The sequence below is a fragment of the Streptomyces sp. NPDC020362 genome (assembly GCF_040642095.1).
GTDB lineage: Bacteria > Actinomycetota > Actinomycetes > Streptomycetales > Streptomycetaceae > Streptomyces.
In genome coordinates this window covers 1-57,671 of record NZ_JBFAET010000043.1, presented here as the reverse complement: position 1 = coordinate 57,671, position 57,671 = coordinate 1, and the positions used below count along the sequence as shown (strand labels likewise).

The following is a 57,671-nucleotide window of genomic DNA, read 5'->3' as shown; positions in this document are numbered from 1 at the left end:
TCGCAGATGGCCGCGAGCGGGATGTGCGCCGCCACGTCCGCGCCGAAGTCGCACACCGGGTGCCCGGTCGCGTCGGCGACGAGCCGGCGGGTGCCGCGCCGCACGCTGTCCAGGACCGGGCCGAGCGCGCGGGGCGTGAACGGTTTGGTGATCATCGTGCGCAGTGCCGTGTGGTCCGGGCCGTCGGTGACCGTGAGCATCCGGCCGACCGCCGAGTCGCTGCCGCTCAGCAGCGTGTCCAGCATGTTGCCGTGCGCGGAGGTGAACGAGGCGTTGTCCCGGTAGAGGGTGGCGATGTCGTCCCGGCGGGTGATCACCCAGAATCCCTCGCCGCGCTCCGTGGCGCGGTGCCGGTACACCGGCTCCTCGGTACGCAGATACCGCCAGACCTCGGTGAGGTCCCGGGTGGCGTGCAGCACCGGGTCGGCCAGGTCGAGGGCGTCCAGGTCGTTCGGGTCGTACACAGGACGGTTGTCCATGGGGGCCTTTCAGATGTCTCGGCGCCGGGGCGCGGTCGGGCCGGGGAAGAACGCGGTCGTGGCGCCGGCCGTCTCGCCGCCGTCGACCACGAACTCCTGGCCGGTGACGAAGGACGCCTGGTCAGAGGCGAGAAAGTGGAAGAGCGCGGCGATCTCCCCGGGGTCGGCGTGGCGGCGCGCCGGGATGCGCTCCTCGACCTCGGCGAGCATCTCGTCGGTGTACTCGCGCCGCTGCATCGGCGTCAGCACCGCGCCCGGGGTGACGCACGCGGTCCGCACCAGCGGGCTGAGCTCCATGGCGAAGGTCTGGCACAGCGAGGCGACCGCGGCCTTGGTCGCGTTGTAGGGGGCGTAGAGCGGGTAGCCGCGGGAGCCGTTGACGGAAGCGGTGGCCAGCAGCACCCCGTGCCCCTGCTCCAGCATGTACGGGGCCGCGTGCCGCCACAGGGCGAGGACGCCGAGCAGGTTGACGTCGACGGTGCGCCGCACGTCGGCCTCGGTCAGCTCCAGCACGCCGCAGCGGGTGCTGATGCCGGCGTTGGCGATGACCACGTCGAGACGTCCGCGGTCGGCGTGCACGGCGCGGACCGCCTCGCCGACCGCCTCCCAGTCGGCCACGTCGACCTTCAGATGGCTCACGGTGCCGGGGTGGCCGGTGCCGGGTGAGCCGTCGGGCTCGGTGATGTCCAGGTTCACCACGTGGTCGCCGGATGCGGCGAACCGTTCCGCGGTGGCTCGTCCGATGCCGCTGGAGGCGCCGGAGATGACAACGGTGCGCAAGGGTTCAGCCTTTCAGGGTGGCGGCCCGGCCCCGGAACGGTTCCGGGCCGGGCATGGACGCCTGATACGGGGTCAGACGATGACGCGGCGCAGGTCGCTGCGGTAGCCGGCGATGCCGCGGCGCAGATTGCGGCTGACGGTGAGCTTCTTCAGCCAGCGGTCGGCGCCGTCGAAGCGGGCCCGGAAGGCGCGACGACCGTGCGCGGCCCGGTAGTTGTCGACGACGAGCAGGCTGCCGGGGCCGACGACGATCTCCTGCTGCACCCGGGTCAGTTCCGCCATCAGCCGGTCCAGGGCGGCGGCGGCCTCCGGGTCGTCGCCGACGCACCGCATGAACGGACGGTCGATCCGCAGGTACGGCGCCAGGACGTCGCCGAACAGGACGCTGACCGGGGCCGGGGCGCTCTCCATGCGGCGCAGTCTGCCCAGCGCCGGGTGATCGGGATCGCTGGTGGCCAGCTGCCGGATGTGCTCGGTGTCGGGCAGGATGTGGTAGCGCTCCTGGGACAGGATCGCGCGGTCCTGCTCGTCCAGCTGCACGTCCCGCACCGAGGCGACGATGGTCGGCACCGCGTCCGGGTTGCGCAGGCCGAGCAGCATCAGATAGTCGCAGCGGTGCGGGTGGAAGCCGTCCTCGGTGTGGAACTCCAGCAGTGCTTCGCTGCCGTAGCCGCTCTGCCGGTCCTCCTCGCCGCGGATGGGGAGCACGTTCTGCACGATGCTGCCCTCCTGGAGGGTGGCCCAGCCGAACGGGTCGCCGAGCACCAGCCCGCACAGGGCCAGCATGGTCTCCTGTCCCCGGGCGGACCTGCCCGCGATGGCGTCGAGCCAGTGGTCCGGGGTGGGGCCTATCTCCGCGTCGTCGACGGGAAGGCCGTGCACCAGGCACGCGGTGGCCGGTTCCCGGTGACGGAACTCCTGGAAGAAGGCGCGCAGCCCGGTGGGCAGCAGGTCGTCGTGGCGCCAGACCTGCTCGTAGAACTCCTCCTCCAGGGGGGTGCCGAAGCTCTCCACGGCCCAGCGGGCCCTCTCGGCGAATTCGGCGGCCTCCTGCGGGCTCAGGGTGTACTCCAGCGGCCGGTCTCCGACCGGTCCGAAAGCGGTGGCGGTGGACGGTGATGCAAGGGTCATGACGTTCCTTGGCGCTGCTCGGGACCTTTCGGCCGGGTCGGGCGGTGGTCCTGTGCCTCCTGCGGGCAGGCGGCGGACGGGGTCACGAACGGAGCGCCGAGCAGGGTCTCGGCGTGGTTCTCCGCCCGGTCAGGAACCCTCGGTGAACCGGCCGATCAGCTCGTCCAGTTCGGCGTCGTCGAGGGAGATGTGGGCCGCGTCCGCGTCGTCCGCGGGCTGCGGTGCCGCCTCGGCGGCCACGGCGGCCAGTCGGGCGACGGACTTGTGTGTGAACACGTCCCGCGGGGAGATGTCCAGGCCGGCCTCGCGGGCGGCGGTCACCAGCTTGATCGACATGATCGAGTCGCCGCCGAGCTCGAAGAAGCTGTCGTCGACACCGACCTCGTCGAGCTGCAGCACCTCGGCGAACAGCCGGCCCAGCAGCTCCTCGCGCGGGGTGCGCGGGGTGCGGCTGCCCTCGGCCGGCGCGAAGCCGGGCGCGGGCAGCGCGTCACGGTCCAGCTTGCCGTGCGGCGTGGTGGGCACCTCGTCGATCGCGACCACCGCCGCGGGCACCATGTACTCCGGCAGCAGCGCCGCGACCCGCTCGCGCAGCGCCGCCGGGTCGACGCCCTCGGACCCCGCGGCCACCACGTAGGCGATCAGCCGGCGCACTCCCGGGGTGTCCTCGCGCAGCAGCACGACGGCGTGGCGCACGCTCGGGTCCCCGGTCAGTACGGCCTCGATCTCGCCCGGCTCGATACGGAAGCCACGCAGCTTCACCTGGTCGTCCGCGCGCCGCACATAGTCGAGACGGCCGTCGGGCAGCCACTGCGCGATGTCGCCGGTGCGGTACATCCGTACGCCCGCCTCCCCGAACGGGTCGGCGACGTAGCGGCTCGCCGTGAGGCCGGGCCGGTGCAGATAGCCGCGGGCCAGACCGGCACCGGAGATGTACACCTCCCCGGGGACTCCCGCGGGAAGCGGGCGCAGGCAGTGGTCGAGGACCCGGATGCGGGCGCCGACAACGGGCCGCCCGATCGACGGGGCGGACTCGGCCGGCAGCGGGCCGTCGACCGTGGCGATGATCGTCGTCTCGGTCGGGCCGTAGATGTTCAGCATGCGGCGGCCCGGGGCCCAGCGGGCGACCAGCTCGGGCGGGAGGACCTCGCCGCCGGTGACCACGGTGACGTCCGGGGGGAGGCTGCCGTCCGGCATGGCCGCCAGCGACGACGGCGGCAGGGTCATGCAGTGCACCCCCGTGCGCGCCACCCAGTCGGCCAGGGGCCGGCCGGGCAGCATTTCCTCGAAGCTGCCGACGACCACGCAGGAGCCGCTCAGCAGGGCCGTGTTCAGCTCGCCCATCGCCCCGTCGAAGCTGGGCGAGGCGAACCACAGCACGCGCCGGTGGGGCCCGAGGTCCAGGTGCCGCCGCTGAGTGGCCAGGAACGAGGCCAGCCCGCCGTGGGTGACGAGCACCCCCTTGGGACGGCCGGTGGAGCCGGAGGTGTAGATGACGTACGCGCCGCACTGCGGCGACAGCGGCCCCGGCCGTTCGGCGTCGGTGACGTCACCGGCGGCGGTGTCCGCCGGTACCACCAGCCGGTCGGTGGTCACCACCCGGTCGCGCAGGTTATCGGGGATCTTCTCCAGGTCCTCCGGCTCGGCCAGGATCAGGTGCGGCCGGGCGTCGGAGAGCATGAACGCGATCCGCTCGGCCGGATAGCCGGTGTCGACCGGCATGTGCACCGCGCCGCTCTTCCAGACCGCCAGGATGGTTGTCACCAGGCGCGCGGAGCGGGGCAGCAGCACGGCGACGATCCGCTCCGGGCCCGCGCCCAGGCCCAGCAGCACCCGGGCCAGCCGGTTGGCCCGGGCGTCGAGTGCGGCGTAGTCCAGTTCCTCGCTCCCGGTGAGGACGGCGGGTGCGTCGGGGTGCTCGGCGACCCGCTCCGCGAACATCTCGGGAATGGTGCGCGGCGCTTCGGCGGGAGCGGTCGCGGCCCAGGTGTCCAGGACGGTGCGGCGGGTCGGGGCGCTGAGCAGGTCGAGGCCGCCGACGGGGAGTTCCGGGCTCGCCGTGAACGTCTCGGCCACCCGCAGCACCGACGCCAGCAGGTCCTCCGCCGCCGCCTCGGTGTACAGGTCGGTGCGGTAGTGCAGCGTGACGTTCAGCGCGCTGCCGGGGCGGACCAGCAGCCGCAGCGGGTAGTGCGCGGTGCCGGGCGCGGAGGCGTCCCGCAGCGCGACCCCCAGTCCCGGAACCCGGCGCTGCACGTCCTCGTGGAGGCCGCCCGCGTCCTCGAAGCCCACGATGGTGTCGAACAGGTCCCCGAGACCGGTCGCCCGCTGGATCTCCGGCAGACCGAGGTGGTGATGGGCGATCAGCTCGGACTGCTCGCTCTGCCATCGGGCCAGTGCGGCGGACAGCGGCTCGGCCGGGTCGAGCACCGCCCGGCACGGCACGGTGTTCATCAGCAGCCCGATGGCACGCTCCACGCCCGCCGGCCCGCTCGCCCGCCCGGACACCGACGTGCCGAACACCACGTCGCCGCGTCCGGTCAGCCGCTCGAGGGCGATGGCCCACGCGCCGTTGAACAGGGTGTTCACGGTGATCCCGGCGGCCCGGGCCGCCGCACCGACACGGTCCGTGGCCGCCGGGTCCAGTGTCCGGGTGACGGTGCCCTGGGCGACGGACACGGACAGGTCGGCGTACGGCGCGACCAGGGTGGGTTCGGCCAGCCCGTCGAGCGCCTTGGACCAGGCCTGTTCGGCCGCCACCCGGTCTCGGCCGGTCAGCCCGGCCAGGAATGTACGGAACGGCACCGCGGGCGGCAGCCCGTCCGTCGAGCCGCCGTGCGCGTAGGCGTCGAACAGCTCGCCGTACAGCAGCGGCAGCGACCAGCCGTCCAGCAGCAGGTGATGGTCCGTCACCACCAGCAGATGGCGCCGCTCGGCCAGCCGGACCAGCAGCACCCGCAGCAGCGGGGCGTCCGCCGCGGCGAAGGGACGGTCGTGCTCCTCGGCCAGCAGCTCCTCGATGCGGGCCTGCTGCCGCTCGGGGTCCAGACCGGCGACGGAGCACTCGCGCCACGGCGTCTCGGCCCGCTCGGCGATCACCTGTACGGTGCGCCCGGAGGCCAGGCGCACGAACCGTGCCCGGAGGTTGGCGTGCCGTACCAGCAACGCGTCGAACGCGGACCGCAGCACGGAGGGGGAGAGATCCCCGGTCAGCTCCAGGGCCTGCTGGGTGATGTACGGGTCGACGCCGTCGGGCGCGAGCAGCGCGTGGAAACTCATGCCCTGCTGGAGTGGCGTAAGCGGCCATACGTCGACGGCGTCCGGGTGTGCGGCCTTCAGCTCCGCGGCTTCCTGCTCGGTCAGTTCGAGCAGCGGCCCGTCCGGCACCTGTTCGGCGGGCGCGGCGGGCCGGCCGGCGCAGGCCTCGGCCAGCGCGGCCACGGTGCCGTGGGCGAACAGGTCCCGGGGGCTGATCCCGAGACCGGCCCGCCGTGCCAGCGCGGACAGTCGCATCGCCAGCAGCGAGTCGCCGCCCAGCTGGAAGAAGTTGTCGTGCACCCCGGCCGCATCCAGGCCGAGCACCTCGGCGAACAGCGCGCACAGCTGCTCCTCGGTGGCGTCGCGCGGCCCGGAGGAGCCGTCGGCGGCGAAGCGCATCGCGGGCAGCGCACGCTTGTCGACCTTGCCGTTGACGGTGACCGGCAGCTCGGCCAGCTCCACCACCGCGGCCGGCACCATGTAGCCGGGCAGCGCACCGGCGACCCGGGCGCGCAGCGCGGCGGGCTCCGGCGCGGCACCGGGCGCGGCGACGACGTAGGCGACCAGCAGGGGGGAGCCGGGGCGGTCCTCGCGCGCCACGGCCACGGCGTGCTGCACGGCCGGGTCGGCAGTCAGCACCGCCTCGATCTCCGCCGGTTCGACGCGGAAGCCGCGGATCTTGATCTGGTCGTCGGCCCGGCCGAGGAAGCCGAGCGTGCCGTCCGCCTCCCGCCGGACCCGGTCGCCGGTGCGGTACATCCGCGCACCGGACGGGCCGAAGGGATCGGCGACGAACCGCTCCGCGGTCGGCGCGCTGCGCCCCAGGTAGCCGCGGGCCAGCCCGGCGCCGGCCAGGTACAGCTCGCCGGCCACCCCGGGCGGCACCGGCCGCAGGAAGGCGTCCAGCACATAGGCGCGCAGGTTGTCGGCGGGATCGCCGATCACCGGCCGGGCATGGTCGGCGACCCGGGCGTACATCGCGTCGACGGTGCATTCGGCGGGCCCGTACAGGTTGTACGCGGACACCCCGTCGGCGGTGCGCAGTTCGTCCCACAGCGACTGGTCGACGGCCTCTCCGCCCAGGGCGAGGACCCGGACGGGCGACGTGCCCCGCAGCAGGCCCTCGCCGATGAGCTGGCGGGCGAAGCTCGGTGTGGTGTCGAGCACGTCGATGCCGTGCTCGGCGACATGGCCGAGCAGCTCCTGCGGATCGGTGCGCAGCCGGTCCTCGATCAGGTGCAGTTCATGCCCGGCGACCATCCACAGGAGCTGGCTGAACGAGGCGTCGAAGACCAGCGAGTTGGTCAGGGCCGCACGCAGCGGCCGTCCCGCGGCGGCGGCCTCCGGCTCGAACAGGTGGGTCCGGTGGCTGTGGAACATGTTGGCCAGGGACCGGTGTGTCACGGCGACGCCCTTGGGACGTCCCGTGGAGCCCGAGGTGTACACCGCGTAGGCCAGGGAGTCGGGGTGCAGGGGGGCGTTGCGGTCGGCGTCGGTGAGGCCGGTGCCGCTGTGCTCCGCCGCAACCGCGTCGAGCAGCAGCTGCGGGGGGCCTGCCGGCAGCCGGCCGGCCACGTCCCGCATGGTGATCACCAGCAGCGGCTCCAGCTCGGTGAACACGGCGGAGATCCGCTCCGCGGGCTGCTCGAGATCCACCGGCACGTACACCGCCCCGGACTTCAGGATCGCCAGCAGCGCCACCACGGCTTCGGTGCACCGCGGCAGCGTCATGGCGAGGGCCCGTTCGGGTCCGGCGCCGAGTTCGATCAGCCGGCGGGCCAGCCGGTTGGCGTCCGTGTCGAGTTCGGCGAAGCTCAGGCTCCGGCCACCGCAGACGACCGCCGTGGCGTTCGGTGTGCGGGCGGCCTGTGCCTCGAACAGCTCGACCAGCGTGCCCGGCGGCGCGGGCCGCGGGCCCGGGGTACGCAGCGCCGGCAGCCGCTCCTCCTCGGTGAGCAGCGGCAGCCGGCCGACCGGTGTGTCGGGGTCCGCCACGAACTCTTCCAACTGCAGACGCAGCCGCTCCAGAAGAAGGCGGGCCTGCTCCGGCGGGTACAGGTCGGCGCGGTGGTTGAGCTCGAAAACCAGGGGCGGGCCCGGGAACACGGCGAGGCTGAGCGGGTAGTGGGTGCCTTCGGGCGCTTCCTCCAGGGCGTCGGGGGCCAGCGCGATCCGCAGCCCGGCGACCTCGGCGCCGCGGGCGGAATCCGGCAGCGGGTAGTTCTCGAAGGCGATCGTGGTGTCGAAGAGGCTGTCGTGCCCGCTGAGCCGGTGGATGTCGGCGAGCCCGAGCCAGGCGTGCTCGGCCAGCACCGCCTGCTCGTCCTGGATGCGCTCCAGCAGCCGGCCGAGGGGTTCCGCCGGGTCGATGCGGACCCGGACCGGCACGGTGTTGATGAGCAGACCCACGATGCGCTCCACGCCCGGGACGGCCTCGGGGCGGTCGGCCACCGTCGCGCCGAAGACCACGTCGTCGCGCCCGCTGAGCAGGGCGAGCAGCTGCGACCAGGCGCCCTGCACCACCGTGTTGAGGGTGAGGTTGCGCTGCCGGGCGGTCTCGCCCAGTGCCCGGGACAGTTCTGCGGACAGCTCCAGGCGGACCCGGCGCTGCGGTGCCCGGCTGCCCGCGGCGTCGGCGCCGTGCCCGAGCAGCGTCGGCCCGTCCAGGCCGGCCAGCACGTCGGCCCAGGCAGCCGCGGAGGCGTCGCGGTCCCGGGTGCCCAGCCATCCCAGGTAGTCGCCGACGGAGGCGGCGGGCTCCAGGGAACCGGCGTCGCCCCCGTGCTGCAGGATCCGGAACAGGTCCTGGACCACCACGGGCATCGACCACCCGTCCAGCAGGATGTGGTGGTTGGTCAGCACCAGGACGTGCCGGTCGGCGCCGAGGGCGTACAGCGTGAACCGCAGCAGCGGCGGGCGGGTCATGGTGAAGCGGCGCAGCCGGTCCTCGGTGACCAGCCGCCGCAGCCGGACCCGCTGTTCGTCGGGCCCGAACTCGCTCAGGTCGATCTGCTGCCAGGGCAGCTCCACCCGGGCGGCGACCGCCTGGAAGGGGTCGCCGGAGCGGCGCTGGAGGAAGCCGAGGCGCAGCGCGGGATGCCGGGCGACGACCTGCTCGCAGGCTCGGCGCAGCGCCGCCGGGTCGAGCGGGCCGGTCAGCTCGATGGGCAGCTGCATGTTGTAGTGGTCGACGCTGTCCTGGTCGCCGTCGTACAGCGCGTGGAAGAGCATGCCCTCCTGCAGGGGCGTCAACGGCCAGATCGCCTCGAACGAGGTCGGCTTCATTTTCCTGTCTCCCATTGCGCTTCGAGTTCGGCGATCTCGTCGGCGTCCAGTTCCAGCTGCGGCGCCGCCGGGGGGATGGGGTCGCCCGGGGCGGGGTCCACCTCGGTGGCGGCCTCGGCCAGGGCGGCGACGGTGCGGTGCCGGAAGACGTCCCGCGGGGTGAGCGCCAGTCCGGTGGGCCGGGCGCGGCCGGCCAGGCGGATGGAGGTGATGGAGTCGCCTCCGAGTTCGAAGAAGTTGTCGTCGACACCGACCTGCTCCACGCCGAGCACCTCGGCGAACAGCCGGCACAGCACCCGCTCGCGCTCGGTGCGCGGGGCACGGCGCTCGCGGGGGGCCACGGTGGGGGCGGGCAGCGCCCGCCGGTCGAGCTTGCCGTTGGGGGTGAGCGGCAGGGCGGGCAGCGGTACGACGGCGGACGGGACCATGTAGTCGGGGAGCCGGGCGGCGGCCTGCTGCCGTACGGCGTCCGGGTAGAGGGGCCTGCCGGGCTCGGGCACCGCGTACGCCACGATCTGCACGGCGCCCAGGGAGTCCTCGCGGACCACGGTCGCCACCTGCCGGACGCCCTCGACGGCGCCCAGCACCGAGTCGATCTCGCCCAGTTCGATGCGGTGGCCGCGGATCTTCACCTGGTGGTCCGCGCGCTCCAGGTAGCGCAGGGCGCCGTCCGGCCGGCGCATGCCCAGGTCGCCGGTGCGGTACATGCGGGTACCGGGCGGGCCGTACGGATCGGGCACGAACCGCTCCGCCGTCAGCACCGGGCGCCGGGCGTAGCCGTGGGCCACCCCGTGACCGGCGATGTAGATCTCGCCGGGCATCCCGGGCGGCACCGGGCGCAGTGCGCCGTCCAGCACGTACACCCTGAGGTTGTCCGCCGGGTTGCCCGCCGGGACGTCACCGGTCGTGCCGTCCGGGTCCGCATGCCAGGACGTGGTGTAGATGGACACCTCGGTCGGGCCGTACAGGTTGTGCAGGGCGGCGTCGCAGGTCTTGCGGAACCGCTCCGCGAGCCCGGTGGTCATGGCCTCGCCCCCGCAGAAGACCTGCCGCAGGCTGCCGCACTCGCCCGCGCCGGGCTCCAGCAGGAACAGCTCCAGCGTGGAGGGCACGAACTGCGCGGTGTGGATGCGTTCGGTGCGGATCAGCTCGGGCAGATAGCCGGGCTGCTGGTCGGCCTCGGGCACGGCGATGACCACCGTTCCGCCGGTGTGCAGCGGCCAGAAGATCTCCCACACGGACGGGTCGAAGCTGACCGAGGTGCGCTGCAGCACCCGGTCGCCGGGGGCCAGCGGGAACCGCCGCTGCTTCCACTGCAGATAGTTCACGATGCCGCGGTGGGCGACGACGATGCCCTTGGGCCGGCCGGTGGACCCCGAGGTGAAGATGACGTAGGCGGGGTGGACCGGATCGGTGGCGTGGTCCGGGGCCGCCCCGGTGACCCGTTGCTCCATCAGGCCGGCGAAAGTGCGGGGGTCGAGGGTGAGCGTCGGCCGGGCGTCCTCGGCCATGGTCCGGATGCGCTCGGCCGGGTAGCCGGGGTCGAGGGGAAGGTAGGCCGCTCCGGTGCGCAGCACCGCGAGGAGGGCGGTCACCAGCTCCACCGAGCGGGGCAGCGCCACGGCCACGACGTGCCCGGGGCCGATTCCGCGGTCGGCGAGCGCCGCCGCCAGCCGTCCCGACAGCCGGTCGAGTTCCTGGTAGTCGACCCGGCGCTCGCCGCACACCACGGCCTCGGCCGTGGGGGTCCGGCGCACCTGTGCCCTGAACAGCCCGTGCAGCGTGCCGGGCGGGTGCTCCACCGCGGTGGTGTTGTGGCCGTGCACCAGGGTGTCGCGCTCGTCGGCCGCCAGCAGTTCGACGCGGCCCAGGAGCGTGCCGGGATCGTCCGCGAACGCGGTGAGACAGCGTTCCAGCCGGTCCAGCAGCGTCTGTGCCTGCGCGGCGGTGAACACGTCCGCGCGGTGGGTCAGCTCCAGCCGCAGGCGCGGCCCGGGACGGACGATCAGGCTGAGCGGGTAGTGGGTCACACCGGTGCGGTCCGCCTCGCCGACCGCGACCCGCAGCTCGGGCACGGGGCGGCGGATGGCGTCCCGGTCGACGGGCGCGTTCTCGAACACCAGGGTGGTGTCGAAGAGTTCGCCGATGCCGACGGCGCGCTGCACCTCCGGCAGTCCCAGGTGATGGTGCGGGCCGAGCGCGGCCTGTTCGTCCTGTGCCTGCCGCAGTTGGTCGGCCAGTGTGCGGTCCGGGGCCGGGCGCAGTCGCACCGGAACCGTGTTCATCACCAGCCCCACCAGGTCCTGGACCCCGGCCAGGTGCGGCGGGCGGGCCGACACGGAGGTGCCGAACAGGACGTCGTCGCGGCCGGTGAGCTGGGCCAGCAACGCCGCCCAGGCCCCCTGGAACACGGTGTTGACGGTCAGGCCCGTCGCCCGGGCGGCGCGGCCGAGCGCGCCGGTCAGCTCCGCGGAGAGGCTGCGCACGGTCAGCGCGGGCATGGCGGTGGACGGCTGTGCCCCGGGCGCCACGAGACAGGGCTGCTCGACGCCGTCCAGCGCGCGCCGCCAGGCGTCGGCCGCGGCCTGCCGGGGCTGCCGGTCCAGCCAGCGCAGATAGCGCGCGAAGGACACCGGCCGCGGCAGCCGGGGACCGTCCCCGCCGTAGCAGGCGAACAGATCCCGCAGCATGAGGGAGACGGACCAGCCGTCGAACAGGACGTGATGACTGCTGAACACCAGCAGGTGCCGTTCGTCGCCGGTGCTGACGGCCGTGAACCTCAGCAGCGGTGGCACCGCCAGGTCGAATCGTGTCGCCTTGTCGGCCTCCAGGATCTGCTCGATCCATGCCTGCTGCGCGGCCCCGGACATGCCGCGCAGATCGTGCTCGGCCCACGGGACCGTCACCTGTCCGGCCAGGCGCTGCCGGGCCTCCCCGGCCTCGTCGGGCCCGAAGCAGGCGCGCAGGGCGTCGTGCCGGGCGACCGTCGCCTCGCACGCCGCCCGCAGCCGGGGCAGGGACACGGGCCCGGTGAGTTCGAGCACCTGCTGCCCGATGTACGGGTCGGCGTCCAGGCCGTCGGCGTACCCGGAGTGGAAGAGCATGCCCTCCTGGAGCGGGGTCAGCGGCAGGTCACCGACCGGTTCCGTCGTGTCCGTCTCCTCCGGCCCATGCGCCTTCTCCGCCTTCTCCGCCTCCCGCGCCTCCCGTCCGTCCGCCGGCTCCGCACCGGGCAGGTCCGGCAGCAGGGAGAGGTCGCGCCGCGGTGCCTCGCCGCCGTCGGCGACGGCCGCCAGGGTGGCGGCGGTGCGGTAGGTGAGGATGTCCTGCGGGGTCAGATCGAGCCCCGCCCGCACCGCCCGCCCGGCGAGCTGTACGGCGTTGATGGAGTCGCCGCCCAGGTCGAAGAAGCTGTCGTCGGCACCGACCTCGGACGCGCCGAGCACCTCCCGCAGCAGCTCGCACAGCAGCGCCTCGGTGGCGGTCGTCGGTGGCCGGTGGGCGGCGGCGCCGCGGAAGTCCGGGGCGGGCAGCGCGGCCCGGTCGACCTTCCCGTTGGAGGTGAGCGGGAGGTCGTCCAGGACGACGACGGCGGCCGGCACCATGTACTCCGGCAGCGTTCGGCCGACCCAGGCGCGCAGCACGGCCGGATCCACGCTCGCGTCCGCGGCGGGCACCACGTAGGCAACCAGGCGCCGTCCGCCCGAGGCCCCCTCGTGGACGGTCACGGCGGCGTGCTCGACCGCGGGGGCGGCGGCCAGCCGTGCCTCGACCTCGCCGAGTTCGACACGGAACCCGCGGACCTTCACCTGGTGGTCGGCGCGGCCGGCGAAGTGGAGCAGGCCGTCGTGCCCCCAGCGGCCGGTGTCGCCGGTGCGGTACATCCGGGCGCCCGGCGGCCCGAACGGGTCGGGTACGAACCGCTGCGCGCTCAGGCCGGGCCGGCCGTGGTAGCCGAGCGACACCCCGGCCCCTGCCAGGTACAGCTCGCCGGTGACGCCGGGCGGTACCGGGCGCAGCAGGTCGTCCAGCACGTACACCCGGGCGTCCCGGATGGGGGTGCCGATCGACGGGGTGCCGGGACCGGACAGCGCCTGCGTCATGGTGGTGAACACGGTGCCCTCGGTGGCGCCGTAGACGTTGTGCAGCCGGCAGCTGCCGCCCCAGCGCCGTACCAGGTCGGGCGGGAGCGGCTCCGCGCCGACGGCGATGATCAGCCCGTCGGGCAGCGAGCCGGGCGGCAGCGCGGCAAGGGCGGAGGGCACCGTGCCCACGCAGCCGACGCGATGCTCGGTGACGAACTGGGCGAGCTGGGGGCCCGGCAGCAGGCCGGGCGGCGCGATGACGGCGCAGCCGCCGGCGGCCAGCCACACGCACAGTTCCCACATCGACGGGTCGAAACTGGGCGAGCTCACCATCAGGACGCGCTCGCCCGGGCGGGGCCGCACCACCTCCGCCTGGGTGGCTGCGAAGGCCGCGAGGCCGGTGTGCGGCACCAGCACGCCCTTGGGGCGCCCGGTGGACCCGGAGGTGTAGATCATGTACGCGGGGTCGCCGGGCGTCGGCCCCGGCAGGCCCGGCACGGTGTCCGGGCTGCCGGGTGCGTCGAGAACCGCCGTCACCGACGCGTCGTCGAGGGCCAGGGCCGGCAGTCCGTCGCGGCTCGGCAGCCCGTCCTGCCCGCTGGTGAGGAGCAGCTGCGGCCGGGAATCGGCGAGCATCGCATCGATCCGGTCCTCGGGGTACCCGGGGTCCACGGGCAGGTACACGGCGCCGGTCCGCATCACCGCGAGCAGCGAGGTGAGGGTGTTCAGACCCCGCGGCAGCGCGACGGCGACGAAGGCGCCGCGCCGCACCCCGCGGTCGGCCAGCAGGCCGGCCAGACGGTCGACGCGGTCGGCCAGTTGCCGGTAGGTGAGGGTGCGGCCGTCGGCCTCCACGGCGGGCGCCTGCGGGCTTCGCGCCACCTGACGGGCGAACATCTCCGCGACGGTGGCCGGTGGCACCGGGGCCGCAGCCGGCTGGACGTCCCACAGCACCCGGGTCCGCTCCGCCGGTGTCGCCGGCTGCAGTCGGGCCAGTGGTGTGTCCGGCGCCGCCGCGGCCAGGTCACGGAGGAACGACGGCAGGCGTACGGCGTGGGCGTCCACGTCCGGCCGGTCGTAGCGAGCCTCGTTCGCCTCCAGGTCGACGGCCTGGCCCGAGCCGTCGGCAGCCGGGTGCAGGATGACCGTGAGGTCGGCGACCGGACCGCCGTTCAGGCTGGTCACCGTGCACGGCCGTCCGCCCAGTGTGGTGCGGTCACCGGTGCTCACGAGGTCGAGCGCCACATGGAACAGCCGGTCGCGAAGGCCGCTCATGCGCAGTTCCCTGCGCAGCGTCTCGTGCGGGAAGCGCTGGTGGGAGAGGAGGCCGGCGAGGGACTTCGAGACCTGCCCGATCAGCTCGCCCAGCGTCATGTCCGGCCGCACCCGGACCCGCAGCGGCAGCTCGTTGGCGAGCATGCCCGGGGTCCGCAGGGCCGCCTCGGTGCGGCGGGCCGTGGCGGGCACGGCGATGACGAGGTCCCGCTGCCCGGTCATCCCGTGCAGATAGGCGGCCACCGCGGCCGCCGCCACCACTGTCCAGCTGGTGCGCAGTCCCCTGCCGAGCCGGACGAGGGCCGCCATGTCGGCCTCGGTCAGCGCGCCCGAGGCGCGCAGGACGTCGCCTTCGCCGTCGGCGGACCGTACGGCCGGGGTGACCGGCTCCGGCCGGTCGGCCAGCTCCTCCAGCCAGTACTGACGGTCGGCCTCGAACTGCCGGGACGCGGTGTACTCGGCCTCCTCGGTGGCCAGGACGGCCACGGGACCGAGCGGCCCGGTGCCCGGCGCGGTGCCGTGGAGCAGCGCGGTGTACAGGTCGTCGACTCGATCGGTGAGGATGGCCAGGCCGGCGGCGTCGACCAGCGCGTGGTGGTAGCAGCTGTACCAGAACCAGTGCTCGTCGTGGAGTTTGAGCAGGACATCCTCGCCCACCGGGCCGCCGCCGAGGTCCATCGGCAGCCGCATGCGCTCCGCGATCCACGCGTGCCCCGCCCGCTCGGGGTCCGCCCGGTCCGACAGATCGACGGTCGAGCAGCTGGTGTTGGGCCCTTCCAGGAACTCCTGGTAGGGGCCGTCGGCGTCCTCGTCCAGGCGGACGTCGAAGACCTGGCACTCCTGCTGGGCCTGTCGGATCGCCCGGTGGAGCAACTCCGGCTCCACGGGGCCGCGGATGTCGAAGCGGCGGGTGAAGTTGTACCTGGGAGAGTGCGGGGAGAACTGCTGGGCGAGCCAGATGGCCCTCGCCGCGCTGGTCAGAGACGTACGCGTACCGGCGGCTTGCCTCCCCGGATGTGGACCCGGCCGAACCTGATCACCTTCCCGGTGCACCCTGGCTCCTCTCCCCCACGCACAGCGCCACGGCAGGGCGGGCGCCCGAGCCATGGCCAGTGCCTCACTGACGGTCTCGCCGCCGATGCTCGCTCGCGGGGGACTGGCCGACCAGGAAACGACCAGGCAATCGTTCTTGCTGGGTCCGTCCCGGCCGGCCGGCGGAAGTTACCCGCCCGCTGCCTGGCGTGCGCCCGGTGCGCGCCCACAGGATGCGGCCATGTCCGCCGCCGTCCGCGGCGGCCACGGCAAGGGCCTGGGAGGAAGACAGCCGATGAGCATCCCCGACAGGGCGCTACTGGACTGGGTCGAGGAGGCGCCCGCGGACCGCGGCCTGCACTTCGCAGGGCCTGGGGACTCCTGGGAGTACCACAGTTACGCGCAGTTGGCCGAGCTGGTGCTGCGCACCGCCGAGGCGCTGCGCGGCGCCGGCGTGCGCGACGGCGAGGTCGTGGCGATCGTGCAGCGCTCCAGCCCCGGCTTCGTGGCGACGTTCTTCGGCGCCATCGCGGCCGGCGGCACACCGTGTTCGATCCCGCCGCCGTTCGCCTTCCAGCGGGCCGTGGAGTACGAGGCACACGCGGGCGGCCTGCTCGAAACCGCCCGTCCCGCGGTGGTGGTGTGCGACCAGGAGGCGCAGCAACCCGTCGCGGCCCTCACCGAGGGGCTCGGCCTGCCCGAGCCCCTGGTGTTCGACGCGCTGGTCGAGGGTGTGAGCCCGGCCCGACGGCCCTACCCCGCAGCCGAGTCCGCCCTGCTGCAGTTCACCTCGGGCTCCTCCGGCGCCTCCCGTGGTGTGCTGGTCTCCCACTCCGCGCTGCGCGCCAACGTGACGGCGATGCGGCGATGGCTGGGATGGCGCCCGGAATACCCCGGGATCACGTGGCTTCCGGTGCACCACGACATGGGCCTGCTCGGCTGCATGGTGAACATCGTGACCACCGGGTGCGACGGCTGGATGCTGCAGCCGGAGGATTTCATCCGCTCCCCGCTGCGCTACCTGCGGTGCATCAGCGAGAACCAGGTCGGCCTCGCCGCCATGCCGAACTTCGGCCTGGCGTACATCCTGCGCCGGGTACGTCCCGCCGACCTGGAGGGCCTGCGCTTCGATGCCGTCCGCTCGGTGATCCTCGGCGCGGAACGCATCGACGAGCAGGTACTCACGAGGTTCGAGGCGCTGCTCGGACCGCACGGCTTCGACCGGCGCGCCCTGCTGCCCGCCTACGGCGGCGCGGAGGCCACCCTCGCCGTCACCGGCCTTCCCCTGGGTGAGGGCTGGACGTCCGCCGTGCCCGAGGGCGACGCGGGCGACACGAGCAGGGTCGTGGGCTGCGGGCGCCCGCTGGAGGGTGTCGAGGTGAGCGTGCAGGACGACGAGGGCCGTCCGGTGCCCGACGGTGTGGTCGGTGAAGTGGTCGTCCGCGGAGCCTCCCTGGCGACCCGTTACGTCGACGGCTCCGCCTCGCTCTCCGGCACGGAGCTCGCCGGTGGCGTGCTGCGCACCGGCGACGCGGGATTCCTCGGCGAAGGCCAGCTGTACGTGCTGGGCCGACTCGGTGACGGGCTCAAGGTGCGCGGCCGCATGGTGTTCGCCGAGAGCCTGGAGGCGCGTCTGCACGAACTGGGCATCCCACAGCGGCGGGTGGCGGTGCTGCTCGGGCAGCACCGGGGTCGCCCGACCGGCGTGGTGGTGCTGGAGAAGCCCGACCCCGACTGGGCGGCGCGCGCCCTCCCCGTGCTCGCCGAGGCGCTGGACGACGCCGAGTTGCTGGTGGCACCGGTGCCACGCGGCCAACTCGCCGTGACCTCGAGCGGCAAGCCGCGCCGCCGCGTGATGTGGAAGGCCCTGACCGAGGGCCGGCTGTCGGGGGAGGTGCACAGGCCGGCGCCGGTGTGACGGCGCCGGGTGGTGCGGGGCGGCTCCGGCAGAACACTGCCGGGCGCGCGGGGCCGGCGGCCCTGCGCGCCCCCCGTCGGACCGTCACGCCGTACGGGCTGCCGACGCGCCCGGGGCCAGCGGCTTGGCGCGTACCGCGATACCCGCGGTTCGGGCCAGCAGCATCACCCCGAAGGAGATGGCCAGGTAGCCGAAGCTGGTCGGGGTGTCGAAGTGGTGACCGGCCTTCTCGAACACGGTGCGGGTGGCGATCAGCAGAACCCACACGGGCACGGCGGTCCAGCCCGCCTTGAACAGGACCGCCCCCGCGGAGTCCCGGTGCACGGAGATCATCGCCCCGTAGACCGCACCCAGCACGACACCCGCCGCTACGACGCCCAGCCCCAGCCCGATCGAGGTGCCGGGCTCGTCCTTGTCACGAAGAACCAGCTGGAGGACACCGACGACCATGGGAAGAACGGGGAGCACCCAGGTGGCGACGCCTAATTTCTTTTCACGGAACTGCCGGAGAAGTACCAACGCCATGACGGCGAATGTCAAGAGTTGAATCGCGTTGTTGTCTTTCATCGGGGCTCCGATTTCCCATGAAGTTCTGTACGGCAGACCGTCTGAGCGGTGCCGGAGTCTACCGGCATCCGTTTTCCTCCTACATCCACTTCTCCCCGCAGCCCCGTCGGCATGCGTGGCTCAATTCCAATTGCCGGATGGTTGCCTGGCTGGGACCTCACGGACCGCAGCAACATGGCCGACGGGAACCGCTCGGCCCGTGCACATGGTTGGAGATCTCGCAGTGCCTGCCCATGACTCACTGGAAGCGGTCCTGCCGCTCGCGCCGCTGCAGGAGGGCCTGTTCTTCCACGCCCAGTCCACTTCGGGCGGGACGGACGAATACGTCAGCCAGGCCGCACTGCTCCTGGACGGCCCGCTCGACGCCCCGCGGCTGCACGCGGCCTGCCGGGCAGCGGTGCACCGGCACGCGGCGCTGCGCAGTTCCTTCCTGCAGCGCAGGAACGGCCGGACGGTGCAGCTGGTGCACCGCAAGGTCACGGTTCCCTGCACCCGACTCGACCTGAGCAAGGGGGAAGAGGCAGGAGCGCAGCTCGCCCGCCACCTCCTCGACGAGCGGCAGCGCGGCTTCGACCTCGGCAGGCCGCCCCTGATCCGCTTCTCACTGCTGCGCATGGCCGCCGACCGGCACGTGCTGGCACTGACGCATCATCACATCCTGTTGGACGGCTGGTCGTTGTCCGTCGTCCTGAACGATGTGATCGCCCTCTACGCCACGGGCGACGACCGTGCCCTGCCGCCTCCCGTGCCGGTCACCGGATACCTGTCGTGGCTGGCCAAGCAGGACACCGAGGCCTCCCTGGCGGCCTGGCGCACGGCTCTCGCCGGGCTGACGGAACCGGCCCTGACCGCACCCGGCCTCGCCCCCGCCCGCACCCTGCCCGACCTGGCCGTCGCCGAACTGGCCCCGGAACGCACGGCCGCGCTGCTACGGGCCGCCCGCGACCGCGGAGTCACCCTCAACACCGTCGCCCAGGTGGCCTGGGCACTGGTGCTGACCTCCGTGACGGGCAGCACCGACGTCGTCTTCGGGCAGACCGTGTCGGTACGGTCCGCCCCCGCCGCACGGATCCAGGACATGGTCGGCCTGCTCGTCAACTCCGTGCCGGTGCGCGTCCGGCTGAACCCGGCCGAACCGCTGGACGCCCTGCTGGACCGGGTCCAGCGCGAGCAGTCGGCACTCGCCGGCCACCACCACACCGGCCTGTCGGACATCCAGCGGGCGAGCGGCCACAGCACCCTGTTCGACACCTTCCTGTCCCTCGGCGATCCCGGGACCGGCGCCGCCCCGGCCCGGCCGGCGGACGGTCTGCGGATCGCGCCGCTGCCCGACGACCTGGAGCAGTCCGCGGGCCAGGACGCACGCGGTTCCACGCACTATCCGCTGAGCCTCGTCGTCGTGCCCGGCGAGCGGCTGCGCCTCGAACTGACCCACCGCGGCGAGGCGTTCACCGGACGACAGGCACGCGAGGTGCTGGCCCGGATGACAGCCGTCCTCGACGCCGTCGTCACCGCGCCGCACACCCCGGTCGCGGCCGTCGACCTGCTCGGCGGTGCCGGCCCGGCCGCCCTGCCCGACCCGAACACCCCCGCCCGCGGCCCCGCCCCCGGCACCACCCTGCCCGCCCTCTTCGAGGAGCAGGCCCGCCGCACTCCCGACCGGGTGGCCCTCTCCGACCGGCACCGCGCCCTCGGCTATCGGGAGGTCAACAGCGCCGCCAACCGGCTGGCCCGCGCACTGGTGGCCCGGGGCATCGGCCCCGAGGACACCGTCGCCGTCATGCTGCCGCACGGCACGGAGCTGGTCGTCGTCCTGCTGGCCGTCCTCAAGGCCGGTGCCGCCTACCTGCCGATCGACGCCGCACTGCCCGCCGAGCGGGTGGCGTTCATGCTGGACGACGCCCGTCCGGCGGCCGTCGTCACGGACGGGCCCACGGGCAGCGTGCCGCACGGGGCCGTGTCCCCCGCCGGCCTCGCCGCCGAGCAGTACCCCGACACGGACCTCACCGACGCCGACCGGGTCCGCCCGCTCGGCCCGGACAACGGCGCCTACGTCATCTACACCTCCGGCTCGACGGGCCGGCCCAAGGGCGTCCAGGTCGAGCACCGGGCCATGGCCGCCTACCTGGAGTTCGCCCGGCACGCGTATCCGGGCCTTGCCGGCACGGCCGTCGTACAGTCGCCGGTCTCCTTCGACTTCACCGTCACCGGCGTCTTCGGGACGCTGACCGCGGGAGGCCGGGTCCACATGGCGGCCCTGGGCGAACCGGCGCCGGACGGACTCGGCCGCCCGTCCTTCGCGAAGGTGACCCCCAGCCAGCTGCCACTGCTCGCCACCACGCACACCTGGCTGTCCCCCACCCAGGACCTGGTCATCGGAGGCGAGCAGCTCACCGGCGAGGCGCTGCGTGCCTGGCGGGACGGAAACGCGCACGCCACCGCCGTCAACGAGTACGGGCCGACGGAGGCGACCGTCGGCTGCATGGAGTACCGGATCGGGCCGGACGACACGATCGCCGCGGGTGCCGTACCGGTCGGACGGCCGGTGGCGGGCACCGCGGTCCATGTGCTCGACCCGTGGCTGCGGCCGGTTCCCGCCCAAACGCCCGGCGAGGTGTACCTGGCGGGTCCCAACCTGGCCCGCGGCTATGTGCGCCGCCCCGGCACAACGGCGCAGCGGTTCGTCGCCAACCCCTTCGGCGCTCCCGGGGAACGCATGTACCGCACCGGTGACATCGCACGCTGGGGCCACGACGGACAGCTCGTCTACCTCGGCCGCAACGACGGCCAGCTCAAGGTCCGCGGCCAGCGGGTGGAACCCACCGAGATCGAGGCCGTCCTGTGCGGTCACCCCGCGGTACGGCACTGCGCGGTCGACACCCAGGACGGCCCGAAGGCCCGCCGTATGCTCGCCTACGTCGTCCTGGACGGCGACCCCGGCCCGCAGGCGCTGCGCGAACACGCCGCGGCCCACCTGCCCGCCTCGCTCGTCCCGGACGCGTTCGTTCCGGTGCCCGGGATCCCGCTGACCCCCAACGGCAAGCTCGACCGCGCCGCCCTTGCGGCCGTCGCCCCGACGACCGGCGACGAGCCCACCGCGGGCCGCCCGCCCCGATCGGAGAGCGAGCGGCTGCTGTGCCGGCTGTTCTCCGAGGTGCTGCGCACCGAGGTGCACTCCGTGGACGACGGGTTCTTCGAACTCGGCGGCGACTCCATCATGTCCCTGCAACTCGTCGCCAGGGCCCGGGCCGCAGGCCTGGAGCTGAACCCCCGGCAGGTCTTCGAGCACCGCACCGTGGCGGAGCTGGCCGCGGTGTGCGGTCCGCCCGCCCCGGGCCGCGCGCCGGTCCGGCACGACGAGGGCACCGGCCGGTTCCCGGCACCGCCCATCGTGCACCGGCTGCGCGAACTCGGCGGCCCCATCACCTCGTTCAACCAGTCCACGCTGCTCGCCGTGCCCGCCCGGCTCTCGTTGCAGCGCCTGGTGACCGCCGTGCAGGCGCTCCTCGACCGGCACGACGCACTGCGCATGCGGCTGACCGACGACTTCGACCTGTCGGTGCCGCCGGCCGGTGCCGTCGACGCCCGGGGCAGCGTGCACCGTGTCGACATCTCCGGCGACCGGACACCGGACGACGTGATCGCCGACCACGCCGCCCGCGCCGCCGAACGCCTCGACCCGCGGGCCGGGCACCTGGTGGAGGTGGTCTGGTACGACGCCGGGGACCGGCCCGGACGGCTGCTGGTGATGGTCCATCACCTGGCCGTGGACGCCGTGTCGTGGCGCGTCCTGCTGCCCGACCTGCACGCCGCCTGGGTGGCCGCCGGCACCGGGGAACCCGCCCGGCCGGCGCCGGTGCCGACGTCACTGCGCCGCTGGTGCCTGGCCCTGTCCGAGGCGGCGGCAACGCCGCGCTTCACGTCGCAGCTCGACCGGTGGCGCCGCACCCTCGCCGAGGCCGGCCGGCAGCTCACCGACCGTCCGGCCGACCCCGAGCGCGATGTGCACGGCACCGCGCGCACCCTCTCGGTCGAACTGCCGCCCGCCCGGGCCGAGGCCCTGCTCACCACGCTGCCCGCCGCCCTGCGCACGGGCGCCGAGGACGTCCTGCTGACCGCCCTCGCGGTGGCCGCGGCCCGGCTGGGCGCAGGCGGCAACGGGCTGCTGCTCGACCTGGAGGGACACGGCCGCCAGGACATCGGCGGCCTGGACCTCAGCCGCACCGTGGGCTGGCTCACCACCCTGCACCCGGTACTGCTCTCCCCCGGCACCACCGCCATGGACGACGCCTCGCTCCTGCGCGCCCTGAAGACCGTCAAGGAGCAGCTGCGCGACATGCCGGACCACGGCATCGGCTACGGCCTGCTGCGCCATCTGAACGACGAGGGCCGCGCCGTGCTCGGCGCGCTGCCAGGAGCGCAGGTCGCCTTCAACTACCTCGGCCGGTACACCGCCGACGGCGAGAGCGAGTGGCGGCCCGTCGCCGAGTCCGCCGCCCCACCCACGCACCCCGGCATGCCGCTGGCCCACCCGCTGGAGATCAACGCGGTGGCCGAGGACCACGGCGCCGGTCCACGCCTGACCGCGAACTGGACCTGGGCGCCCGCGCTGCTGCCCGAGCGGCAGGTGCGGCGCCTGGCCGACGAGTGGACGGCCGTCCTGCACGCCTTCGCCGCCCTCGCCGACCGCGGCGCGGCGCACGGCCTGACCCCGTCGGACGTACCCCTCGTACGCATCACCCAGGAGGAGCTGGAGGGCCTGGAGGCCGACGGCCCGGTCGCGGACGTGCTCCCGCTCAGCCCCGCCCAGCAGGGGCTGCTGTTCCACGCGCACTACGAGCACGGCGCACCCGACGTGCACACCGTGCAGACGGTGCTGGACCTGGAGGGCGACCTGGACGCGGCACGGCTGCGGGCCTCCTGCCTGGCGCTGGTGCGGCGGCACGAGGCGCTGCGCGCCCGCTTCACGCTGCTGCCCTCCGGTGAGCCGGTGCAGGTCCTCGCCGACCAGGTCGAAGCCGACTGGCGGGAAAGCGACTTGGGCGGCGCCGGCCCGGCGGCACGGGAGCAGGCCGTCCTCGAGGAGCGCCTGCGCCCGTTCGACCTCGCCCACGCCCCCGTCCTGCGCTGGCTGCTGCTGCGCCACGACGCACAACACCACAGCCTCGTGCTGACCCAGCACCACATCCTGACCGACGGCCGCTCGACCGCGATCCTGCTGCACGACCTCGCCCACCTGTACCGGAACGCCGCGAACGCCGGAGGACTGCCCGACCCCGTCCCCTACCGCCGGCACTACGCCTGGCTGCAGCGCCAGGACGGGACCGCTGCGCGGGACGCCTGGCGCAAGGCGCTGTCGGGAGCCGAACCGACCCTGCTGGCGCCGTACGGGGACACCGCCCGGGTGCGCGCCCTGCCGGAGCAGCGCGTCACGGAACTCGCCGAGGACACCACCGCGGCGCTGCGCGCCATGGCCCGCGATCAAGGCGTCACCCTGAACACCCTGGTCCAGGTGGCATGGGCGCTGACCCTGCATCACCTCACCGGCGCCGACGACGTAGTCTTCGGCGGCACCGCGTCGATCCGCACCCCGGAGGTGCCCGGACACGAGGACCTGGTCGGCCTGCTGATCAACACCGTGCCGGTGCGGATACGGCTGGACCCCCGCGCCGCGCTCGGCGAGCTGCTCCGCGCTGTGCACCGGGAACAGGCGGAGCTGGCCGGGTACCGGTACCTGTCCCTCGGCGACATCCTGCGCGAGGCCGGAACGGGCGAACTCTTCGACACCTGCCTGGTGTTCGAGAACTACGCCACGGCCGGACCGGTCGCGGCCGATCCGCGGCCGGACGCGCTGCGGATCACCGGCATGGACGGACACGACCCGTACCACTACCCCGTCAAGCTGGCCGTGACCCCCGAACAGCGCCTGCACCTCTCCTTCGGCCACCGGCCCGACCTGGTGCCGGACCCCGTCGCCGAGCACCTCGCACACCTGCTCCCCACGCTCCTGCGGGCCCTCGCCGCGGCACCCTCGGCGGCAGTCGGCGACCTGATGCTCGACCCGGACGCCCTGCGCCGCACCCGGGACGCCCTCGCGGCTCACACCGCGCACCTGCTCGGTGCCGAACGGCTCGGCCCCGACGACGACTTCTTCGACCAGGGCGCCGACTCACTGACGGCGCTGAAACTGACGGCGCGGATCAACGCCGCGTTCGGCCGCGGTCTGGACGTCCGCACCGTGGTCGAACGACGCACCGCGCGACGGCTTGCGCCCCTGTGCGTCCCCGGCGCCACGGTCCCGCCCGCCACCCGTACCCCGCGTTCCACGACGAAAGGCACACGCTGATGCAGAACCCCTTCGACAACCCGGACGGCCGCTTCCTGGTGCTGCGCAACGACGAGGGCCAGCACTCCCTGTGGCCCGTCTTCGCCGAGGTCCCCGCGGGCTGGACCACGGTGCACGACGAGGCCGACCGGCAGACCTGCCTCGACCACATCGAGGCACAGTGGACCGACATCAGGCCGCTGAGCCTGATAGCGGCCATGGAGCGGGATTCCGTATGACCGGCGCCGTCGGCGACGACGCCGCCGTGGTGGTGACCGGGCTCGGCGCGGTCACCCCGCTCGGCGTCACGGTCAAGGAGACCTGGGAGGGCCTGCTCTCCGGGCACAGCGCCGTCCAGGCCCTGAACCAGTCGTGGGCCGCCGGCCTTCCGGTGCGCATCGCCGCCCCGGCGGCGGCCGAGCCCGCGCCGCTGCTCGAACGGGTGCTGGCCCGCCGCGTGGACCGGGTCGGCGCCTTCGGACTGCTCGCGGTGCGGGAGGCATGGGCCGACGCCGGCTTCGTCGGCCGGGCCGACGCCTCTGGCCCCATCGACCCGGAGCGGGTGGCGGTCGTCCTGGGCACCGGGATCGGCGGCGCGCACACCGTCGTCCACAACAACGAGGAACTGCGCACCCGCGGCCCGCGCCGGGTGTCGCCGCACACCGTGCCGATGCTGATGGGCAACCACTCCTCCGCCCTGGCAGCGATCGAGGTGGGTGCCCTCGGGCAGGCGTCGGCCCCGGCCACCGCCTGCGCGGCCGGCGCCGACGCGATCGCCGCCGGACTGGATCTGATCCGGCTCGGCCGGGCCGACGTGGTGCTTGCAGGCGGTGCCGATGCCGGCGTGCACCCGCTGGTGATGGCGGCGTTCTCGGCCATGCGTGCCCTGTCCCGGCGCAACGGCGAGCCGCAGGGTGCCTCCCGGCCGTTCGACCGGACCCGGGACGGGTTCGTCATCGGCGAGGGCGCGGCCGTCGTGGTGCTGGAGCGCGCCGCGCACGCCCGTGCCCGCGGCGCGCAGCCGTACTGCACCCTGGCCGGTGCCGGTCAGGCGTCCGAGGCCCACCACCCCACCGGTCCGCGTCCGGACGGCGACGGTCTGGCCCGGGCGATGCGCCGGGCGCTGGCCGACGCCCGGCTCGCACCGGGCGCGGTACGGCACGTCCAGGCCCACGCGACCTCGACCCCGGCCGGCGACGCGGCGGAGGCCGCCGCGCTGAACGGGGTCTTCGGACCCGGTGGCGTCCCGGTGACCGCTCTCAAATCGATGACCGGTCATCTGCTCGGCGCCTCCGGCGCGTTGGCGGCGATCGCCGCCGTGCTGTCCCTGGCCCACTCGGTCCTGCCCCCGACCGTCAACGTCCGGGAACAGGACCCGGACACCGGCCTGGACATCGTGCGGGACGTGCCCGTCGAGCTGCCCGCCGGTCCGGCCGCCGTCCTCTGCAACGCCGCGGGCTTCGGCGGACACACCACAGCGCTCGTCTTCACCCGCTGAAGCACACGGCCCCACGGCCTCGCGGTTCCACGGCCCCACGGCCTTGCCCGGGGCTCACCCGGCACAGAAACCCCACCGACCACAGAACTCAGGAACGAGGTACGGCCATCGTGCGGCGCACCATGCTGAAGTCCAAGATCCACCGAGCAACCGTCACCCAGGCGGATCTCCACTACGTCGGCTCGCTGACGCTCGACCCGGAGCTGATGGAGCACGCCGACCTGCTGCCCGGCGAACTCGTGCACATCGTCGACGTCAATAACGGCGCCCGGCTCGAGACGTACGTCATCGAAGGGGAACGCGGCTCGGGCGTCGTCTGCATCAACGGCGCCGCGGCCCGCCTGGTCCACCCCGGCGACATCGTCATCATCATCGCGTACGCCTCCGTCGAGGACGGCGAGGCCGCCGCGCTCGAACCGCGGGTGGTGTTCGTCGACAAGTCCAACAGTGTGCTGAAGACCGGCACCGACCCGTCCGCCTGACGGCGGGAGCCGGGGCGGTGCCGGACGGCGGGAGCCGGGGCGGTGCCTGACGGCGGGAGCCGGGGCGGTGCCGGACGGCGGGAGCCGGGGCGGTGCCGGACGGCTCACCGGACGACCTGCAGCCACACCAGCAGCAGGTTCACGGCGGCTATCGCCCCGGCCAGCACCGACATCCCGGCCCGCGCCGCCCGGCCGACGGCGAACTCCCCCATCAGGCGCCGGTCCGAAGTGAGCATCAGCAGCGGCACGAGGGCCGGCAGGATCCCGAAAGCGAGGACGACTTGGCTCACGATCAGCACCTGGGTCGGGTCGCACCCCGCGGCGGCGGCGACCAGTGCCGGCACCATCGTGACGGTGCGGCGCAGCACCGCCGGCACGCGACGCCCCACGAACCCGGACATCACCACCTGCCCCGCCAGCGTGCCCACCCCCGACGAGGAGAGCCCTGCAGCCAGCAGCGCCAGCGCGAACACCGTCGCCGCGCCGCCCCCGAGCAGGGTGCCGAGCAGCCGGTGCGTCTCTGCCAGCGAGAGACCGCCGGACGAGGCGCCCTGCAGCACCCCGGCGGCCATGGCGAGCATCAGCAGGTTCACGGCGTTGGCGACACCGAGGGCGACGAACACCTGCGAGCGCTCCGCCCGCAGGGCCGCACGGATCCGCTCGGGATCGCGCACGAAGACCCGGTCGGTCACCAACGCCGAGTGCAGATAGATGGCGTGCGGCATCAACGTCGCACCGATGATGCCGACGGCCAGGAAGGCTCCGTTCGCGCCCGACACCGACGGCAGCAGTCCCGAGGCCGCCGCGCCCGCGTCGAAGGTGCCGCGGGCGGTGAGGTAGGCGAACGCCAGCAGGAGTAGGGCGAGCGTCAGCGTCAGCAGCCGCTCCAGCGACCTGCGACGGCGGCCGTACAGGTCCAGCAGGAAGTAGGAGATGCCTCCCGTGACCAGGGCCGACACCAACGGGCCCATATGAAAGAGCAGTTGGAGCGCGATGGCCGAACCGGTGAACTCGGCGAGGTCCGTCGCCATCGCCGTGATCTCCGCCTGTATCCACAGCGCCGCCGACACGCGCGGCCCGAACCGGCGCCGGCACGACTCGGGAAGGCTCTTGCCGGTGACGATGCCCAGTTTGGCCGACAGGTACTGCACCGGTACGGCGGCGCACCCGGCGGCCAGCACCACCCACAGCAACTGGTAGCCGGTGTCGGCCCCGCTCTCCACGTCGGTGGCGAAGTTGCCGGGATCGATGTACGCGACGGCGGCAAGGAACGCCGGCCCCACCAGCCTGAAGGTGAGGCGAAGGCGGCGCCGTGGCGGGCGCACGCGTGACTCGGGGACCAGGGCGGACGTGTGCAACGGATTCCTCCGGTGGCGGGCGACGGCCGAACGGCCAGGAGAACAAGGCGAGTTGACCTCGCATCATGTCGGACGACGGAGCGTACATGATGATATGGAGTGGTTTGCATGTATAGGTCAGAAATATCCGAACCGGCAACCATGGTGCCGGTCACGCGCACGGCGGGGGCACCGGGGCCGGTGCCGGGGCGAGGGGGAACGCCGGATCACGGCCGTCGCCCGGTGCCGGCGCCCGATCGGTACGCGGGGCGCATCCGCAGCGCCGTCGTCGTCGGCACCGGCCTGATCGGCACCTCCGTGGCTCTGTGCCTGGCCGGGCACGGCGTACAGGTTCATCTGCGGGACGCGGACGACGACTCGGGGCGGACGGCGTCCGCGCTCGGCGCCGGCCTGCTCGACCCGCCCGCACAGCCGGCGGACCTGGCCGTCGTCGCCGTACCGCCCGCCCTGGTGGGGCAGGTCCTCGCCGAGGTCCAGCAGGAGGGCCTGGCCCGTCACTGCATGGACGTGGCCAGCGTCAAGCGCGGGCCGCTGCGGGACGCGGAGGCGCGCGGCTGCGACCTGTCCTCCTGCATCGGCAGCCATCCGATGGCCGGCCGGGAGCTGTCGGGCCCCCTTGCCGCACAGGCCGCGCTCTTCCAGGGCCGGCCCTGGGTGCTCACGCCCACCGCGAGGACCGGGACGGAGACCCTCAATCTGGCGCTGGAGCTGGTCGCCCTCTGCGGTGCCGTGCCCGTGCTGATGGACGCCGCGGAACACGACCGGGCGGTGGCCCTCGTCTCCCACGCACCGCAGCTCGTCGCCAGTCTGATGGCTGCCCGCCTGGAGGGCGCCGAGCCGTCCACGGTCCGGCTGGCGGGGCAGGGGGTGCGGGACGTGGTGCGCACGGCGGCTTCGTCCCCCGCGATGTGGATGGACATCCTGGACGCCAACGCCGGCGTCGTGGCCGATGTGCTGGACGACCTCGCGGCCGACCTGACCGCGACGGTGCGGGCACTGCGGGACCTGTCGGCGGCGCACCAGACCGGGCGGACGGCGGGAGCGGCCCGGCTGGCGGACCTGCTACGCCGCGGGAACGCCGGGCACGGCCGCATCCCCGGCAAGCACGGGGCGGTCGCCACGCGCTACGACAGCGTGGCCGTGCTCATCGGGGATCAGCCCGGGGAACTGGCGCGCCTGCTCGCGGACGTCGGCACCACCGGCGTCAACGTGGAGGACGTGAAGATCGAACATTCCCCGCGCGACGCCTCCGGGCTGGTGGAACTGTCCGTCGCCGCGGGCGCGGAACCCTCTCTCGCCGCGGCGCTCCAGGCACGCGGCTGGGGCATCCGACCGGCGGCCGCCGCTCCCCACGTCCCCTGACCGCCCGGAGCGGGGAAGCGGCACGGTCACACCTCGTCGCACCGAAGCCTTGTCGCACCCGTCCGGCACCGAACCGGCACAAAAAAACCGGCAGGGCCGGCCCGCGAACGGCCCGACCCCACGTGATCTGCATCTTCGTCCCTGCCGGACGGGAACGACCCGCCGGCACAGGCGCCAGAGGGTGGACTAGACGTTGAAGCGGAACGCCGACAACAGCGCTCCCACCTGCGGAAACGCGCTTCCGAGAGATTCAAGTCAGCACAGAACAGCACCGGCGGCAGGTCTGGGGCTCCAGGACGACAGGAAGGGCGGTCGCCCGTTGGCGATCTCGTGGCCCGCGCCTCGTCGAATCGCTACGGTTGAGCCATGACCGCACTGCCCGACTGGATGCGCCCGCCGCGCGAAGAAGGCTGGTTCGCGGAGGATCTGGACCGCCTTCCCGAGGCACCCCGCCACACCGAGCTGATCGACGGAGCGCTTGTCTTCATGATGTCGCCGCAGAGGTGGTGGCACGGCCACCTCGTCACCATGCTCACCGTCGCTCTCATGGAGCAGGCGCCCGGCGATGTCAGGGTCGGCCGCGAGATGACCATAAAGCTCGACGAGCGAAACCGGCCCGAGCCGGATCTGCTGGTGACGACGGCCGACTACGACGGAGACCGCACCTGGTTCGCGCCGGACGAGGTGCGACTCGTCATCGAGGTCGTCTCACCCGAGTCCGCGCACCGGGACCGCACGGTCAAGCTGCGCAAGTACGCGGAGGCCGGCGTCCCGCACTACTGGTGCATCGAGGACGAAGGCGGCACTCCTGTCGTCCACGTCTACGAACTCGACGAACCGACCAGCGTCTACGCACCCGCCGGCATCTTCCGAGGCACTCTGAAGCGTCCTGTGCCTTTCGAGATCAGTCTGGATCACTAAAAACACCCCCCGCGGCGAACAACATACAAACCACCACAAAGACAGCCCGGCAACACACAGGGGGCTGAGCTCACCAGAGCTCAGCCCCTTCTGATCTGCACGCTTGACGTATCGCCTAGCGCACGGTAATCAATCGATCACACGTTGAAGCGGAACTCCACCACAACTGGTCTGACCTGCGGTTATGCAAGCGCATCCCAGCACCATCCCAGCACGGGGTTCACGACAACGTACAAGAGCGCTCAGGAGCGCCCACGCTACACAACAGGGCCGACAGCCGGTCAAGGCTTGAAGGATTCATCCACAACGCAGCAGCCAGCAGCCCGCCGGGGCAGTACGGGGTACCGAGCTCCCGGACGGTCGATGCGGCCACGCGAGAGCGCCACAACCGGGATGCCAGCCCGCACGTGAGCTTCACGCCAGAGCGTCCAAGCGCCTCGGGCTGAGCAGTGCGCGTGGTCGGGGCGCAGGCAGTAGCCGACGGTCGCTCAACTCAGTGGCCAGGGCCCCTTGTCCAGCCAGTTCTAAGCATGGATACCGGCAACGGACCTACTCGCCGAGCCCGAACTGGGCCTTCAGCCACGCCGGGTTGAGCTTCAGTGTCTTGTTGTCGGGGAGGAGTTCGAGGACCTGGATTCCGTCCATGTTCAGGAGCTGGGTGAGGACGGCGGCGTAGCCGCGGGCCCGGGCAGGTGGCATGCCCGCGGCGGCGGCCACGGCTGTCAGGGGGAGAGTGTTGTTCTCACAGAGCGTCGCAAGGGCCTGGCGAAGTCTTTCCGGGTCCTGTTTGCGGGGGAGGAGGGCGAGCTGGTCACTGAAGGCCGGGGAGGCGAAGAGGTCATCCAGGAGCGGCCCCACCGGAGACTGGGCTTGCAGGGAGAGCAGTGTCCCCTCGGCTTCGGACGGTTGGAGGGACACCGCGATCTCGAACAGACCCGTGTCCTGAGGAGCGGACTTCTTCGTCGAGGTACGCCTGGACTTCGCCGGCTGTGTCGTCCCGGTCTCTGCGGAGAGTGGTGTCGAGGTCGCGTGCAGGCGCGTCGTGTCCAGCTTCCACCAGTGCGGCTCATACGTGTCCGTGAGTTGCCGCCACCCTGGCGGCATGTCCTTTGTCGCGCCGTTCGGCAGGTACGCGAGCACTGGGATCGTGAACTCGGCCGGGTGCACGCCCCCGTGGTATCCGGCGGCACGATTCGTGTAGCGGGTGTCGGCCGACCACAGGGCGACAATCGGGCCTCCGACCACGCGGGGACCGGCGAGCGCCATCTCGGCCTCGCTGACCAGCGGTTCGGCTCCACCATCCGGTACGTCGCGGTAGCGGGCGTTGACCGCCTCAGGGACGGGTACCTTCACGCCACGGTGCTCCAGTACGTGCCCGTGATCGCTGGTGATGAGTACGGCCATGCCCCGTCGGCGGGCCTCGTCCAGGAGTGGGGTCAGGGCGTCGACGTCGTCGATCGTCCAGTCCCACTCGTCGAGTCGTTCGTCGTTCTTCAGTCCGTCGTCGACGGTGTTGAGGACGACCGCGACGTGTGACGCGTCGTCGGCCAGCGCCGCCTCTAGGTCAGGCCCGAAGCGTCCACCGGTGCCGGCGGGGCGGAGGTCGTCCTTGTGGAAGACGGCCGCCTTCTGCCCCGACCACAGCCGCAGGGCAGGGAATTCACGCTTCTCGGTCTTCTGGTCGCCGCGTTGCAGCCTGCCGGTGAGGAGAGTGGTGCGGCTGACGGCGGTGACGGTGGGCAGGGCGGCGGCCATCGCCTGGCGGGTGGGCGGCATGCCCTTTTCGCCGGTGGGGTCGTACTCGGTCCAGTGCGCCGCGAGTTCCTCGCCGAGCTGCCCCGCGAGCGCGGCGCTCATGCCGTCCACGACGAGCAGCATCAGCCGCCGCTGGGACTTCACCACAGGCTTCGCGACCCGCTCGAGGAAGGTCTCGACCGTCAGCATCGAGCCGGGAGCGGTACCCGCCGTGGTCCACTCGGCGACCTGCTCGGCGAAGGCCCGGTCCATGCGGCGCCGCACCTTGCGCACGTCAGCGGCGAGCGCGTCGTAGGCACCGGACAGGGCGGGCTCGGTGTCGCCACCCGCTTCCAGGTGCTCCAACGCACGGTCGGACCACGAGAGTTCGGCGTTGTAGTGGGCCAGGGCGCCCGCGACGGTGTCCGGTGTCCATGCGGGTTCGGTGGCCAGCCACTGCACCAGGCGCACGGCCATCCGGGCGCGGCCGATCCGGGTGCGGGCCGTCTCGGCGAGGTGGTGCGCCTGCACTGCGCGCAGCGCCGTACGGCAGGCATCGAGATCTCGGTCGGCGATCGCCGAACCCACGGCGGCCAAGCGCGCTTCGAGTCCGGCGGGCAAGTAGGGGCTGTGGAGTACGGCCTCGGTCGCACCCAGATGTCCGGCGAGCCGTTCGGCGTCCGGGGTGACCTCGGCGAGGAGCTGTGCGTTGCGTGCGACAAGGTTCTCGGTGGATTCCCCGTAGCGCCGCATGGCCTCGTCGGTGAACTCGCGGCCGAGGATGTTCTCCGCTCGGCCGCGCGCCCGGAAGACCTCGGGGCCGGCCGGGGCGTGCTGCCACAGCGCGGCGGCGACGAGCCCGAACGGCAGGGCGACGGACGGCTCGTCGTGCTGGATGATCGACAGCAGGGCGTCGGCGGTCGGACCGGCCTGGTCCACCTCGGCGAGGAAGCGCCGCAGCCCGGCCCGCTCCCCGTCACGCAGCGCGCGGTAGGCGCGCGGTCCTTCGGATGAGGTGCGGCTCCACAGCAGCAGCGTGTCGATGTCGAGCTGGGCGTCCGCGTCGAGCAGCAGCCGTCGCCGTGCGAGGGTGGCGAGGGCGTGTGTTCGGGACAGGACCTGCCGGTTGAGGCCGGGCCAGCCGCCCGCCGGGACGGCTTCGAGGAGGGCCTCGGCCACCCCCCAGGTCTCGTCGCCGAGCCGTGGATCGATACCGGAGGCGGTGAAGGTCTCGCGGATGAGGTCCCAGTTGTCGACATGCTGGATGGCGTGCCGGTACGCGCGGACCAGGATGCCGGGGTCGAGTTCGGCGTCCTCCCGGTCAGTGAGCAGGACTAGCAGGGACGGGGCTTCTGCCGCACCAGGACCGGAAGCGTCGAGGTGGCCGAGCGCCTCCTGGTAGACGGCGAGCACGGACGGCGCGGCGGCCACCCGTGCGCGCCGGCCGCCGTTCCAGGGCAGGATCGCCTGCTCCTCCCACGTGGGTGCCGAGCGCAGGAGCACCACCTGGCGCGTGTCACCATCCGGCTGCTTGGGCTCTTTGAGCAGCGCGCGCTGACCCGCGAGGTAGTTCGCGACGGCGGTGGGCGTGAGACGGGCGACGCCCCGGCCAGCCTGAGGCATCAGTCAACCACCTTCCACGTGATCTCGATGGCCTTGCCGGGATGCGCGGCCGCCACCTGGTGCAGGGTCTGCTCGACCTCGGCGGCGCTGCCCTGTACGGAGCCCGTGCGGGCAGTGGTCTCGACCTTGGGGTGTGAGGTGTCGGTGGTTAGCGGCACCTGGTCCGGGGTGGGCGAGGCCGGGGTGGCCGCTGGTGGTTCGGTCCGCTGCTGGTGTTGCCGCTGGACGGCCAGGGCCTGGGTGATCGCCCGCTGGGCCCGCGGCAGGGAGTCCTGCAGCTTCCGGCTGAACTGGTCCTCGCGTGCGTCCTCCTGGAGGGTGGTGAGGGCGTCCATGCCAGTGCCGAGTTCGAGTACGTCCCAGGAGGCGTTCTGCAGGGCAGGCGCGACTACCTCCGCCGTCGTGACGGACGAGCCGAGCCGTTCCGGCGTCAGCTCGCCGAGGCCGAAAGCGGCGAGGGTCTCGACGACCTGCTTGGCCCCGCGCCCCTTCGCGGCGAGCAGTTCCTCGAGCAGGGCGAGGCCGCGGCGTGCGGTGTGCAGACGGCCGGTGACTGCGGTGTCGTCGAGGCCGAGGAAGTCCGCTCGCCGCTCCAGCTCGGCCACCAGCTCGCGGTTGGCGGGCACGTGCTTGTCGACGTGGGTACGGACCAGCTCGGCGAAGGAATTGACGATCCGCCCGCGCAACTGCACGGGGGCCTTCGTGCCGAAGATCTTCTCGTACCGCGCACGGGCCGTCTCCCAGGCCGACTCGGAGGGCAGGGGCTGGCGGCGCAGTGCCCAGCCGTCCTTGATCTCGCCCAGCTTGAGGTCCACGACGGGGGCCCCGCCGATCACCCACACCCGGTCCTCCATCTCGCCGTACGCGGCTGCGACGAGCTGCTGGATGTGGACCGGCAGCCCCATCCGCTGCGGTTCGTCCGTCCACGCGGTCAGCGATCCGTAGCCGATGTCCGCGTCCGGGTCGTTCTTCGCGAGCCGGTTGAAGTGATCGCGCCAGTACCCGCCGAGGGTGAAGTAGCTCTCCCCCATCGTGCCGAGCTTGAGCGGCTGCGCGACCGTCCGCATCAACCCCTGGTCCCCGCGCGCGATCTCCGCCTTGCCCTCGCGCGCCCCGGCGGCCTCGCTGACGTATCCGAGGACGGTACGCGCCTGGGCGGGCGTGACGGTCCCCGGGCCGAGGTCGGGGTGGGCCGGGTACTGCCAGGCGAGCATCTTGCCCGCGATGTCGCGGATCGCATCGCGAGGGGCGGCGCTCAGGCCGAGCGCGGGCGTGGGCGCGCCCGGCTTGGTGGCGATGTGTTCCGAGAAGTCGTCGAGAACGTCCCCCTCCTGCTTCTTCGCCAGGCCGTACGCCTGTTTGAAGGCGGCGAGCACGCGGTCGCGCAGGGTCTCGGCCTGCGTGGTGAGCAGCCCTCGTGCCCGCACCCGGTCGTCGGGGCCGAGGTGAGCGGCGAAACGGCTGTCGAAGTCGCTGCCGCTGTTCAGGATCCGCTTGATGACCACGTACCGGTTGAAGTCCGCGTACATCGTCGTCGTCATATGAGTGGGCACCCAGGTGAGGGAGTGCTGGACCTCGGGGTGCCGCTCCCAGAAGCTGTTCATCCGGTTCAAGTCCTCGCGCGGCCCGAACTCTCCCTCGTCCCACGGGAGATCGACGACGAGACGCCAGGTCTCCACGTCGACTGGAGTGAGCATGGAGTCGGGAGTCTCCTCCCGGTCGGCGATATTGGCGAAGACGACCTCGGTACGGCGCTTACTGCCCCGCCACGTGAAGTCGAGAGTGTCGTACGCGTCGAAGCCGCCCTGTCCCTTGGCCGCGGTCAATGCGAACTCCGAGCGCAGCATCTCGACGGCGGCGTCGTGGCGGTAGCGGGGCTTGTCGAAGGCTTCACGGCCGTTGCGGACGACGGAGTCGATGTCCACACCGCTCAGTTCCAGGCGTACGGTCATCGCCACGCCGTCGCCCGCGAGCTTGATCTCGGGGATCCGGCCTGCCCACTCCTTCAACTTGTTGATCAGTGCGGGGATCTCGCCGCCGGGAAGGAGCGCCTTGATGGTGCCGGCGTTGAGGGCCAGGAGCCGCTTGACCGTCATGTTCTGGAAGGCGGGCGCGGCGGGCGCGAGGGCGGACAGGACGAGCGTCGACATCAGCCGGTCGTCGTCGGTGAACTGCCCGAGCCGACGTGCGAGATCACCGTCCTCGATGGCGGCGGGGTCCTGCTGGTACGCCGCGACCTGTTCCTCCGCGACCCGGTACTGGTCGAGGAGGTAGGGGCGCATCCGGTTGCGGTACAGCCGGTCGGCCTCGTCGAACACGGCACGCAGCTCGTCGGTGAACGGCTTGTCGCCGCCGCCTGAGATCAGCGCGTAGATGTCACCGAGCGGCACCAACTGACCGACGCGCAGCAGATTGCGCCGCGCGGCGAGGAGTTCGCCCATCAGCTTGAGGCCGGTGCGGGAGCGCTGAAGGGCCGAGGACAGGTGGACGAGGGTGTCCATGAAGGCTGGCGAGAAGGGGTACGTGAAACGGAACGCGGTCTCCGTGGCGCCCACGTTGTTCTCGTCGCCGCCCAGGAGCTCGTCCCAGAACTTGGCGTTGGTGGACTTCGCCTTCTTGAACGCCTCCCCGATCACCGCGTCCGCCTCGGTCGTCAGCGGCTTGAGGAGGCGCGCGTGGGCGATCTGCGGAAGGTTGCGGTCCTCCAGGCTGATGCGGTCGAACCGGCCGGAGGCGAGCTCCAGGTTGTCGACGATGGCCCGCTGGTAGCGGCCCCCGTCCTCAGCGGATCCGACCAGGTCGCGCAGGTCGCGCTGGCGGGCGATGAACGACACGACGGGGACGGCGCGGCGTTCGTCGCCGCCCTCCACCAGATTCGTGATCTTCGCGGTCTCCCGGGACACGAACTCCGAGGAGGAGATACGGGATGCGAACCACAGGATCAGCTCGTCGAGGAAGAGCACGATCCCGTCGTAGTTCAGGCTCTTCGCATGCTGGGCGATCACCGACAGGCCCCGGTCCAGGCTGATGAAGCCGCCGTCCTGCTCGACGGCGCGCTCCTCGTAGCCGGGCAGCACCTTGGCAGCGTCCTGGGCGAGCCGGGCCCGCAGCTCGCCAGGGGTGGACGGGTCGGCGGGGTTGAACTCTTGCCCGACTTCCAGCTCCTCGGCGGCCATCGCCTCATCGAGCAACTCAGTTGTCCAGGTGAAGGCGGCGCCGAACTCGCCCCACTCCCCCGTGGATTGAGCGGGCGTGGCACCCGCCAGGAACTTGATCACATCCTCGTCGCCGAGCCGGTCCCGCATGGACTGCAGATCACGGAACATGGCATCGGTGCGGTAGACCCGCGGGGTCGGTGCGCCGGGCTCCAACTCCCTTATCCGCTTGACGTATCCGCCGAGGATCCGCTGCTCCATCGACTTGGCGTCGAGCATGTGCACCGGCACCATCAGGAACCGCCGCTCACCGTCCTGCAGCCATCCGTTCTTCGCGAACACCGGGTCGAAGTCGGTCTTGCCGCGAGCCGCCGGGGCCTGGTTGAGCAAGGCGTGCAGTACGGCCATGAAGTGCGACTTACCGGCACCGAACGAGGCGTGCAGATACGCGGCCTTCGAGGAGTGGCTGTCCACCGCCGACTTGATGATGCCGAGGGCCTCGTTGAAGTGCTGCACGAGGTCGTCGGTGACGACGTAGTCGGCGAGGGCCTTCGCGGCGCCGTCTGCGGTGGTGGCGTCGGCGAGCTGGAGGACGTAGTCGGAGCTGGACACCTCCGGCTTGATGTCGATCAGCTCGCGGAGGAGGGGGGTGCCGTTGTTGCCGTTTGCGGGGTTCGCAGCCATGTCGCTTCTTCAGCTCACTTCGTCGTCTTGGCGCGGCCACCGCGCGCCGCCGCCACAGGCCGCCAGGCCCGGATGTCGTCGTCGGTCAGCCCGTGCTCGCCCTGCAGGGCGAGACGGAAGTCGTGGTACGCCTGCGCCGCCGACTGGCCGAAGTCGGGGAGGTACTCGCCGTGCCACTGGTCCAGCCACGGCTGGAGTTCGAGCAGGGCGGCGAGGTACGGGACGAGCTCGTCCTGTGTCAGCTGGTTCTCGTTGAGATGGCCGACGACGGCCTGCGCCTGCTGCAGGTGGTCCCAGCCCGCCCAGCCGAGCAGTACGGGAGTCTGTACGTTGCTCTGCGCACCGTAGGAGATGAACCGCTCCTTGGGTACGTCGAGCTTGCCGCGCTGAGACCAGAAGCTGGGACGCAGGAAGTCGGCGGAGGTGTACTTGGGCGGCACGGCGGTCGCCTCACGGATCTTCCGCTTCTCCTCCTCGGAGGTGGCGGCGTCCTCCTTGCGCTGCATCTCCCAGGTCCGCTCCCAGTCGGCACGCTTCTTGAGGCCGGCGGGCTTGTAGCGCAGGGCGGCGGCGGCCGGAACGTGCTGGTCGCTGACCAACTCGGCGACGGTCTTCGTGAAGTCGGCGCGCGGCGCGTAGAGGTTGAGCACGGCGGCGAAGTCGTCGTCCTCCTGGAGCCGGTCGGTCAGCCGGGGCAGCGAGATGAGCGTGGGCTGATCGGCACCGTCGAACCACAACTCACGGTTGGTCTCAATCCGGTCCAGCAACCAGGCACGGAGCGCCTGCTTCTGCATGGCGTCCCAGCCGTCGGTGGCCCAGCGCCGTTTGTACTCGGGGCGCTCGACCATGCCGATGGCGGAGTTCGACTCCATCATCGCGATGCGCTGGTTGACGATGTCCTTGTAGGGCTGGGGCCAGTGGGCGGGGAGCTCGGTGATGGGCGTGGAGTTATGCCGTTTGAACCACTCCGAGGACGCCTCGCCTCGCTCGATGGCACGGGCCAGCACGATCTCGAAGGCACGCTCGCCGAGGGCGAGGGGTTGGACGTCGGCCGGGTCGGCGGGGCGGAGGTCGGTGTCGGTCAGGCCGTAGAGGAAGTAGACATGCCAGTCCAACTCCTCTTGGAGAGCGATCATTTGGGCGCGGGTGAACTCGTAGGCGGCGCGGGCGTCTCGGAGGGAAGCGGCGGTGGGGACAGCCTCGGCTACTACGGTGGCCGGGGAGGTGGCAGTGAGGTGTTGGGCGGCGGCGTCTAGGGCGGTGGCGAGTTCGACTGGGTACGTCGAGGGGATCGGAAAATCGCCGACGTTCGCGCCGTTGAACTGATAGTTCCACGACCACGGCTGGTCGGCGATTCCGCTGGACGCCGTGGCGTTTCCTTTGCAAAAGCAGACTAGCTTAAGCCAGACAGCAGCTGTGGAGCTGTTGAGCACGCCGAGCAATTGGAGGTGCTCCTCCTCGTTCGCCTCCTTCCGCATCTTGATCACCGGCGCGGTACGGTTGAATACCTTTCCGCCACGGTCAAGTACAAAATGATTGTGCGTCGCCACCTCTGCGAATGTGATCGACAGCGGAGTCCTGTAAGCCGAGGCAGTGTGTTGCATGTAGTCCCACCAGCCGAGGCCGGCGTCCGCCATGTCGCCTTGAAATGTGCGTCGCGCAGCGAGCATCGCCCTCAAAGACCACAAATCAGTTCGCAAGTTGTCCAGATCGATACCGGCGACATAGGGGTACCAGATCACTTCTTCAGGAGCCGCGATCCAATCGCGAACGTTGTTTCCCTTCATTAGGGGACGCAGTGCACTTCGATCGGTGACAGTGCGGAATGTTGGTCGCAGCGGCCGAATGTACGCCTCGTCCGCGCCGGCACGAATCGCCCGACCGATGGGCGGCTCGATGACTGCCTTCATCGGCATAGTGTCGCCACTGCTCAGCTGCTCGTTGAGCTCGGCGCCACCATCCACCAGGATCCACGGCGCCTTGGCAAAGTAGGTGTTTTGCTTGAGATCTGCCACGGACACCCACTGGCTCTTCGAGCCGGGTTCATCGATCTGGGTGACGATGGCCCGCCAGACAAATCCCTCCTCCGGATTCTCTGGAGTCGAAGGCTCCCCCTGCACCGACCGCACCGTACGAATTGTGTCCCCGCGCCCCTGTGTCCAATCGCGATTGCGGCCAACGAGGATGACTGTCGGGGTGCTGTGCCCCGGGATATACGCGCCGGACGAGTCGATGACTTCGGTCAGTTCCACCTCGTCACGGAAGAAAGACTCGATCAGCGTCGTCCCGAACTCCCGCTTCATGAAAGAGTTCGCCGTGATCTGGCCGACCATGCCGTATCCCGTGCCGTCCGCTCCGCCCTTTTTCGCCAGCTCGAAGAAGCGCTGAGCAAACGGCACCGACAGCGCGTACGTACCGTGGCAGGCGTCGTAGATTGATCGATACAGCTCGTTGAGCTTCTTGTCCCCGACCGTGATGTACGGCGGGTTCCCCACGACCACGTCGTACCGGCCCTCATCCAGAATGTACAGGCGCTCCTGAATGTCCTCGGTCGAGTACTTGAACTCGGCCAGCGGGTCGGCCTCGGCCGTGAACAGCTGGTCCGTCACGTGTCGCGGCTTAATGAGGGAGTCACCCACCGCCAACTGCATAGGCCAGTCGATCCCCGCAGCCTCCCCCAGCGTCCGGACCCCCGCCGCCGCCATCGCCGCAATCAGCAGCCGGAACCGCGCGATCGCCACCGCGAACGGGTTGATGTCCACCCCGTGCACCGACTCCAGTGCCCCGCGCACCCGCGCGTGCGGGTCCAGCTCAGGCCGCCGCTCAGCCCACTCCCGTACCAGCCGCCGGAAGGCGCCAAGGACGAAGTGCCCCGACCCGCACGTCGGGTCGATCATCTTCAGTCCCTCGACGCCGCCCCGCTCCCGTACCACCGAGTTCATCGTCCGGTCGAGGATGAACTCCTCCACGAACTCTGGGGTCTGCAGCAGCGCGTAGTTCTTCCGTGCGGCCTCGCTCAGGTCCTGGTACAGGTCGCCCAGGAACCGGGTGTCCCACCCCTTCGTCCCGTCGGCGTCGCCGTCCTCCGGCAGCGGGTCCGTGAAGTCGTGAACCAGGACCGACCTACCCGCCTCGTCGTCGACCGTCCGCTGCCAGAAATCCCGCAGCGCCCCCGCCCCCTCATGCGAGAGCGGAATCTGCCGCAGCGGATTGTGGTCCGAGAACAGCAACTCCCCGGCCGGCCCCTCCGCCAACTCCTCGAAGGCACGCTCGAACCAGCCTCGATACGTGGGATCGTCCGCCTTGTCCACGTACTCGTCGTACCGCGCCTGCGCGACCTCGCGCCCGGCGATGTCCGGCGCGGTGATGTACGGCTCCGGCACCAGGCCGTTGTCCTCGACGAACCGCACGAAGACGGTCCCGAGCACCCACGCCACCGCCACCTGCGTGATCCGCTCGTCCAGCCACGACTGCCAGGTCGCCGCCGTCCGGCCGACCTTCTTCGACGCGTCGTACTCGGCGCGGAGCCGGCCGCGTACCGCGTCTTCCCGCTTGACCTGGCCCTCAAGATCCGTCTCCGCCGCCTTGACCTGTGCCTGCAGGTCGGAGAGCAGCGCCTTGCGGTCGATCACTTGGTGACTCCTTCAGGGACTGTCAGGGCGTTCGGTTCGTGCATACGGGTCCAGGACTTGGGAATGGGGATCCACTCCTGCTGGGCCTCGAGGTACGGGACGGGGCGGCCGGCGAGTTTCGGGACGGCGGTCTCGTCGTCCTGGGCGACAAGCACCCACAGGGGTCGGCCGCCGCGCCGGGCGAGCGCGGTCAGCCGGTCGAGGACGTGCATCCCGTCGTAGCGGGCGAAGACGGCGGCGTCGGTGAGCAGGACAGGGACGTCGCGGCCGTCACCCGAAGCCGAAGGCGAAGCTGAAGCCGCCAGCTCCCCTTCAAGGACACCCTGCACGGCCTGCCACACCGCCCCCACCAGGTTCGTGAACCCCGTCGGTCGCTGCCCGGCCGGGAGGACGTCCGCCTTGACGACGACCTCCCACTGTGGCATCGCGCGACCGGGCGTGAGTTCGCCCCGCAGCCCCTTCAGGAACAACTCGGTCACCGACACCGTCCGCGCCCCGTACTGGCGGCTCAGCTCCCGCCCCACCACCGGGGCGCTCCGCGCGCGCACGGTCAGCACTCGGAGCCCGTCGCGCCGCGCGGCGCCCGCCAGTTGCGCCTCGGCCCGCGCGGCGGTCGACTCCCGGTCCAGCGGACCGCCGGTCCCGGATCCGCTGCCGCTCAGGACCGAGGTGTACGTCGCGACCGCCTCGAACTTCCGGGGCAGGAACGCCTTCTTGTCGGCCGCGTACTTGAGGTCGAAGCCCGCCTCGCGCAGCGCCTTGAGCAGCTCCTCGGGCCTATCCTTCATCCCGGCGAGCGCCGCCAGAGCAGGGAAGCGGTCGTTGACCCGCTCAAGGACCTCGCGCAGGGGCAGCCCTGGCTGCTGTTTCTCGGGCAGACCCGGCAGAACCCGGACCAGGCCCGCCTGGGTGAGCCGCAGTGCGCGGACGAGGCCCAGGTCGCGCGGGTAGATTTCGAGCCGCGGCGACAGCGCGGCGTTCTGGCTCGCCTGGGCGGCGAGGTTGGCGACGCGCCGGTCGTCCCAGGAGAAGTCGCCCTCGGGCAGCCGCACGGCGCTCAGCTCGGCGAGGACCGTGCTCGAACCCGGAAGGGAGTCCCTTCCGGCGAGCTTGTCGGCGGCGTCGCCGAGCCGCTTCACATAGCTCAGCAGTGCGGCCGGGGCGGGAGTGTCGGGTCCGTCAACTTCGTTGTCCGGGTCGACCTCCAGCGCGAGGAAGCCCGCGCGCCGTACCGGATCGGTTGCCTTGTACGGGGCGAAGTGCTGGAAAGCCCTTTCGGCTATGGGTAGTTGCTGCTCGCGTTCGATCAGCGCGCGGAGTACGGCGAAGGCTGCGGCCCGTCGTACGTCCGGGTCGCCCAGGGAGTAGCCGCGGGTGCCGAGCAGCCAGCCGGCGAGGGCGTCCACGGAGGCGACCCGGCCGAGCGCGCGGAGCTGCTCCAGAACCGCTGCCCGTACCTCCCCCAGGCCCTCGTCCTCGGCCCAGCGCTTGCGAAGCTTCTTCAACTCGCCTGAGATCGAGGACTGATTGGCGACCCCGACGGCCTGCGCGGCATCGTGCTGCCTCGGCCACACCGGAAGATCGGGCAGCGTCCCGTCGGCTCCTGGCGCGCGCAGCAGATGCACGGCCACGTCGTGCAGCCGCTTCGTTCGGCCGCCGGCAGGCGGGATGATCCGGGCCAGGAGATGGTCGATGTCCTGGGCTTCGGAGCCCTCCCCGATCAGGCGCGCGAGGTCCTTCTCGAGCGGCGTCCCGGGCTCCGGCGACGGCTCGGGCACGGGCTGCGGATCGGGCCGCGAGCCGAGACGGGCTCGCCACTCCTTCTGCCGGCGCTGGATCTCCGTACGCGTCCGCGCCCCGAGCCCCGGACGGTTGATGAACGTACGGCTGGCCCGGTCGAGGAACTCACCGACCGTGGTGAGCTTCATGTCCCGCAGGATCGAGTACGCGGACGGCGTCAGGCCCGCACGCACCAGAGGAGTGTCACGGGTGGCGACCTCGGCCAGCTGGTCGCGCAGCTCAGCGGTGTCGGCTTCGCCGTCCGGTGCGGAGCCCTGTCCTTGCCGCCTCAGCGACTCGTGTCCGGCGCTTGCGGCGAGCCGCTGAGCGTCCTGGAACACCCGCTGCCAGGACGTGCGCATGTCCCGCAGGTCCTTGTGGCGGTTCTTCGCATCCCTGCTCAACGCTTTGCGGAAGAACTCGGTGAGCCCGTCACGCAGTTCGTCCTCGAAGCCCTCCGACGCGATCGTCGGGTACGGCCACTCCTTCGGGTCCGTCATCCGCGGGGTGACGGACCCGTCGCCCCACTGCGGCAGCTCGTTCGACGCCATCTGGTGCAGTGTCACGGCGAGCGCGTACCGCTCCGCGGCGTCGTCGTACAGGTTCCGCATGACCGTGCCGACGAACGGGTCGAGATAGCCGGATGTGCCCGCGCCGGTCTCGCGGGCCGAGACGGCGGTCAGCGAGAAGTCGAGGAGCAGCGCCTGCCTGGTGCCGTTGGGGCGGATCCGGATCGCGATGTTGTCCGGTTTGATGTCGCGGTGCCAGACGCTCTCGCCCTCCAGGTAGTAGAGGGCGTTGAACAGGTTGTCGCTGTAGCGCTCCAGGTCGTCCATGGTGAGGCGGCCCTGCCGTCCCAGGACGCGCGCCATGGTCTCGTCCCGCGCGGTGCGGTCGTCGCGCTTGTCGTCCGCCTCGGCCTTGATGTTGCCGACGTACTCGGTGGCCAGGACCGTACGCCCGCCCACGGTGAACGTGCCGGGCACCAGCAGCCGGATGATGCTCGAGTCCCGCAGTCGGCCGAGCGTCTCCGCCTCGCGCTGCAACGCCTCCGACTTGTCGTCGTCGAGCGCCACCTTCAGCACCGCGAACGCGTCGCTCTTCCCCTGCTGTTCGTCGAGTACGAGCAGGGCGCGCGCCGTCGAGCCGGTGCCGAGGCGGCGGCGTACCCGCCAACGCCCCTGCAGCAGCGTGCCGGGCGGGACCTCCAGCGGGTCGAGGTCGTCGGCGGGCTCCTCCTGCCCCGGCTGCTCGTCGTCCAGTGCGGCGGCGGGCCGAAGGTCCTCCTCGACCTCTGCCAGCATTTCCAGGAAGTCGCCCACCGCGTCGAGCCGCCGGTCCGGCTGCTGGGCGGTGGCGGCGTCGATCAGGTCGTCCAGGAACGGCGGGATGCCGTCCTTGACGGCCGACGGGGCGAGTCGCTCACCGCTCTCCACGCGGGCCTGCAGCTCCGCGCTGGTCGCGGCGGGAGCGCTGCCGGTGGTGAGCAGATAGGCGAGCGTGCCGATGCCGTACACGTCCATGCGCGCCGGATCGGCCTTCGGGGCGGTCAGCTCCGGCGCCAGGTAAGGGTCCGAGGCGTCGTCGACGCTCCCGTCCGACACCGTGGACGGCGCCAGGCTCACACCGCTGGAGGTGACCGTACGCGAAGCCAGCTGCCAGTCGGAGACGTGCGTCAAGGGCCGCCGCCAGCGCTCCTCCTCGCTCAGTTCATGCCCTGCCGCGCCCTTGTAGCGGGGGATGACATGGATGGAGCGTGGCGTGAGGGCGCGGTGGTAGAGCCGCTTGGCGTGCGCGTACTTGATCGCCTCGGCGATCTGGCGGACGAGCGCGAGCCGGTCCTCCAGGTCCAGCTGCCCGCCCCACCGGTCGAGGAACTCGTCCAGGTGCAGCCGCTCAGGATGGTGGTCGAAGGTGAGCGCCGGGCCCGCGTCATGGTCGGAGGGGTAATAGTCCCGGATGCGCACCACACCGGGGTGGTGGATCCGCTTCAGTGTGTCGGCCTCCCGCTTCGCCGCCTCAAGAAGCGCCTTGCGCGCCTCGCTGCTCGAATTGCGGGGCCGCAGATGGACCCGTACCCGCACAGTCTCGGACAGCTGCTCGTGTCTGCCCGCGTAGTCGGCCCAGGTGGCACCCGTGTCGAAGGGGCGCTTGTCCAGGATGAACGGGCCGACCTTCGCCTCCCTCACCACCTGCTGGATGCCGACCTGGGCGAGCGCCCTGCCGATATCGGAGCTGCCCTGGGATGAGATTCTGAACCGGTCTTCGCGCGGCGGCAGTCGGAGCTCGGCGAGGAGGGCCGGGATGCCGTTGTAGATGTGGGCGTTCAACTCGTGCGGCGGCAGCGCCAGGTCGAGGCCGTCCTCGGTGAAGCACACCCCCTCGGTGATGTACACCTTGGCGCCATACCTGCGCAGCAAAGAAGCCAGTTCCTTGGACTTCTGGTTGGTGAGATGCAGTGGATCGCCGAGGCCCTTCCCGTATCCGCGTCGGTTCCCGGGCGGGATCTGCACCCACTGACCACCGCGCCGTTCCACCCGGCCGTGCAGGCTCTTCAACTCGATCATGTGCACGCCACCCGGCGTGACCACCAGAAGGTCGACCTCACGGACGTGACCCGTCTGGCTGACGAAGGTGAAGTTGGACCACGCCCGCCACGGACCGTCTTCCGGCAGAGGCGTGAGGATCCTCTCGAGGGCCGCCTGCTCATGCGGGAACTCGGAAGCAGCGACGGCCGTCCAGCGACCCTTCTTCATAAGCCTGACTCTCCGATCCCGCACGCCCCGCCACCCAGGGCGACCCCGGTGGGTTACGACGGTTGCAGCGAGTAGCTCGTGTCCGGCATCGCGACAACCCACCCCGTTCGATTGTACGGGCGCGATCACCACCCCCCACCCCTTTCCGCTCACCCCGTACCAGGGCTTTCGACCCCACGATCGCGGTGCCGAAGTGGATCGTGCACAGCGATCCCGGGCAGCAGGAGGAGCAGGTTTGCGAGGATGGCGCGGTGAATGACGTACGTGGTCAGGTCAGCGCCGTCCGGCGGCGAGGCGTCGTGGACGCGCTGCGGCGGGGAGCCGTGCCTGAGCAGGGGCTCGATCTGCTCGCGACCGGCCTCGACCGGTTCGCCCCCGCCTTGGACGAGGAGCTGGCAACCGTCGCGGGCGGCGGCTCCGTCTTCAAAGCGGTACGCGGCGAGTACGGCTCCGGCAAGACGTTCTTCACCCGGTGGCTCGCCGAGCGGGGCAAGGCCCGCGGATTCGCCGTCAGCGAGATCCAGGTGTCGGAGAACGAGACGCCGCTGCACAGACTCGAAACCGTCTACCGGCGGCTCATCGAGCGGCTCACCACCTCGGCCTTCCCGCCCAGCGCGCTGCAGCAGGTCGTCGACGGCTGGTTCTACGCGCTGGAGGAGGACGCCCTCGCCGACGGTGTCGCCGAGGACGCGCTCGCCGACGCCGTGGACCATTTGATGTCGGCACGGCTCGCCGAGGTCTCCCGGCACGCACCGGCCTTCGCCGCCGCGCTACGCGGTTACCGTCAGTCGCTCGAAGCCGGGGACGAGACGGCGGCAGCCGCCGTCCTCGCCTGGCTAGGCGGGCAGCCACATGTGTCCGCGGCGGCTCGCAAGGCCGCCGGGGTGCGCGGTGACCTCGACCACTTCGGAGCCCTCGGGTTCCTCCAGGGACTCCTCACCGTCCTGCGCGACACCGGTCACGCCGGCCTCGTCGTCGTACTCGACGAGGTGGAGACGCTGCAGAGGGTCCGCTCCGACGCCCGCGACAAGGCTCTCAACGCGCTGCGCCAGCTCATCGACGAGGTGCACTCCGGCCGGTTCCCCGGCCTCTACCTGGTGATCACCGGTACCCCGGCCTTCTACGACGGGCCACAGGGGGTACAGCGGCTGGCCCCCCTCGCACAGCGGCTCGCCACCGACTTCACGACCGACCCACGCTTCGACAACCCGCGTGCCGTACAGATCCGCCTGCCGGGCTTCACCGGGGAGCGACTCGTCCAGCTCGGACTGAAGGTACGGGACCTGTACGCCGCCGGAGCGGGCGATCCGGGGCGGATCCGGGCGGTGGCCGACGAGGCATATATCGACGACCTCGCCAAGGCCGTAGGCGGGCACCTGGGCGGGAAGGTCGGCGTCGCCCCGCGGATCTTCTTGAAGAAGCTCGTCGGGGACGTCCTCGACCGGATCGACCAGTTCGAGGAGTTCGACCCACGGGTCCACTACCAACTGACCGTTTCTGGGAACGAGTTGACCGCTGTGGAACGCAACGCGGCGACCGCGGACGACATCGGTCTCGAGCTGTGATGGCGCCGGACCAGCCGGACCGCCCGAACCCGGCGGACCGTCTACACCCCGTACTCCTGCACCACATCGTCAACAGCCTTGGCTGGCCCGACCTGCGCCCCCTACAGAAGGCCGCCATCGACCCGCTGATGGACGGCGAGGACGCCGTGCTGCTCGCCCCCACCGCGGGAGGCAAGACCGAGGCGGCCTCCTTCCCGCTGCTCGCCGCCATGGAAGCCGGCGACTGGCAGGGCACCTCGGTGCTGTACCTCGCCCCCCTCAAGGCCCTCCTCAACAACCTCGAACCGCGCCTTGCAACCTACGCGGGATGGCTCGGCCGGACGGCGGGGCTGTGGCACGGCGACACCAGGGAATCCGCCCGCAAGCGGATGCGGGTAGAAAGCCCTGACATCCTCCTGACCACCCCCGAATCCCTCGAAGCGCAGCTCATCAGCGAGAAGACCGACCACAAACACATGCTCGGCGGATTGCGGTCCGTGGTCGTCGACGAGGTCCACGCCTTCGCCTCGGACGACCGCGGATGGCACCTGCTCGCCGTGCTCGAACGCCTCGAGCGCCTCGCAGGCCGGCGCATCCAGCGCATCGGCCTGTCCGCCACGGTCGGCAACCCCGAGGACCTGCTGCACTGGCTGCAAGGGGCGCGACCACACGAGCGCGCGGGCCGCGTCGTCGCCCCCGGCGTTCAGCTCACGGCGCCTGAAGGAAGCACCCCACCACCCGGTGACGTCGAACTCGACTACGTGGGCTCCCTCGACAACGCGGCCAAACTCATCTCCCTCCTGCACGGCGGCGAAAAGCGTCTCGTCTTCTGCGACTCCCGCGCATCGGTCGAGGAACTCGGCGAGAAACTCCGCCTCCGCGGCGTGACGACGTACCTCTCCCACTCCTCCCTCTCGCTCGACGAGCGGCGCCGCTCCGAAGAAGCCTTCGCCGAGGCCCGCGACTGCGTGATCGTCTCCACCTCGACCCTTGAACTCGGCATCGATGTGGGCGACTTGGACCGGGTCATCCAGATCGGCGCCCCTGACACCGTCGCCGCCTTCCTGCAGCGCCTGGGCCGCACGGGACGGCGCGCCGGGACCGTACGCAACGCCCTCTTCCTCGCCACTGAAGAGCCCGCCCTCCTGAAGGCCGCGGCACTGCTCCTGCTGTGGGGCCGCCACTGGATCGAGCCCGTCGTCCCGCCGCCACAGCCGCGCCACCTCGTCGCCCAGCAGATTCTCGCCGCGGCCCTGCAGCAGCACACACTCGGCGACCGCACCTGGCACGAGGAGTGGAACGGTCTCGCCCCCTTCGACAAGAGCGCGACGTCGATCATGAAGTACCTGGTCGGCGAGGGCTTCCTGGACAGCGACGAAGGGCTCCTCTTCATCGGTCCCCAGGCCGAGAAGCACTTCGGCCGCCGCCACTTCATGGCCCTCACTGCGGCCTTCACCGCCCCGCCGCAGTTCACCGTCTACTTCGGACGCAAGGACCTCGGCACCATCGACCCCCGGCTTCTGCTGGAACAGCGTGAGGGGCCGCGCCTGCTGCTCCTCGGCGGACGAAGCTGGCAGGTCGGCCATATCGACTTCAACCGCAGACGCGCCTTCGTCGAACCCGCCGACGGCGGTGGCCGCGCCCGCTGGGACAGCTACGGGCTCAGTGGCCTCTCCTTCCCGCTCACCCGCGCCATGCGCGACGTACTCCTCGGCGCGGACCCGCCCGTCCGCCTCACCCGGCGCGCACAAGCACGCCTCGCCGAAGTCCGCGAGAACCGCGCCGCACACGTCGACGAGCACGGCACACTCCTGCTCCGCGAGGACGACAAGCTCGAGTGGTGGACCTGGGCCGGATTCCGCGCCAACGCCACCCTCATTGCCTCCCTCGGGACACTCGCCGACCCCATACAACGGCCCGACGACGAGCGGATCCGCCTCAATGCGGCGACAACAGCGCAGAGTTGGAAGGCTGCCCGCACCGACCTCGCCGACCACCTGGTCCTGCCCGAGGTCAACCCCCGCGCCGTACACGGCCTGAAGTTCTCGGCCGCCCTGCCCGAGCACCTCGCCACACGCACCGTCGCCGCCCGTCTGGCGGACTTCGACGGGGCCCGGTCCGTCCTTGACGAGGCGGTGCGCTGGGCGACACGGCAGTAACCCGCCGGAGCCTCTGCCCCTCAGGTCAACAAGCGCGTGCCGTACGAATCTTGTGTGCCACAATCACCCGGTGTTACTGACCTATGTCGACGAGTCGTACGACCGCCAGCGTTACTGGATGGTGGCCCTGGTCGTCACCGAGCATCATGTGCGTCCGCTGCAGCGCGCCCTCGACGCGGTGGTCCGCAAGGCGTCGGAGTCATACCCGGTCGACGAGTCCGCCGAACTCCACGGGCACGCATTGCTGCAGGCCAGGGAGGACTGGGCAGCCATGCGCACCAAGGAAGGTGACATGGTGCGCGCCCGGATCGGTGTCTACGGTGACGCGCTCAAGGCGATCGGTGCGCATGACGTACAGATCATCATCAGGGGTCTGAACCTGGAGCGGTACCCGTCTCGGGCGGAACTGCCTGTGCCGCCCCACCAGCGAGTTCTGAAAGATCTGCTGAGCCGCGTCAACGATCAGGCGCGGGCCTACGGGCAGTGGACGCTGATCATCGCCGACGAGATCGACGGGGCGGCCGAGCACCAACGGCACTTCCGCCTCTACCAGCGCGACGGCATCGACGGGACAGGGTGCGACCGGCTCCCGGAGATCGTCGACACGATCCACTTCGCCCCGTCCCGCGCAAGCCGCCTTCTCCAGGCTGCAGACCTCGTCGCCTACCTGTACCGCAGGCTCGCTTCTGGCCAGGACTCCAGCCCGCGGGCGCGGCAGACGAGTGAGCGGCTGTGGTCATACGTAGCCGGTCGGGTGGTGCACGAAGCGTGTGAGCAGCATGGGTCAGAGGATGACCAACCGGGTTCGTGATGCACAAAGGCCCCGCATCCGCGGGGCCTAGGGCGAATCGGGCGTCGCTACTTGAAGACGTCCCTGCTGCGCAGGCTAGCACGGTCCCCGGTCCGGCGGCAGTGCGCGTCTCATGGGCTCCTGGGGCGCGGCGGCAGGCTGCGACGAGCGTGGGAACCGCGTCTGAGCCGTCGGCCAGGGTGGGCCGGTACAGCAGAGGTGACCCTGTCGGGTGAGAACTTCGTACCGGATCTCATGGAATGAAATCCAGTATTTTACCAACCCACCCCGCCCCCTACATCCCGCATGGGTAGAGCGAAGCGGTTGCCACTAGGCTCGCCGGATGTCTGGGAGTTCTGGGATTGCCTCTGTCGCCGCCCTTGAGCACTGGCTGGCCGGGCTTGCGCCCGAGCGGCTGACGACTTTGCTGGAGGAGCGCGAGCTGCCGCGCGCCGCCGGCTACGAGAGGATCACCGGCTTCGGCGTACTAGCCGCACATCTGCTCACTGATACGTCGGTTGTGGCCGGGATGCTGTCCCTCGACGCGGCCCATTGGGATCTGCTTGAGGCCGTCGGCACACGCGCCATGGAACGGTACGGGCCGCCCCGCAGACCGCCCGCGCAGAACATCTATGCGCCGATGAACACGTATCCGCGGTTCGGCGACGGCGATGAGCGAAGCGGCGGCATCGAGCCGTACGACCGGCTCGTCCCCGAGGATGACCTGCTCAACTGGCTTCAGGAGGGCGGGGCTTCACTTTCCTGGGTGAAGTCGGGACTCGCGCGGCTGCGGGAGCAAGCCCTGCTGCTGCCCACCCCGGACGGGCAACTCGCGGTGCCCGCACGCGTACACCGGCTCGCCGCGGGCCAGGTCCACGGGCGTCGCGTGGACGAACTGCTCACCGGCGCCTTCAACGCCCCCGAGGTACGGCGCATCGCGGCCACGCTCGGCCTCGGCGACAAACTCTCACGCGGCGCCGCACAGGAAGGCATCACCGCCGTTCTGGGTGATCCGCAGCGAGTCCGCGCCCTGGTCGAGCAGGCCCCCCAGGAGGCGCACGATCTCCTGGAGCACCTCGTGCCGGGACCGCCCCTGATGCACACCCACTGCTTCGTCTCCCGATACGAGTCCATGGGCATCGCCTCGAACGCCTACGGCAGCACTCGGCGGTGGCATCCCGGCGACAAATTCACCTTCCGTGACGGCGGCAGCGGCGATGCGGGCACGGACTGGCTCGCCGCGCGCGGCATGGTCGTACCCGTCGGCCCCGACCTCGTCGAACTCTGCTACGAAGTGGGACACGCCCTGCGCGGTCCGCAGCCGTCTCCCACCATGCGGACCACTCCGCCGCCTCTGACCGCGGCGCCGGCGCTGCCCTCGTCCTGGCAGGACGAGGGCGGCATCGCCGCCGGGGCCGCCGCCTGGCGCGCCGCACTCGTCCTGCGGGAACTGGCGACGGCCCCCGTCGCCATCCGCAAGACGGGCGGTATCTCTGTACGGGAGACGCGGCGCCTGGCAAAGGCGGCGGGCGCGAGCGAGGCCGACACCAGGCTCTGGCTCGACCTCGCGGTGAACGCGGGCCTCGCCGCCCCCAAGGCAGACGAGGAAGCGCCCGCGGCACGCGGCCGAGGCCGCCGCACCGCTTCCCGTACGAAACCGTCCGCACGACTGCTGCCCACGTCCGCGTACGACACCTGGGCACGCGCCACACCGGCCGGGAAACTGCTGCCCCTGGTGGCCGCCTGGGCGGTGATCCCGGAGGTGCTGACCTGCTGGCCCGACGCGGACGAGCCGCCCGTCGCACTCGTCTCCCCGAGCGACGGTTACGCGGTACCGCTGCGTCGCGGCCTGCTCGCCGCCCTCGCCGCGCTTCCCGACGGACACGGGACCCAGGCCACGGGGGAGGCACGGCGCTCGCTGCTGGAGCGCGCGGCCTGGTTCCAGCCCGCTCTGTACGACGTCATGACAGCGCCGGACGAGCCCGACGCACCGGACGCGGACGGTCCGTACGACGCCGGTGACCTGCTCGCCGACCTGACGGACCCGGAGCCACTGGAACAACTCGCCCTGCGCGCCGACGAGAACGGAGTGCCGCTCGGTGACCTCGCCGCGTTCCTGGATCTCGCGCGGGAGCGTTTCACCTCCGACGGGCAAGGTGAGACGCCTGCGGTCGCGGGCGCTGATGAGCACTCACCCCTGGAGCAGCTCATCACGCTCGCGAAGACGGCCGGCCTGGGCAAGGTCGCCGACCTGCTCGCGGGTCTCGACCTCGACTACGTGGACACCGGAGACGACCACGACGGCACCGATGCCCTCCTGCAGCGGCTGCGCGCCACCCTCGACGAGGCCGAACTGCTCGGGCTCATCGCGCACGGAGCACTCACCGACGCGGGCCGCGCCGTACACGCGCTCCTCGAAACGGGAGCCTACCGGCACTACCCGTCCGTCCCCGGCGCGCACGCCGACCCCGCGAGCGAAGGGACCGGCGCCGCGGCGGTCGGCGCCGACCTGGCCGGGCATCCCCACCTGGCCGCGGCCGTGGCCGGCCTCCGCGACAGCCTGCGCGCGACGCTGCCCGAGCCCAGCACCACCGCCCACTTCCAGGCCGACGCCACCGCGACCGTCACCGGAGCACCCGCCACCGAACTGGCCGAACTCCTCACCGCCGTCGGCGACATCGAATCCGAAGGGCACGCCGTGGTCTGGCGCATCACCCCCGCCTCGCTGCGCCGCGCCCTCGACACCGGATGGAGTGCCGACGACATCCTCGAACGTCTCCAAGCCGTGTGCGCGAACGGCACCCGGCTGCCCCAGCCACTCACGTACACGATCAAGGACACGGCACGCACCCACGGCCGGCTCCGCGTCGTACGCAGCGCCTGCTGCATCCGCTCCGACGACACCGCGCTGATCACCGAAATCACCCGGGCCAAAAGCCTCGCCGCACTCGCACTGCGACGCATCGCACCCACCGTGGCCATCTCCACGGCCTCGCCGGAGACGACGCTCAGCGCACTGCGCCAGGCCGGATACGCCCCCGTACTCGAAGCGGAAACCGGCACCACGGTGATCGAACGCGCACCCGCGGACCGCGCCACCAGCACCGTCCCCACGCTCGACCAGGCACATCCCCAATACGGGCAGCGCACGAAAGGGCTGCCGTCCAGCGCGGCAGAACTCGGCCAGCAGCTCATCAAGGCCAAGGCACGGCGCTGACACAGGTGCACAGCCATCGGCGGGACCTCGCAGCCGCGGTTGTCGCCGGACAGTCGGCGCACGAGGCCCTCGCGCGGCAGCCGGTCCGCCCAGTCGGCAGCAGACCAGGGGAAATCACACCGCCACGAGCCGGACCCGATCGCCGCAGAGCTTGGTCATGTCGTCGATATCGGAGGTCAACACGACCACGGGGCGGTGCTGTCGCAGCGCGGCCTCGGCGACAGCCGCATCGAGCGCGTACTTGTGCCCGTGCAAACCGGCGTCCATCAGCAACTTCGAGGCTGCTCTCGCCTCCTCGTCACCGACCGGGACTACGCGCAACCCGGAGAGCACCCAGTTCAGGCGGGACTTGTTCGTACGCGAGTGGACAGCCTCGATGATGGTGAGCGCACTGATCACGACCTCCATGCCGCGCGAGCGCGCCTCGGCAATCAGAGCCACCACCTGCTCGTCGTCGGCGAGTAGCTTCGAGAGCCCCTCACTGTCGAGGATCAGCGTCCCCTCGTGACTCAGCCTGCGGCGGGCCACTCGGCCTCCTCGGCGAACACCTCGTCGAAGACCTGGCGCGCCCGCTGCCGGGCCTGCTCAGAGACCGGCCCCTTGCGGCTCTCGTAGTCCGCCAAGTACTCGTCAAGGACCTGGCCACGCAGCTCACGCTCGACCGCCTCAGCGATGAACGCCGAGAACTCTCGCTTACCCACCCGCGCCCGGATCGCCTCCGCGGTCCCCTCCGGCAGCGACAGGCTCACCCGCGTCGCCGGCCCTTCCCCGATGCTGTACGTCGTCTCGGCCATACCCCGAGTGTGTCAAACGAGTAGGAAAAGCGCCACGGCCCGGCCCTGCGCGAAGGCCCAGAGCAGTGAAGAAAGCGTGTGGACGGATCCGCCCCCGCCAGCCCCTCGCATCGGACAGCGCAGCGTCCGAAATCCAGCACGGCGTTGCCATCCCATCACAGCACGATCCCAGCACGGTACGGATGACCAGGGATGACGACAGGTGACGAGGGGTCAGCCATCCCAGCACCATCCCAGCACGGGAAAAAACTAAGGGTCCGACTCCGAGGAGTCGGACCCTTCCTGACCTGCATGTTTGCCAGATCAGCGACGTGGTGATATGTCACCCGCTACACATTGAAGCGGAACTCCACCACATCCCCGTCCTGCATCACGTACTCCTTGCCCTCCATACGGGCCCTGCCCTTGGCGCGGGCCTCGGTGACCGAGCCGGACTCGACGAGGTCGCCGAAGGAGATGACCTCGGCCTTGATGAAGCCCTTCTGGAAGTCGGTGTGGATCACACCGGCCGCCTCGGGGGCGGTGGCGCCCTTCTTGATGGTCCAGGCGCGGGATTCCTTGGGGCCGGCCGTGAGGTACGTCTGCAGGCCGAGGGTGTCGAAGCCGACGCGGGCGAGGGTGGCCAGGCCGGGCTCGTGCTGGCCGACGGACTCCAGCAGCTCCAGGGCCTCCTCCTCGTCCAGCTCGGCGAGGTCGGCCTCCAGCTTGGCGTTCAGGAAGATCGCCTCGGCGGGGGCGACCAGGGCGCGCTGCTCGTTCTTGAAGTCCTCGTCGACCAGTTCGTCCTCGTCGACGTTGAAGACGTAGAGGAACGGCTTGGTGGTGAGCAGGTGGAGGTCGTGCAGCAGCTCGTTGCGCTCGGTGCCCTGGACGATGCCGTGCGCGAAGAGCGTGTCGCCCTTCTCCAGGATCTCCTTGGCCTCCTCGACCGCCTTGACCTTCGGCGCGATGTCCTTCTTGATCCGCGACTCCTTATGGAGGCGCGGCAGGACCTTCTCGATCGTCTGGAGGTCGGCCAGGATCAGCTCGGTGTTGATCGTCTCGATGTCGTCCTTCGGCGAGACCTTGCCGTCGACGTGCACGACGTTCTCGTCCTTGAAGGCGCGGATGACCTGGCAGATCGCATCGGACTCGCGGATGTTCGCGAGGAACTTGTTGCCCAGGCCCTCGCCCTCGGAGGCGCCGCGCACGATGCCCGCGATGTCGACGAAGTCGACCGTGGCCGGGAGGGTCCGCTGCGAGGAGAAGATCTCGGCCAGTTTGGTGAGGCGGGCGTCGGGGACGCCGACCACGCCGACGTTCGGCTCGATCGTGGCGAACGGGTAGTTGGCCGCCAGCACGTCGTTCTTGGTCAGGGCGTTGAACAGGGTCGACTTGCCGACATTGGGCAGGCCGACGATTCCGATCGTGAGCGACACGTTGCGACTTCCCGTAGATGAGAGGGCCAGGGGCTGCCAGGGGCCAGAGACGCTGGCCGATCCACCAGTCTACGGCGTCCGGGGCAGGGGGCTCGCGGGAGCGTCGAACGCCTGGCCGAGCTCTCCCCGTCGGCGTGTCTGGGGGCCGGCCAAGCACATAAGCAGACCTAAGTTGGTCCAATGGAGCAACACAGATCGCGACCCCCGAATGGCGGACGGCGACGCGGCGTGCCCGGCGCGCCGCTGCCGGCGCAGTCACGGCGGCAGCAGGCCGGGCACCGGCCGGGGGCGGGGAGGGGCGCCGGCCCGGTCCGGGCGGCCCGGCCGGTGCCGGCGGGCGGGGTGCCGGGTCCCCGGCTCACCGGGCTCGGCGGGGGCCTGTTCTGCGTGACCGTGATGGTCGTGCTCGGCCTCCTGGACCAGCTGCTGTTCGGGGGGTCCCTGACGCTGTACGGGGTGCTGTTCGTGCCGGTGTGCGTGCTCACCGCGCTGTGGGTGCGCGGCGGTGACCTGCTCACCGCTCCCGTGGTGGTGCCGATCGGGTTCGCCGCGGGGCTCTTCCCCGTCGCCGACGGCAACGGGGGGCTGGTCGGCCGCCTGATGGGCCTGGTCACCGGGCTCGCCACACAGGCGGGCTGGCTGTACGGGGGGACGCTGGTCGCGGGGGTGATCGTGCTCGTACGCCGGGTGCGGTGGGTACGGAGTCGCCGGCGCCGCGGCTGACCGGCGGCCCGCGCCCCGCGTCCTACGCCCGGGTCTGCGCCGCGCGCATCGCGGCCCCGACGATGCCGGCGTTGTTCTGCAGCTGGGCCGGCACGATCTCGGCCTTGATGCCGTCGACGAGGTGCAGGAACTTGTCTGCCTTGCGGCTGACTCCGCCGCCGATGATGAACAGCTCGGGCGAGAACAGCATCTCGACGTGGGCGAGGTACTTCTGGACGCGGCGGGCCCAGCGCTCCCAGGTCAGCTCGCCGTCCTCCTTGGCCTTGCTGGAGGCCCGCTTCTCGGCGTCGTGGCCGTTCAGCTCCAGGTGGCCCAGCTCGGTGTTGGGGACGAGGGCGCCGTCCACGAAGAGGGCGCTGCCGATGCCGGTGCCGAAGGTGAGCAGGATGACCGTGCCGCCCCGGTCGCGGCCCGCTCCGAACTGCATCTCCGCGACGCCCGCCGCGTCCGCGTCGTTGACCACGGTCACCGGCAGACCGTTCAGCCGCCCGCTGAACAACGCGCGTGCGTCCGTGTCGACCCAGCTCTTGTCCACATTGGCCGCCGTACGGACCGTGGCGCCGCCGGTGACCACTCCGGGGAAGGTCAGGCCGACCGGGCCCGTCCAGCCGAAGTGGTCGACGACCTGCTTCACCCCGTCGGCCACGCCGTCGGGCGTCGCCGGGTGCGGGGTGAGCACCTTGCAGCGCTCCTGGGCCAGATCGCCCTTGTCCAGGTCCACAGGGGCGCCCTTGATCCCGGATCCGCCGATGTCCACGCCGAAGATCTGCATGGCTCCACGTTACGACGGACGACTGACAGTCACGCCCCGGGCGGACGCGCGCTCACGCGTCCGACGTACCCGATCCGCCGCGCTCGGCGACCAGGGCCGCAGCCTCGTCGCGCAGGTCGCGGCGGAGTTCCTTGGGCAGCGAGAAGGTGATGGACTCCTCGGCCGCCTTGACGAGCTCGACGTCCCCGTAGCCGCGCTCGGCGAGCCACTGGAGAACCTGCTCGACCAGGACCTCGGGCACGGAGGCGCCGGAGGTGACGCCGACCGTGGTGACGCCCTCCAGCCAGGCCTCGTCGATCTCGTCCGCGAAGTCCACCAGGTAGGCCTCGCGGGCGCCGGCGATCTTGGCGACCTCGACCAGCCGCTTGGAGTTGGAGGAGTTGCGCGAGCCCACCACGATGACCAGCTCGGCCTCGGCACCCATCTGCTTCACGGCCAGCTGGCGGTTCTGGGTGGCGTAGCAGATGTCGTCGCTGGGCGGGGAGACCAGCCCGGGGAACTTCGCCTTCAGGGCGTCGACGGTCTCCATGGTCTCGTCGACGGAGAGGGTCGTCTGGGACAGCCAGACCACCTTCGACTCGTCGCGGACCTCGACCTTGGCGACGTCCGCGGGGCCGTCGACCAGCTGGATGTGGTCGGGCGCCTCGCCGGAGGTGCCGATGACCTCCTCGTGGCCCTCGTGCCCGATCAGGAGGATGTCGTAGTCCTCGCCCGCGTACCGGACGGCTTCCTTGTGGACCTTGGTGACCAGGGGGCAGGTCGCGTCGATGGTGGCGAGGCGGCCCTGCCTGGCCTCCTCGTGCACGACCGGGGCGACGCCGTGCGCGGAGAACATCACGATGTTGCCCGGCGGCACCTCCTCCGTCCGCTCGACGAAGATCGCGCCCTTCTTCTCCAGGGTCTGCACGACGTACTTGTTGTGGACGATCTCGTGCCGGACGTAGATCGGGGCGCCGTACTGTTCGAGCGCCTTCTCGACGGCGATCACGGCGCGGTCCACACCGGCGCAGTAGCCCCGGGGGGCGGCGAGCAGGACACGGCGGCCAGGCGAAGCGGTCATGGGACCCATCGTAAGGCCGCGTTCGGCGGGCCTGGGATCGCGTACCCCCTCGCGCCGCGCGGAGGGCCGGTCTTC

28 protein-coding genes (1 of these 28 running past the window's edge) are annotated in these 57,671 nt (G+C 71.6%); 12 read left to right on the top strand and 16 right to left on the bottom strand.

Annotation, left to right across the window (positions count from 1 at the left end; genetic code table 11):
• The 5 genes from AB0H32_RS18395 to AB0H32_RS18375 form a co-directional block, all read right to left on the bottom strand.
• Positions 1-479: the 5' portion of a cytochrome P450 gene (locus AB0H32_RS18395; protein ID WP_361121106.1), read on the bottom strand. Its footprint begins 748 nt before the window's first position; 479 of the gene's 1,227 nt are visible here — the first part of the coding sequence; its start codon is at positions 477-479; its stop codon lies off the left edge, out of view.
• Between the two features lie 9 nt (positions 480-488).
• Positions 489-1,259, bottom strand: a complete 771-nt coding sequence (locus tag AB0H32_RS18390; protein ID WP_361121103.1) for an SDR family oxidoreductase — start codon at positions 1,257-1,259, stop codon at positions 489-491.
• A gap of 72 nt (positions 1,260-1,331) precedes the next feature.
• Positions 1,332-2,390: a guanitoxin biosynthesis L-enduracididine beta-hydroxylase GntD gene (gene gntD / locus AB0H32_RS18385; protein WP_361121100.1), complete on the bottom strand. Its 1,059-nt coding sequence runs from the start codon at positions 2,388-2,390 to the stop codon at positions 1,332-1,334.
• A gap of 129 nt (positions 2,391-2,519) precedes the next feature.
• Positions 2,520-8,933: an amino acid adenylation domain-containing protein gene (locus AB0H32_RS18380; RefSeq protein ID WP_361121098.1), complete on the bottom strand. Its 6,414-nt coding sequence runs from the start codon at positions 8,931-8,933 to the stop codon at positions 2,520-2,522.
• Positions 8,930-15,346, bottom strand: coding sequence for an amino acid adenylation domain-containing protein (locus tag AB0H32_RS18375; protein ID WP_361121095.1), 6,417 nt, complete (start codon positions 15,344-15,346; stop codon positions 8,930-8,932). The genes AB0H32_RS18380 and AB0H32_RS18375 overlap by 4 nt, the downstream gene beginning before the upstream one ends.
• A gap of 220 nt (positions 15,347-15,566) precedes the next feature.
• On the opposite strand from AB0H32_RS18375, the gene AB0H32_RS18370 reads away from it, so the two are divergent.
• On the top strand, positions 15,567-17,243 hold the full coding sequence (locus tag AB0H32_RS18370; protein ID WP_361121092.1) for an AMP-binding protein: 1,677 nt from the start codon (positions 15,567-15,569) through the stop codon (positions 17,241-17,243).
• A gap of 84 nt (positions 17,244-17,327) precedes the next feature.
• On the opposite strand, the gene AB0H32_RS18365 is transcribed toward AB0H32_RS18370, so the two are convergent.
• On the bottom strand, positions 17,328-17,768 hold the full coding sequence (locus tag AB0H32_RS18365) for a hypothetical protein (RefSeq protein ID WP_361121089.1): 441 nt from the start codon (positions 17,766-17,768) through the stop codon (positions 17,328-17,330).
• A 265-nt stretch (positions 17,769-18,033) separates the two neighbouring features.
• Between AB0H32_RS18365 and AB0H32_RS18360 the strand changes: the two genes are divergently transcribed.
• The 4 genes from AB0H32_RS18360 (at position 18,034) to panD (ending at position 26,115) form a co-directional block, all read left to right on the top strand.
• The gene (locus tag AB0H32_RS18360) at positions 18,034-24,156 is read left to right on the top strand and encodes an amino acid adenylation domain-containing protein (protein WP_361121086.1); all 6,123 of its coding nucleotides are present in this window, start codon (positions 18,034-18,036) and stop codon (positions 24,154-24,156) included.
• On the top strand, positions 24,156-24,374 hold the full coding sequence (locus AB0H32_RS18355; protein WP_361121083.1) for an MbtH family protein: 219 nt from the start codon (positions 24,156-24,158) through the stop codon (positions 24,372-24,374). The genes AB0H32_RS18360 and AB0H32_RS18355 overlap by 1 nt, the downstream gene beginning before the upstream one ends.
• Complete coding sequence (locus AB0H32_RS18350) at positions 24,371-25,633, top strand: beta-ketoacyl-[acyl-carrier-protein] synthase family protein (protein WP_361121080.1); 1,263 nt, start codon at positions 24,371-24,373, stop codon at positions 25,631-25,633. Before AB0H32_RS18355 ends, AB0H32_RS18350 begins: the two co-directional genes overlap by 4 nt.
• Positions 25,634-25,743: 110 nt before the next feature.
• Positions 25,744-26,115, top strand: coding sequence for an aspartate 1-decarboxylase (gene panD, locus AB0H32_RS18345; protein WP_361121077.1), 372 nt, complete (start codon positions 25,744-25,746; stop codon positions 26,113-26,115).
• 104 nt (positions 26,116-26,219) lie between these two features.
• On the opposite strand, the gene AB0H32_RS18340 is transcribed toward panD, so the two are convergent.
• Positions 26,220-27,398, bottom strand: a complete 1,179-nt coding sequence (locus AB0H32_RS18340) for an Nramp family divalent metal transporter (RefSeq protein ID WP_361121074.1) — start codon at positions 27,396-27,398, stop codon at positions 26,220-26,222.
• A 327-nt stretch (positions 27,399-27,725) separates the two neighbouring features.
• On the opposite strand from AB0H32_RS18340, the gene AB0H32_RS18335 reads away from it, so the two are divergent.
• On the top strand, positions 27,726-28,835 hold the full coding sequence (locus AB0H32_RS18335) for a prephenate dehydrogenase (RefSeq protein WP_361121112.1): 1,110 nt from the start codon (positions 27,726-27,728) through the stop codon (positions 28,833-28,835).
• Between the two features lie 366 nt (positions 28,836-29,201).
• Positions 29,202-29,756, top strand: coding sequence for a Uma2 family endonuclease (locus tag AB0H32_RS18330; RefSeq protein ID WP_361121071.1), 555 nt, complete (start codon positions 29,202-29,204; stop codon positions 29,754-29,756).
• Between the two features lie 549 nt (positions 29,757-30,305).
• On the opposite strand, the gene pglZ is transcribed toward AB0H32_RS18330, so the two are convergent.
• Genes pglZ through pglW form a run of 4 tightly spaced genes read right to left on the bottom strand, consistent with a single transcriptional unit; the run spans position 30,306 to position 45,119 of the window.
• On the bottom strand, positions 30,306-33,113 hold the full coding sequence (gene pglZ, locus AB0H32_RS18325; RefSeq protein ID WP_361121068.1) for a BREX-2 system phosphatase PglZ: 2,808 nt from the start codon (positions 33,111-33,113) through the stop codon (positions 30,306-30,308).
• Entirely contained in the window at positions 33,113-36,952 is a 3,840-nt protein-coding gene (locus AB0H32_RS18320; RefSeq protein ID WP_361121065.1) for a DUF6079 family protein, read from the bottom strand. The genes pglZ and AB0H32_RS18320 overlap by 1 nt, the downstream gene beginning before the upstream one ends.
• Before the next feature lie 14 nt (positions 36,953-36,966).
• On the bottom strand, positions 36,967-40,584 hold the full coding sequence (pglX, locus tag AB0H32_RS18315) for a BREX-2 system adenine-specific DNA-methyltransferase PglX (RefSeq protein ID WP_361121062.1): 3,618 nt from the start codon (positions 40,582-40,584) through the stop codon (positions 36,967-36,969).
• Positions 40,581-45,119, bottom strand: a complete 4,539-nt coding sequence (gene pglW / locus AB0H32_RS18310; RefSeq protein WP_361121059.1) for a BREX system serine/threonine kinase PglW — start codon at positions 45,117-45,119, stop codon at positions 40,581-40,583. Before pglW ends, pglX begins: the two co-directional genes overlap by 4 nt.
• Positions 45,120-45,370: 251 nt before the next feature.
• On the opposite strand from pglW, the gene brxD reads away from it, so the two are divergent.
• From brxD to AB0H32_RS18290, 4 genes are all read left to right on the top strand, one after another.
• On the top strand, positions 45,371-46,684 hold the full coding sequence (gene brxD, locus AB0H32_RS18305) for a BREX system ATP-binding protein BrxD (protein WP_361121057.1): 1,314 nt from the start codon (positions 45,371-45,373) through the stop codon (positions 46,682-46,684).
• Complete coding sequence (locus tag AB0H32_RS18300) at positions 46,684-48,822, top strand: DEAD/DEAH box helicase (RefSeq protein WP_361121054.1); 2,139 nt, start codon at positions 46,684-46,686, stop codon at positions 48,820-48,822. Before brxD ends, AB0H32_RS18300 begins: the two co-directional genes overlap by 1 nt.
• A 52-nt stretch (positions 48,823-48,874) precedes the next feature.
• Positions 48,875-49,633 carry a DUF3800 domain-containing protein gene (locus tag AB0H32_RS18295; protein ID WP_361121052.1) on the top strand — a complete coding sequence of 253 codons (759 nt, stop codon included), beginning with the start codon at positions 48,875-48,877 and terminating at the stop codon, positions 49,631-49,633.
• A 322-nt stretch (positions 49,634-49,955) separates the two neighbouring features.
• Complete coding sequence (locus AB0H32_RS18290) at positions 49,956-52,829, top strand: helicase-associated domain-containing protein (protein ID WP_361121049.1); 2,874 nt, start codon at positions 49,956-49,958, stop codon at positions 52,827-52,829.
• A 114-nt stretch (positions 52,830-52,943) separates the two neighbouring features.
• Here AB0H32_RS18290 and AB0H32_RS18285 read toward each other — a convergent pair whose 3' ends face one another.
• From AB0H32_RS18285 to ychF, 3 genes are all read right to left on the bottom strand, one after another.
• Positions 52,944-53,357 carry a DNA-binding protein gene (locus AB0H32_RS18285; protein WP_361121046.1) on the bottom strand — a complete coding sequence of 138 codons (414 nt, stop codon included), beginning with the start codon at positions 53,355-53,357 and terminating at the stop codon, positions 52,944-52,946.
• Positions 53,339-53,623 (bottom strand): hypothetical protein, encoded by a 285-nt coding sequence (locus AB0H32_RS18280; RefSeq protein WP_103541406.1) that lies wholly within the window; start codon positions 53,621-53,623, stop codon positions 53,339-53,341. Before AB0H32_RS18280 ends, AB0H32_RS18285 begins: the two co-directional genes overlap by 19 nt.
• 329 nt (positions 53,624-53,952) lie before the next feature.
• Positions 53,953-55,041: a redox-regulated ATPase YchF gene (gene ychF, locus AB0H32_RS18275; RefSeq protein ID WP_361121043.1), complete on the bottom strand. Its 1,089-nt coding sequence runs from the start codon at positions 55,039-55,041 to the stop codon at positions 53,953-53,955.
• A gap of 180 nt (positions 55,042-55,221) precedes the next feature.
• Between ychF and AB0H32_RS18270 the strand changes: the two genes are divergently transcribed.
• Positions 55,222-55,764, top strand: a complete 543-nt coding sequence (locus AB0H32_RS18270; RefSeq protein ID WP_361121040.1) for a DUF6542 domain-containing protein — start codon at positions 55,222-55,224, stop codon at positions 55,762-55,764.
• Between the two features lie 22 nt (positions 55,765-55,786).
• Here AB0H32_RS18270 and ppgK read toward each other — a convergent pair whose 3' ends face one another.
• Together ppgK and AB0H32_RS18260 are read right to left on the bottom strand one after the other, a co-directional pair.
• Positions 55,787-56,536, bottom strand: a complete 750-nt coding sequence (ppgK, locus tag AB0H32_RS18265) for a polyphosphate--glucose phosphotransferase (RefSeq protein ID WP_361121038.1) — start codon at positions 56,534-56,536, stop codon at positions 55,787-55,789.
• Positions 56,537-56,588: 52 nt separating this feature from the next.
• A complete protein-coding gene (locus AB0H32_RS18260; RefSeq protein ID WP_361121109.1) occupies positions 56,589-57,605 on the bottom strand; it encodes a 4-hydroxy-3-methylbut-2-enyl diphosphate reductase in 1,017 nt (338 codons plus the stop codon).
• Between the last annotated feature and the right edge of the window lie 66 nt (positions 57,606-57,671).

Coding starts and splice junctions, on each gene's coding strand:
- AB0H32_RS18365 (WP_361121089.1), bottom strand. CDS start 17,768: ATGGCGTTGGTACTTCTCCGGCAGTTCCGTGAAAAGAAATTAGGCGTC.
- AB0H32_RS18320 (WP_361121065.1), bottom strand. CDS start 36,952: ATGGCTGCGAACCCCGCAAACGGCAACAACGGCACCCCCCTCCTCCGC.
- AB0H32_RS18280 (WP_103541406.1), bottom strand. CDS start 53,623: ATGGCCGAGACGACGTACAGCATCGGGGAAGGGCCGGCGACGCGGGTG.
- AB0H32_RS18270 (WP_361121040.1), top strand. CDS start 55,222: ATGGAGCAACACAGATCGCGACCCCCGAATGGCGGACGGCGACGCGGC.
- pglZ (WP_361121068.1), bottom strand. CDS start 33,113: ATGCCTCAGGCTGGCCGGGGCGTCGCCCGTCTCACGCCCACCGCCGTC.
- ppgK (WP_361121038.1), bottom strand. CDS start 56,536: ATGCAGATCTTCGGCGTGGACATCGGCGGATCCGGGATCAAGGGCGCC.
- AB0H32_RS18300 (WP_361121054.1), top strand. CDS start 46,684: ATGGCGCCGGACCAGCCGGACCGCCCGAACCCGGCGGACCGTCTACAC.
- AB0H32_RS18350 (WP_361121080.1), top strand. CDS start 24,371: ATGACCGGCGCCGTCGGCGACGACGCCGCCGTGGTGGTGACCGGGCTC.
- AB0H32_RS18260 (WP_361121109.1), bottom strand. CDS start 57,605: ATGGGTCCCATGACCGCTTCGCCTGGCCGCCGTGTCCTGCTCGCCGCC.
- AB0H32_RS18380 (WP_361121098.1), bottom strand. CDS start 8,933: ATGAAGCCGACCTCGTTCGAGGCGATCTGGCCGTTGACGCCCCTGCAG.
- pglW (WP_361121059.1), bottom strand. CDS start 45,119: ATGAAGAAGGGTCGCTGGACGGCCGTCGCTGCTTCCGAGTTCCCGCAT.
- gntD (WP_361121100.1), bottom strand. CDS start 2,390: ATGACCCTTGCATCACCGTCCACCGCCACCGCTTTCGGACCGGTCGGA.
- AB0H32_RS18330 (WP_361121071.1), top strand. CDS start 29,202: ATGACCGCACTGCCCGACTGGATGCGCCCGCCGCGCGAAGAAGGCTGG.
- AB0H32_RS18290 (WP_361121049.1), top strand. CDS start 49,956: ATGTCTGGGAGTTCTGGGATTGCCTCTGTCGCCGCCCTTGAGCACTGG.
- AB0H32_RS18355 (WP_361121083.1), top strand. CDS start 24,156: ATGCAGAACCCCTTCGACAACCCGGACGGCCGCTTCCTGGTGCTGCGC.
- AB0H32_RS18370 (WP_361121092.1), top strand. CDS start 15,567: ATGTCCGCCGCCGTCCGCGGCGGCCACGGCAAGGGCCTGGGAGGAAGA.